Origin of the sequence: Streptomyces tyrfis (assembly GCF_037034285.1) — a bacterium.
GTDB lineage: Bacteria > Actinomycetota > Actinomycetes > Streptomycetales > Streptomycetaceae > Streptomyces.
Genome location: NZ_JBAGJZ010000047.1, coordinates 1 through 57,671, shown reverse-complemented (window position 1 = coordinate 57,671; position 57,671 = coordinate 1). Strand labels below are relative to the sequence as shown.

Below are 57,671 nucleotides of genomic sequence, written 5' to 3'. Positions count from 1 at the left end.
CCCTCGTCCTCGACGTACGCGAAGTACGCGTCCATCGTCGCGGCGACGCGCTGCTTGTTGTCGGTCGTCGACGCCAGCGCCGTGCGGACCGCCTGGAGCAACGACTCGCAGTGCTGGTCGAGCAGCGCCAGATAGAGCTCCAGCTTGCCCGGGAAGTGCTGGTAGAGCACCGGCTTGCTGACCCCGGCGCGCTCGGCGATGTCGTCCATCGCGGCGGAGTGGTACCCCTGCGCCACGAACACTTCCTGCGCGGCGCCCAGCAGCTGGTTGCGTCGGGCGCGGCGAGGCAGCCTGGTACCCCGTGGACGCGCCGCCTCGGTCTGCTCGATGGCTGTCACGCCGCCTCCCAAAATCGTGATCGGACACGGCCTTTCCGTGCACGTTGCGCCGTACAGCCATCGTACTTTCGGGTAACCCGGGCACGCGCGGCGCGGACGCAGAATTTCACGTACCGGACGGCTGCGGTAGCCGGGGATTCCCTGACCGGCCGGGCAAAGTGGGGTGTACTAGCGGTAATCGTCCTCATCCTGTGCCACCACGCGGGTCTGCTCCACCACATCCGCCTCGTTGGCGCGGTCCCGGTCGATGGTGGTGAGCGGTTCGTCCTGCTGCGGTTGGAGATCGGTCCGCTGTTCCGCCGCGTCCGCGCGGGGCGTTTCCTGATCGGGTTCGTCCGGTTGGACGTTCTCGAAGGTCTCCGGGTCGCTGGGGTCGACCGACATGGCCACTCCCTTCCTCGCGTGCCGTCCGGACGGTGTCCGGACGGCGTCCATGGGCTCCGGTTCCGGGTCCCGGGCCCTCCCTGCTGCTCCCTATGCTCCCGATGGTTCGTGCCGGTCCCGGTGGTCCGCGGTTCCCGGTTCCCGGCGGTCCGTGATGCGGTGATCCGTGCTTTCCGGTGTGTCCGGCGGTTCCCGCGCGGGCGGTGCCGGCGGGGTGTATCGCCGTGCGGCGGGGGTACCTCTCGCCGTATCGCGAGGGCACCCCGTATGTCCTGAATACACCCAGTATGGACGCATCCAGTATGCGGGCGTCTTCCTGTCCCGCGAGTGCCGCGGGGCGGCCGGGGAGGTGCCGTGGGGTGTCGGGCGACGGGTGTCCGCCCGGCGGTGTCCGGGCGGCGGATTCGCCAGGCCGTTCCGGGGGAGGCGCCGCCCGTGTTCTGTGACCGCGAACACATGAACCAGGGTGTGATCGTCTCGTAACATTGCCGCATGTCTTCGACCGAGCTCCCGGGAGCAAGCGCCGCCGCGGCGGCGGCCCCCACGGTGAGCGCCGTCGGGGCCGCGGAGGGGGAGGAGACACGCTCCGTCGCGCTGCCCGGGCTGACGCTCACCGTCCGATCCCGGCCGCCGGAGCGGGCCGGGCTGGCGCCCGCGCTCTTCGTTCACGGGCTCGGCGGCTCCTCGCGGAACTGGTCGGCGCTGATGCCGCTGGTCCAGGACATGGTGGCGGGCGAGGCGCTCGACCTGCCCGGTTTCGGTGACTCGCCGCCGCCGGACGACGGGAACTACTCGGTCACCGGGCACGCCCGCGCCGTGATCCGCTTCCTCGACGCGACCGATCGCGGACCGGTGCACCTGTTCGGCAACTCGCTCGGCGGCGCGGTGGCCACCCGGGTCGCCGCGGTCCGCCCCGATCTGGTGCGCACGCTCACCCTCGTCTCGCCCGCGCTCCCCGAGCTCCGGGTGCAGCGGACGGCCCTGCCCACCGGACTGCTCGCCGTGCCGGGCGTCGCGACGCTGTTCGCGCGGATGACCAGGGACTGGACCCCGGAGGACCGCACCCGGGGCACCATGGCGCTCTGCTACGGCGACCCCGCGCGCGTCTCGGAGGCCGGCTTCCGCGACGCGGTGGCCGAAATGGAACACCGGCTGGGGCAGCCCTACTTCTGGGACGCGATGGCGCGCTCGGCACGTGGCATTGTCGATGCGTACACGCTGGGCGGGCAGCACGGACTGTGGCGCCAGGCCGAGCGGGTGCTCGCCCCGACCCTGCTCGTGTACGGCGGACGGGACCGGCTCGTCTCGTACCGGATGGCACGCAGGGCGTCCGCGGCCTTCCGCGACGCGCGGCTGCTGACGCTGCCCGACGCCGGACACGTGGCGATGATGGAGTACCCGGAGGCGGTGGCCCAGGCGTTCCGGGCGCTGCTCTACGAACTCGGCGGGAGCTGATCCGCGGCGTGGGACGACACAGCCGAAAAGGACCCGAACGCGCGGGACCCGACACCGAGGCGGCCCGCCTCGCGGAGACGGTCGAGGAGCGGGACGGCGTCCGCCCCGCGCCCGGCAGCGGGCGGCGCCGCAGGCCGGACGGCGCGACGGCCGGCGCGCAGGGCCACGCCTCGTTCCAGCAGACCGGACACGTCCGGGGCGGCCACCCCGAACAGCGGGAACCCGGCGGCGGTTGGGGGGCCGGGCCGGTGTCCGCCGGCCCCGGTGACGGCAGGGCCCCGGCCCAACGGCACTCGGCGTCACGGTCCCGGACGGAGCGTCAGGCGCCGTCGGAGGAACCGGCGTCGTCGACCGGCGCGGTCCGCTCGGCGGGCCGGAGCGCCCGGTCCGGGGAGGGCCGGCCGGTGATACCGGGGCCGCGGCGCGAGTACGTCGAGGCGTTCGACCGGCCGGCCGGCCAGGCCGCCCCGGTGGCCCGGACGGCTCGGGCGACCTCGACCGCTTCGGCTGCCCCGCCCGCCCAGGCTCCCGCGCACGCGCCGTCCGCCTCGCCCGCCCCGCCTCCGCCGCGCGCGCCGCGCGGACCCGGCTCCCCGGCGACCGCGGCGCCCGATCCGGACGGGCCCGGCGGGGGACGGGGCGACGGCGAACGGGCGACCGGGGACCCCGGGAGTTCCGGCGGCGGCAAGGCCACCATCGGCCGCGCCTTCACCGGCATCGCCGCCGCCGCGGTGACCACCGTGCTCGCCATCGTGGTGGCTGGACAGGTCGCCCGCGACGAGGGCGGTGCGAACAGCGCCGCGCGCTCGACCGGCGTGGACCGGGACGACACCCGCGACGCCTCCCGCTCGGACGACCGCCCCACCCCGGAGGCGGCCCGGGCCAAGCCTCTCTCGTACGAGCAGAAGATGGCCAAGGCGTACCCGCTCGCCGCGGAACTGCACGGCTCCGGAAAGTTCGAGACCGTGCCGGGGGCGGCGAAGGCGCCGGGCCGGGGGCACAAGTACCGCTACCGGATCGACGTCGAACAGGGCCTCGGGCTCGACGTCGAACTCTTCGCGCGCGCCGTGCAGGAGACGCTCAACGACGACCGCAGCTGGGCGCACGGCGGCGCGATGACGTTCGAGCGGATCTCCTCCGGCGATCCGGACTTCGTGGTCACCCTGGCCAGCCCCGGGACCACCGGCGATTGGTGCCGCAAATCGGGCCTGGACACGACCGAGGACAACGTCTCGTGCGACTCCGCGGCCACCGAACGGGTCATGATCAACGCCTATCGCTGGGCGCAGGGCTCGTCGACCTTCGGTCCGGACAAGCTCTTCGCCTACCGCCAGATGCTGATCAACCATGAGGTGGGCCACCGGCTGGGGCACAACCACGTCAGCTGCGGCACGCCGGGCGCGCTCGCGCCGGTGATGCAGCAGCAGACCAAGTCCCTGAACGTCGACGGGATCAAGTGCCGGCCCAACGCCTGGGTGCATCCGAAGGGCTGACGGCGTCGGTCGCGCCTCGTGCCCGGATTCGTCCGGTACAAGCGCGCCCCGGCGCGGACACACCCCCGCATGAAACGCGGGCGGCGAACTCCCGCGAAGCCGAACACGCGGGCGCACCCCGGCGCGGACACATGAGCCTGGAACACGCCGGGCACACCCCGGCGACGCCGCCTGACTTGTTGTGACCGGACGACCCCATAGCGCAACAGAACGCTGTCGGGCCAGGAAAGTTACGACGGTTCACCCCTTTCGGTGGTGCGACGGACAACCGTCCGTCGCACCACGGGTGCCTCCCCTTACGGTCGTCCCGCTGTGAGTCGCCGCCCTTCGGCGGCTGTCCACGACGGAGATCGGGGGTGTGCTCGTGCGGATCGGATTTCTCGCCGACGGTGGCTGTCCGGATGCGTCCGGCGAGGCCGGACAGTGGTGCGACCGCCTGGTGCGCGGTCTCGCTCAGCACGAGTTCGATCTCTTCGTGCTCGGCCGGTCGCCCCACCAGGGGGAACAGGCCCGGGGACCGCTTCCGGCACACGTCGGCCGGGTGCGGACGGCACCGCTGTGGACGGCCGATGAGGACGCCCTGGGCGGCCGCGCCCCCGGCACACCGCTCGCCCGGAGGACGACGGGCCGGCGCGGACGCACGTACGGTCGGCGCGAACGCCGGCGCTTCACGACGCACTTCACGGCGCTCGCCACCTCGATCTGCGCGGCGCGAACGCCGGGTGACGTGGCATCGGGCGCGCCGGGTGGGCCGGGGCGTGCGCCGGATGGCACCGTATCGGGCGCGCCGGGTGGCGCCGGGCGTGCGCCGGATCGTCCGGCGGTGGACACCAGGGGCGTGAGCGCGGGCGCGAACGGACGCGGGCGCGCCGGTGGCAGCGGAGGGCGTGACGGCCGCGACGAGCACGCCGGGGCGCGCACCCCCGTCGGCGCCCTGGACGCGCTGTTCGCGGAGGGGCTGTACGGACTCGCGGAACTGGCCCGCGAACGCGGCGGCCTGCCCACGGCGCTCCGCTCCGAGACCGCCCTGCGCGTACTGGAGGCCGCCTGCCGGGCTCCGGGCAGCGGCAACGCCGTCCGGGCCGCCACCGTCACCGACCTCCTCGACCTCGCCCGGGAGATCGAGAAGGCGCTGCGCCCGCTCTCGCTCGACTGGTACGACGAGCGGGGCCTGGGCGCGGTCGACCTCTGCCACGCCGCGTCCGGCGGCACCACGGCGCTCCCGGGGTTGCTGGCCAAACGCTTCTTCGAAGTGCCGCTGCTGGTCACCGAGCACCGGGTACGTCTGCGGGCGCACTACCTCGCGCTGTCCGGAGCGCCCCTGAACGCGCCGGTGCGCGCCGCGCTCGCGGGTTTTCACCGGAGGCTCGCCGCCGAGGTGTACCGGCAGGCCGCGCTCGTCACCCCGGGCGACACCCACGCCCGTCGCTGGCAGGAACGGTGCGGTGCCGTGCCCGAGCGGCTGCGCACCGTCCACCCCGGTCTGGAGTCCGCCCGGTTCGCGACGCTGGGGGAGAGCGACGACGGCGGACCCGACGACACGATCGTCTGGGTCGGCCGCGTCGAGCCCGCCCAGGAGCTGATCGCGCTGCTGCACGCCTTCGCGGAGGTGCGAAAGGCCATGCCGGCCGCCCGGCTGCGGATCGTCGGCACACCGGCACGGGGACCGGAGAACGTGGGCCGCCTGGAGCGGTGCCGGGTCCTCGCCGCCCAGCTGTTCCCCGACGAGGCCGAGGACGCGTACACCGTGGGCGACAACCCGGTCTCCTTCGACGAGATCGGCGGGGCCGAGATGCCGGACGTCGTGGACGCGTACGCGGCGGGCGGGGTCGTCGTCCTGTCCGGCGCCGGCGAGCACGCCCGGAACACCCTCGTGGAGGCGATGTTCTGCGGGCGGGCCACGGTGTCGACGGACATCGGCGCCGTGGTGGAGGTCATCGGCGGTACGGGGCTGGTCGTGCCCCCGCGCAATCCGAAGGCGCTCGCGGACGCCTGTCTCGCGCTTCTGCGCGACCCCGAGCGCCGTGCACGGCTCGGCGCGGCGGCGCGCGCCCGGGCGCTCGAACTCTTCACCGTCGAACAGAATCTCGCGACGTTCCGTGCCATCTACCTGGAGCTGATCTCGTGCGCTCCGGCGCGTGGGGCGCGTGGGGAGGGCGGGGCAGCGACCGCCGACGGCGGGCCGCGCCCCTTCGCCACCCCGCCCGAGGCGCATGTCCCGGGCCCCTGGACCGCCCCGGCGGCCGCTCCCGCTGGAGCGGCCGACCGCACCCCCAGCTGGGCCCTCGGGCCCCGGACCGTCTGCGCGGGCGCGCGGGGAGCGGGTGACGGCGATGCGTGAACCAGGGGTGCTGCCGGGACCGGGACGAGACGAACGGGAACCGGAAACGGGCCGGCGGGGCCGCGAAGGCGGGCCGGCACGGCGGGGAGCGAGGGGCGACGAGCACGGAGGAGAGACGATGGGCCGCCCGAACGAGGTGTCCGACGCACCCGTCACACCCACCACCGGAGGCAGCTGGGGCCCCCGCTCGCGAGCACGGGGACCGGAGAACCGGAACCGGTTCGGCCGCGGAAGCGGGGGAGAGGACGCAGGGGGAGGCTCGGCGGGCGGGGGCGCCGGTTTCGGTGTCGACGGCTCCGAGGAGGAAGCAGGCTCACGGAGGAGCGGAGGCGCGGGAAAGAGCGGAGGCACAGGGAAGGGCGGAGGCGCGGGACACAGCGGAGGCGCACGGGCCACCATGCCCGACTACGCGGATCGCGCCGTGCCGGATCGCGCCGTGCCGGATCGCGCCGCGCTGGATCGCGCCGCGCCGGATCGCGCCGCGCCGGATCGCGCCGCGCTGCGAGCGGCCGACGCCACCACGCGCCACACCACCGCGTCTGACATCACCGCGTCTGACATCACCGTGCCTGACATCACCGTGCCTGACGCCGCCGCGCCCGACGCCATCGCGCCCGGCGGCGCCCTCACCGGCACCGCCGCTCCCCGTGCCCCGGAGATCGCGCGCCCGGGCTCGCCCACGGCGCGCAAGCGCCGCGCCGTGCGCCGGGGCACGGCCGACCCCGTGAGATCGCTGATGCACCACCATCGCGCGCTGTGCGAACGGGCCGTGGATCCGCTGGAGATCGCCGCCGGGCTCGAAGCCCGGGGCCTGACCGACCGGGGCACCGCTCGCTACCGGCACCGGGACGTCTTCTCGCTCGCCGAGGAGCTCTTCGCCCGGGTGCCCGCCGCGGCGCAGGAGCCCGCGTCCGCGTACCACCGTGCGCCGGAGCGCGACGTCGCGACGCGCGCCTCCTGGACGCTGCGCGCACTGGTGCCGGGCGCCGTCTGCCTCGCCGCCCTCGTGGCGCTGAGACTCACCGAGGGGGTGCTCGGCGGCCAGGGGCGGCTCGTGATCGCCCTCACCGGTGCGCTCCTCGCGATCGCCGGACTCGTCCTCGCCCTGCGCGACGGTCCGCTGCACGCGCCGGGCGGGTCCGCGGTCGCCGCCGGCGCGTACGGATGCTGGCTGCTCGCCCACGCGCTCTACGGCGACGCCCTGCTCGGCCGGGTCCTCGGCGGCGGGCCCGAAGGCCCTTGGGCGCTCACCCCCGCGCCCCTGGCGGGACTGGCCCTCTCCGTCGCCCCGGCCGCCTGGTGCGCGCACCTCTTCTCCGTTCACGCCCGGCGCAGACTCGTCGGGAGCCGAACGCTGGAGGAGTTCACCGCGGGCGTGCGCCCCCTGCTGCTCGGGGTCGTCGTGCTCCACCTCTGCGTCCTCGCCGCGCTGCTGTACCTCGCACACCTGGGATTCGGCGGGGGAGCGTTCGCCGGGGCCGCCTCGCTCGGGGTACTGCTCCTGCTCGCGCGGCTGCTGGCCGTGCACGGGTACGCCGGACCGGCCACGGCCGCCCTGGGCGCCGCCTGCGCTGTCGAGGCGCTGGCGCCCGCCCTGGTCCTGGCTGGACGGCTGCCCGGTCTGCACGGGCTCTCCCGCCCCGTCGACGCCCTGGTCGCGGCGGCGGGCACGGGCGCCGTCCCCGCCCTGGCCTGCGGAGCCGCCGCGCTCGGGCTGCTGGTCACCGGCGTCGCCGTGCTCCCCCGGGCCTCCGCCCACGCCATGGACCGACCGGTCGACGCGGCCCGCGCCGCCGCGTGACCGAAGCCCCGGCGCGCCCGCGCAGGGCGCGGCCGGGCCACCGACCCCACCCCCCCCATGTACCACCGCCAACCGCCAACCGCCGACCCCCGACCCCCTGCGCCACGCCCCCAGGAGCCGACCACCGCCCATCCCACCCACGGATCACCCACAGATCACCCACGGACCACCCACCCACCGACCCACCGGCGACCGACCACCGATCGCCGCCACCCACCAACTCACCACCCACCAACTCACACTCACCGGCCACCAACCGCCGCTGACCGACCACCGGACGCGGCATCACGCGCATGCCCCGCGGAGCCGACGCCGCGGGTCCCGCGCCGTACCGCAAGTCGCAAGCCACAAGCCATATTCGAAGGAGACACCGGACATGACCCCGCAAACCCCCGCACCAGCAGCCGGCCGTCGGCACCGAGGGGGCGCACGATGAGGGTGCTGCTGCTCGGAGCCAACGGATTCCTCGGCCGGTTCGTCGCCGACCGCCTGCTCGCCGACCCCGCCGTGCACCTCACGGCGCTGGGCCGCGGCGACGACGCCGACGTGCGGTTCGACCTCGCCACCGGCAGCCCCGGTGCGCTGACCCGCTTCCTGGACGCCGTCCACCCCGGAGTCGTCGTCAACTGCGCCGGCGCGACCCGCGGCGGGGCGCGCGACCTCACCCGGCACAACACCGTCGCCGTCGCCACAGTCTGCGAGGCCATGCGGCGCAGCGGCTGCACCGCCCGGCTCGTCCAGCTCGGCTGCGCCTCGGAGTACGGGCCCTCGCAGCCCGGCTCGTCGACCGCCGAGGACGCGCTGCCGCGCCCCGGCGGCCCGTACGGCGTCAGCAAGCTCGCCGCAACCGAACTCGTCCTCGGCTCCGGCCTCGACGCGGTCGTGCTGCGGGTCTTCTCCCCGGTCGGCCCCGGCACCCCGGCCGGTTCCCCGCTCGGCAGGCTGGCCGAGGCGATGCGCCGGGCCATGCAGTCCGGGGACGGCGAGCTGAAGCTCAGCGGCCTCGGCGTGCAGCGCGACTTCGTCGACGTACGCGATGTCGCGCGCGCCGTGCACGCCGCCTCGCTCTCCGCCGCCCAGGGCGTCGTCAACATCGGTACCGGGCGCGCCGTGCGCCTCCGGGACGCCGCCGCCGTCCTGGCCAGGGTCGCCGGATACGCCGGCGCACTCCATGAGCTGGACGCGCCCCCGCCCCGGCTGCCGATCGGCGCCCAGCGCACCTCCAGCGAGTCGGTCATCGAGCACCTGTCCGCGACTCCGTCCCCCTATCCGGACGGCTGCGGATCCTGGCAGCAGGCCGACATCCGCACCGCCCGGGACCGGCTGGGCTGGCGGCCCCGGATCAATCTGGAGGAGTCCCTCGCCGACATCTGGATGGAGGCGGCATGCCGTATCTGACCTCCACCGGCGCCCCCAGCCGGACCGTCGGCGCCGAACGGCTCGGCGTCGGCGTCCCCGGATACGCGCACCCGCTGCTCGCCCCCACCGAATGGGCCGAACTCGTCCGCCCCGGCACCCCGCTGCACTGGGCGGTCCTCAACATCCACGACGGCCCCGGCACCCGCCCCGATCCGCACTGCCTGGAGGCCGCGGGCCGGATCCGCAACGCGCGCGAGCGCGCCCGGCACGGCGACGTCCCGCACGACTCCGTCCGGGCGGCGGGCGGCCGGCTGCTCGGCCATCTCGACCTGGCCTTCGGCAGCCGGCCCTTCGGGGAGCTGATGTCCGACGCGCAGTCCTTCCTGGACTGGTACCGCGTCGACGGCTTCTACCTCGGCCGCTGCCCCTCCGAACGCGCCCACCTCCCGGCGGTCCGCCGCCTCACCAGCACCCTCGCCACGCTCCTCGAACACGGGGTGCGCGGCGAAGGCGCCGGACCGCTGGTGCTGGGCCTCGGCACGCACCCGCACCCCGGCTACGCCGAGGCCGCCGACCAGCTGGTCACCTTCTCCGGGCCGTGGACGGACTACCGCTGGTCCCAGGTGGCGGAGTGGACCGCCGGCTATCCGCCGGAACGGTTCGCGCACTTCGTGCACGGCGTCCCGCGCACCCACCTGGACGAGGCCCTGCGCATCGCCCGGTGGCAGGGCGCGGGCACCGTCTTTTTCACCGATCGAGACGGCCAGAACGGGCAAACCGACCCATTTGCGGCGCTGCCCAGTTACTGGGACGAAATCGTCTCGCGGATCGGACTCGGCGACTCGGAATGAGAAAGGGCGTGGCAGTGTTACCGGAAGAACAACCGTACGCAGATGAAGTACGTAGAAACCGACCACCTGCATTGTTGAGGTTCCTGTGTCGCTGCCACCCCTGGTCGAGCCAGCTGCTGAGCTCACCGTCGACGAGGTCCGCAGGTACTCCCGCCACCTGATCATCCCGGATGTCGGGATGGACGGGCAGAAGCGGCTGAAGAACGCGAAGGTGCTGTGCGTCGGCGCCGGCGGTCTCGGTTCCCCGGCCCTGATGTACCTGGCCGCCGCCGGTGTCGGAACGCTCGGCATCGTGGAGTTCGACGAGGTCGACGAGTCGAACCTGCAGCGCCAGATCATCCACAGCCAGTCCGACATCGGGCGCCCCAAGGCCGAGTCCGCCCGGGACTCGGTGCTGGGCATCAACCCGTATGTGAACGTGATCCTGCACGAGGAGCGGCTCGAGGCCGACAACGTGTTGGAGATCTTCGCGCAGTACGACCTGATCGTGGACGGCACGGACAACTTCGCCACCCGCTATCTGGTCAACGACGCGGCGGTCCTGCTGAACAAGCCGTACATCTGGGGCTCGATCTACCGGTTCGACGGCCAGGCGTCCGTGTTCTGGTCGGAGCACGGCCCCTGCTACCGCTGCCTCTACCCGGAGCCGCCCCCGCCGGGCATGGTTCCGTCCTGCGCCGAGGGCGGCGTGCTCGGGGTGCTCTGCGCCTCGGTCGGTTCCATCCAGGTCACGGAGGCCATCAAGCTGCTCGCCGGCATCGGCGACCCGCTGGTCGGCCGACTGATGATCTACGACGCCCTGGAGATGCAGTACCGCCAGGTCAAGGTCCGCAAGGACCCCGACTGCGCGGTCTGCGGCAAGAACCCGACCGTCACCGAGCTCATCGACTACGAGGCGTTCTGCGGCGTCGTGTCCGAGGAGGCCCAGGAGGCGGCGGCCGGTTCCACGATCACTCCCAAGCAGCTCAAGGAGTGGATCGACGCGGACGAGAAGATCGAGATCATCGACGTCCGCGAGCCCAACGAGTTCGAGATCGTCTCGATCCCGGGCGCCCGGCTGATCCCGAAGAACGAGTTCCTGATGGGCGACGCCCTCCAGGACCTCCCGCAGGACAAGCGCATCGTCCTGCACTGCAAGACGGGTGTCCGCAGCGCCGAGGTCCTCGCGGTCCTCAAGTCGGCGGGCTTCGCCGACGCGGTGCACGTGGGCGGTGGCGTGATCGGCTGGGTCAACCAGATCGAGCCCGAGAAGCCGGTGTACTGAGCCGCCGAGCGGCAGCGCCGGAGCGATCCGGGAGGCCTGGGCGACCCGCCCGGACCGGCCCGGGCAGTGTCCGAACCGGAGGGGCCGGTCCGCGTCGTGCGGACCGGCCCCTCCGGCGTGCGGCCTGCGGTCCCGCGCGGAGCGCACGCCGGAGCGCGCGCCGGGCGACCGACGCACCGGGCCCTCGGCGTGGTGGGCCTCCCGGCATCGCGCGTCTCCCGGCGCGTGTCCCGGCGCGTGCGCCCGGGGCCTCCGCTCCGCAGCGGGAACGGGCGCGGGGCCGGGAGCAGGCGCGGGACCGGGGGCGGGAACGGGCGCGGTCGTCGGCTCAGGAGCAGGTGCGGCCGTCCTCCGGGACCTTGCCGTCGAGGAAGTACGCGTCCACGGTCGACGTCACACAGGCGCTCTCGCCGTACGAGCCGTGCCCCTCGCCCTTGTTGGTGAGCAGGACGCCGACGCCCTTGCCCAGGGCGTCCGCCATCCTGCGCGCGCCCTCGTAGGGCGTGGCCGGGTCGCCGGTCGTCCCGACGACCAGGATCGGGCCGGCGCCCGGAGCGCTCGCCTCCGGGTGATCGCGCTCGCCCGCCACCGGCCACTGCGCGCACCAGCCCGCCGTGTCCCAGGCCAGGAACGGGCCGAACACCGGGGACAGCTTCCGGAACTCCGGCAGCAGGGCCCTGGCCTCGGCCGCCGTCGGCCGGGGCCTGCTGTCGGCGCAGGAGATGGCGCGCTGCGCGTGGCTCTCGGTGTCGTAGTGCCCCTTCTCGTCCCGGCCGTTGTACGAGTCGGCGAGCTGGAGCAGCAGGGTGCCCCGGCCGTTCTTCTCCGCCTCGTCCAGCGCCCGGGTCAGATACGGCCAGCTGCTCTTGGAGTACAGCGGCATGACGATGCCGGTGACGGCCAGCGACTCGTTGAGCTCGCGCCCGGAGTCGGTGGGCAGCGGCTTCCGGTCGATGCGTTCCAGCAGCCGGGCGATGCGCCGCGTTCCGGCCTTCGGGTCCTGGCCGCGGTCCTTGAGGTAGTTCTCCAGCGCGCGCTGGAAGCCGGTCGCCTGGTTGCGTGCGTGGCCGACCGGGTCGGCGGTCGGGTCGACGACGGCGTCCAGCACGGTGCGCCCGACCTTCGAGGGGAAGAGGTGGGCGTAGGTGCCGCCGAGTTCGGTGCCGTAGGAGACGCCGAAGTAGGTGAGCTTCTCGTCGCCGAGCACCGTGCGGATCAGGTCCATGTCGCGGGCGGCGTTCGACGTGCCGACGTGCGGCAGGACCTTGCCGGAGCGGCGGGCGCAGCCGGCGCCGAAGTCCGCCGCGTCCTTCATGAACGCGGCCTCCTCCGCGGCCGTGTCCGGGGTCAGGTCGACCTCCCGGAGGGCCCGCTCCTGCTCCTTGTCGGCACGGCAGACGACGCCCGCGCTGCGGGCCACCCCGCGCGGATCGAAACTCACCAGGTCATAGCGGGAGTTGAGCTTGTCGTAGGAGTACGCCTCGGCGGCGCGCGGCAGGATCGACACCCCGGAACCGCCGGGTCCGCCGAAGTTGAAGAGCATCGAGCCCAGCCGCCTGCCCCTGTCGCGGGCCTCCTTGCGGATCAGCGCGATCCCGATCGTGTCCCCGTCCGGCTTCGCGTAGTCCAGGGGTACGCGGACGGTCGCGCACCGCCAGTCCCCGCCGGGGGCGCGGCCGCCCTCGGGGGCCGCGCAGCGCTTCCACGACGGCCGCTGCGAGGTGAGGGCGGCGGGCAGGGCGGGCGCGTCCGACGGGCCGCCCGGGGCGGTCGGCGCGGACGAGTGCGCGGGCGCGGACGCCGGGGCGCGGTCCGCCCGGTCGACCGGTTTGCCGTCGACGCCGTCGCCGCAGCCCGCGAGCAGCCCTGTCAGCAGCAGCGCCGTCCCGGCCAGTGCTCCGGTGCGTGCGTGTCCGACCACGTGTACGTCCTCCCCGATCTCCCCGATACACGTACCGATGTGCCGATGACACGTACCGATGTGCCGATGTATCGATCTGGCGAAGCGCCCATGGTAAGGGCCGGGCGCGGCCGGGCCGGGGATTTTTCGCAGAGCCGGAGCCGGGAGCGCGGGCGCGGGTGGGGGCGCGGGTACGGGTATGGGTATGGGACGGCCAGGGAGCCGAAATACCCCCTAGGTGCAGACGGTCCCGGCCGCCGGCACCTTGCCGTTCAACAGGTAGTCCCCGACGGTCCTCTGCACACAGGCGTCGCCGCTGTTGTACGCGCCGTGCCCCTGGCCCTTGTACGTCAGCCGCACGCCGACGCCCTTGCCCAGCTCATCGGCCATCGCCTTCGCCCCCGCGTACGGGGTGGCCGGGTCGCCGGTGTTGCCGATCACGAGGATGGGCGGCGCGCCCGGGGCGCTGACGTCCGGGGTCTCCCAGGCGCCCGCCACCGGCCAGCCGGTGCAGGTCATCAGGCCCCAGCCCAGGTAGTCGCCGAAGACCGGGGAGGCGGCCCGGAACGCCGGGAGCTTCGCCTCGACCTGGTTCGCGGTGAACCGCTGCCTGGAGTCGGCGCAGCTGATGGCGGTGTTCGCGGCCATCGAGTTGTCGTAACGACCGTCCTGGGAGCGGCCGTTGAGCGAGTCCGCGAGGGCGAGGAGCAGCCCGCCGTTGCCGCCGTCGGCCTCGTCGACCCCCTGCTCCAGCAGGGGCCAGGTCGACTTGGAGTAGAGGGCCGCCGCGATGCCGGTGGTGGCGAGGGTCTGGGTGAGCCGGCGGGAGCCGAGTCCGGTGATGGGCTGCTTCTCCAGTCGGTGGAGCAGACCGGCGATGCCCTGCTCCACCTCCTTGCCGGTGGAACCGGGGAGCTTGCAGGCGTCCCCGCGGGCCGCGCAGTCCTTGGTGAAGTTGTCCAGCGCCAGCTGGAACCCCTTGGCCTGGCCGATCGACGCCTGCTCGGAGTCCAGGGTCGGGTCGACCACCCCGTCCAGCACCGCCCGGCCGACGTTCTTCGGGAACAGGTGGGCGTAGACGCCGCCGAGTTCGGTGCCGTAGGAGATGCCGAAGTAGTGGAGCTTCTCGTCGCCGAGCACCTGGCGCAGCAGGTCCATGTCGCGGGCGGCGTCGGTGGTGCCGAGGTGGGGGAGTTCCCGGCCGGAGTTCTTGTGGCAGGCCGCGGCGAACGACTTGGTGTCCCTGATGAGGTCGTTCACCTCGGCGCGGGTGTCCGGAGTGCCGTCGGCCTCGTAGTGCGCGTCGAGCTGCCGGTCGGTCAGGCACTTCACGCCCTCGCTGCGGCCGACCCCGCGCGGGTCGAAGCTGACCAGGTCGTAGCGGGTGCGCAGCTTGTCGTACGCGGTGCCGAAGGCGGGCAGGGTGGCGACGCCCGAGGAGCCGGGGCCGCCGAAGTTGAACACCAGCGACCCGATCCGCCGGGACCGGTCCTTGGCCCTGGCCCGGATGAGCGCCAGCTCGATCGTCTCGCCGCCGGGCCTCGCGTAGTCGAGCGGCACCTTCATGGTGGCGCATTCCCAGGGGGTGCCGCCGGGCAGCGGGGTCGGGGCCTTCCCGCCGCCCTGCGCCTGGGACGGGGCCGGGCAGGGCTTCCACGTCAGCTTCTGGGATCCGAGGCCGCCCGGGTCGCTGCCGGCCTCGGCGGCGTTCGCCGCGAGCGGGGAACCGTTCCGGGTCCGGTCCCGGGCGGTGTCGCCGCCGCCGGAGCAGGCGGCGAGGGGCAGGAGCACGGTGGCGGTGGCGGCGAGAGCGGCGGCACGCAGGGCGGGGGAGGTCCTCATGCGCCCATGGTGTGGCGCGGGCGGAACCCGTGCACGGGGCACCGGTCCATGCGGGTGGCGGATTCCACCGATGGTGTCCGGCCGCCCCGGGCGCGCCTCGGCCCCCGCCCCCGCGCGCCTCGGCCGCCCAGCGCGCGTCCTGCTTCGCCGCGCACGTCCTGCTTCGGCGCGCCCGCTCCGGCCGGCGACCCCTGCGCGCCGCCCGTTCCGGCTCGCGCCGGGGCGTCCGTCCCCGCTCCGCGCCGGGGCGGGCGCCCCCGCGCGGAGCCGTCAGAGCGCTCCCTTACGGGTCAGATGGTTGAAGCAGAGCCAGCCCGGGAGCACCGGCAGCCACAGCGTCAGCAGCCGGTACAGCAGCACCGCCGGCGCCGCGACCTCCTTCGGCAGTCCGACCGCGATCAGCCCCAGCGTCAGCGCCCCCTCGACCGCGCCCATGCCGCCCGGGGTGGGCGCCGCCGACCCCAGCGCGTTGCCGGCCAGGAAGACCACCGCGATGCTCGCGTAACTCAGCGTCGGCACGTCCGGGCCGCTGAACGCCCGGATCGACGCGTCCAGGCACATCACGAACGTACCGGTCAGCAGCAGCATCCCGCCGATCCCGGTGAGCAGCTTCTGCGGCCGCTGCACCACGTCCAGCATGCGCGGAACGACCCCGGCGAACAGCGACCGCACCCGCGTCACGACGAACTTCCGCAGGAACGGGACCGCCGTCACCACCAGCACCAGCACGGCGACCGTCAGCAGCCCGGCGATCACGGTCCTGGACGGGGTGAGCGAGGACGGCGTCTTCTCCGTCCCGGTCAGATACCCGAACGCCGCGAGCAGCAGGATGTGACAGCCGAGGCCGAACAGCTGCGAGGCTCCGACGCTCGCCACGGCGAGCCCCGGACGCACCCCGGCCCGTTGCAGGAAGCGGGTGTTCAGCGCCACGCCGCCGACCGCCGCCGGGGCGACGATCTTCACGAAGGACCCGGCGACCTGCGCCAGCACGGCCCTCCCGAACGCCACCCGCTCCGGAACGAAGCCCAGCAGGCTCATGGCCGCCGCGACGTAGCTGAGCGCCGAGAAGCCGACCGCGGCCGCCACCCAGCCCCACTCCGCCTGCTCGACGACCGCGCCGAAATCGGCCTGGGTCACCTGGGAGATGAGGAAGTACGCGGCGATCGCGCCGGCGATGCAGCTGACCAGGGTGCGGGCCTTGATGCGCTCCAGCCGGACCGGCTCGACCGGCGCCTGCGGCCGGATGCGCAGCACCTGCTGCCGCATCTGGGAGAGCAGGTCCTCCTCGCGCGCCTCCTCCAGCGCCTCGTCCACGGCCCGCTTCTCGGCCTGCTTCTGCACGCGCAGCGACTTGCGGGCGGCCTTGCGGTCGGCGGTCGCGTCGGCGGCGTCCGCCTCGGCCGCCCCGGGCTCCGGAGCCCGGGCGTGCCGGGCCGCGTCCGAGGCCGCGAGCACCGCCTCGCGCTCGCGCTGCGCCCGTTCCCGGCCGAGCCGTCGCAGGGTGGCCCGGGTGGAGCGGCTCAGCGCGATCGGCTGGAGCAGCGGCAGACAGTCCGCCACCGCGTCCGGTCCCAGCACCGCCAGCGCACCGGCGACGGCACGCTCGGCACCCACCCGCAGCCCCGTGGTGGTCAGCAGCTGGGCCACGTCCATCCGCAGCACCAGATCGCCCGCCGCGATCTCGCCGCCGCGCAGATCGGTGACGAACACCGTGCCGGAACGATCCACCAGGATGGCGTCGCCCGTGAGCCTGCGGTGCGCGATGCGCCGCGACTGAAGCGCCTTCACCTGCCGCCAGGCGCCGTGCAGCAGCTCGTCGGTGATCTCCGTGTCCGCCAGCGCGTCCAGGGAACGGCCGCCGATGTGCTCGTAGACCAGCATCACGGCGTCGGGCCCGAGCTCGGAGGTCGCGATCAGCTTGGGCGCGTTGGCCCCGGCGGCGATCGCCGCGTACGCGAGCAGCGCCTCCTGCTCCAGTGCCTGACGCAGCGACTGGATCGAACGGCGCTGGGTGATGCCGCGCAGGGTCAGCCTGCGCCACACCCGGTAGTAGAAGCCCTGGGCCTGCTGCTCGCGGTCGACGACCGTCACGTCGAGCGGCGGCCCGTCCTCAAGGGTGACCAGATAGCGGCGTCCCCGGTCGCTCTGGTCGCCGGAGTCGGGCGCGTCCTCGGCGCGCATCGCGGTGACGGGGTGGAAGCCGACCCGGCGCAGACCGGCCATCAGGTGCTGACCGGTCGGCCGTACGTTGGGCGAGCCGACCGCGTAGAGCGTGCCGTACGCCACGCTCCAGCCGATCAGCACCGTGAGGACGATCGAGAACGGGGTGGTGAAGCCGCCCACCAGCATGGCGAACGCGTCGAGCAGCAGCACCACCCACAGCACGACCCGCCAGCGCGGCCGTCTCGCCATGCCGACCGCCGTCATATAGGCGATCACCGGGGCGAGATAGCCGTGCACCGGATCGGTGAGCGCGTCCCCGGGCTGAGGCTGGGTCAGCGCGTCCTTGATGGTGCCGGGGGCCGACTTGGCCACCCAGAGGTCGGCGGCGAGCGTGACCCCGTGCGCCAGTACCGCGGCGAGCACCCCGTCCGCGATCCGCAGGCCGTCGCGTTTGATCAGCCGCTCGATGGCGAAGACGACCGGGACCAGCAGCACGGCGATGCTGGAGACCAGACCGGCGAGCTTGATCAGCACGTCCGGCGCCTGGCCGGTGCCCTTGTGGATGTCCTGTTCGAGACCGGCGGTGGTGCCGTGGGCGAACGCGGCGATCGCGAACAGGATCGCGATCGCCAGCACGCCGATGAGCAGCCGCATGAGGTCGGAGGGGCGGTGCACCCGGGCGGGCAGCAGCGGCTCGTCGCCCGAGACGCGCTCGGCCTGCTCCGCCGCGACGGTGGAGAGCGTGGAGCCGGACGGGTGTCCGGGCGGCTCGGCGCCGGCGGAGCCGCCCGGCGCCGCCCGCCGCGGTTCGGCGGGTCCGCTCGGCGACTCCGGGTGCGGTTCGGCGTCAGGGGCGTCCGCCGCCTTCGGTGGCTGCACGCCCTGCTCCTTAGTCGCCTCTGAGTGTTCTTCGTGTTCTCGTATCACCGGTCACCGCCTGCACGATGGTGGCACGGCCCGGCGACGGAGAAGGGCATCAGGGTGTACCGCGCGGACACGCGAAGCGCAACATACGCTCCTTTGCCTCCGCGCGCACGCCCTGTGAGCGGGCGCACACGGGCCGGACCGGGCTGTCGGTGGCGTACGGCAGGATGGCCAGGATGAGCCAGCACCGGATGGGCGCCGACGGAACGGGCGCCGAGCAGAGGGGCGCGGACGGACCGCGCGGCGGCGGGGCGGACGCCGGCGGGGCGGGCGGCGCCCCGGCGGCCGACGCGCTCCCGGAGCGCAGGACCGACGCGTTCCCCGACCACGACGCGCTTCTGGAGCACGACGCGCTTCCGGAGCACGACGGGCTCCGGGAACACGAGGCCGAGGCGTTCCCGGCGGCCGACGCGCTCCCCGAGTACGCGGAGCGGGTGCTCGACGTCGCCGAGCTGATTCCGCCCGGCCGTGTCATGACGTACGGGGACATCGCGGAGTGGCTGGGCGACGGCGGCCCGCGCCAGGTCGGCCGGGTCATGGCGCTCTACGGCGGCGCGGTGCCCTGGTGGCGCGTGGTGCGCGCCGACGGGACCCTGCTGCCCGGCCACGAACTGCGGGCACTGGACCACTACCGCGAGGAGAACACCCCGCTGCGCGAGGCGTCGCGCGGCGCGGAGGGCCATCTGCCGCGGCTCGACATGCGGCGGGCACGGTGGGACGGCGCCATCGGCGGCGCCGACGCGGGCGAGGACGGGAACGGAGGTGCTCACATCTGACAGCTTGGGCCATTCGGGGGCACAACGGGCGGCGGCGGGCCCGTACGACCCGCCGGACGACCTGCGCGGGATGCGCGCCGCGGCCCGGAAATCCCCCTGGAACCCCCGGAACACCGAACGCGACGGGGCGCACGACCGCGCGCGTGAGCTACGACACGGTCGGCCGGTGAACGGGGCGTACGACGGCGCGGGCGGGCGACGCCGCCCGGCACGGCGCACACGGCGCGGAGCAGCGCGTAGGGCGGTGCGGAGCGCCCTGCCCGGCACGGCGCGCGCCCCTGCCCGGGGCCCGGAACGTGACGAGGCACGCGGCCGACCCGCTCCGCCCCATGCCCCCACTGGCGTAGCGTCGTCAGTTCCCGGCATGCGCCGCACCCCCGTCACCCGTACCCCACCAGCCCTCACCAGCACACCGACCCGTACACCCACCAGGACCGGCGATCCACGTGAGCTCCTCCACCACCCGACACAGTCCGCACCGTCCGGCACGGCAGCGGACCCCGGGCGCGTTCCGACTGGTGCGCACCCCGCCGGGCTCCGTGGATCCCCCTCTCCTGGACGCGGCACAGCGTGCCGTGGTTGACCACCCCGGAGGCCCGCTCCTGGTGCTCGCCGGCCCCGGCACGGGCAAGACGACCACGCTGGTCGAGGCGGTCGCCGCCCGCGTGGCGCGCGGCGGCGACCCGGCCCGCGTGCTGGTCCTCACCTTCAGCCGCAAGGCCGCCGTGGAGCTCCGCGACCGGATGGCCGTCCGGATGGGGGCGACCCGCAGCCCGCAGGCCACCACCTTCCACTCCTTTTGCTACGCGCTGGTCCGCGCCCACCAGGACGCCGACCTCTTCGCCGAACCGATGCGGCTGCTGTCCGGCCCGGAGCAGGACGTCACCGTCCGCGAGCTGCTCGCCGGCCAGCTGGAACTGGAGCGGGACGGCTTCCCGCACATCCGCTGGCCCGACGAACTGCGGGCCTGCCTGACCACCCGCGGCTTCGCGGACGAGGTGCGGGCGGTGCTCGCCCGCAGCCGCGAGCTGGGCCTGGGTCCGGACGCGCTGGCCCACTTCGCCCGCCGCACCGGGCGGCCCGACTGGGGGGCGGCGGCCCGGTTCCTGGCCGAGTACCTGGATGTGCTGGACGCCCAGGGGGTGCTGGACTACGCGGAACTGGTCCACCGGGCCGTGCTGCTCGCGGAGCGCCCCGAGGTGTCGGCGGAGCTGGCGGACCGGTACGACGCGGTGTACGTCGACGAGTACCAGGACACCGACCCGTCGCAGGTGCGGCTGCTGCACGCGCTGGCCGGCGACCGGAGGAGCGGCCCGGGCGCCGGGGGCGGCTCCCGCGCGCACGGCGCGCACGGCGCGCACGGCGGCGCCCGGGGGAGCGCGCCCGGCGCCGCGCCCACCCGGGGGAGCGCGTCGGGCGCCGCGCACGGCCGGGACCTGATCGCCTTCGGCGACCCCGACCAGTCGATCTACGCGTTCCGGGGCGCCGACGTGAACGGCATCCTCGACTTCCCGGACACCTTCCGCCGGGCGGACGGCACCCCGGCCCCGGTCGCCGTCCTCACCACCTCGCGCCGTTCCGGCGAAGAGCTGCTGGCCGCCACCCGGCTGCTGACCCGCCGGATGCCGCTGCCCCGGCTGCCCTCGGCCCAGGCCCGCGCCCACCGGGACCTCACCGCGGTCCGCGAGGGCGGCGGCGTGGAGGCGTACACGTACCCCACCGCCTCCGCCGAGCTGGAGAACATCGCGGACCTGCTGCGCCGGGCCCATCTGGAGGACGGCGTCCCCTGGCACGAGATGGCGGTGCTGGTACGGGCCGGGGGCCGCATGATCCCCCCGCTCCGCCGCGCCCTGACCTCGGCCGGCGTCCCGCTGGAGGTCGACGGCGACGACCTCCCGCTGCGCCATGAGCCCGCCGTGGCCCCGCTGCTGACCGCCCTGCGCGCCGTCGCCACGGCGGCCCTGCGCCGGAGTGCGCCGGGCGCGCCGGTGGCACCAGATGTGACGGGCGCGCCGGGCGCGACGGGCGCGACGGGCGCCGACGCATACGCGGGCGCTTCCGGGGCCGCCGAGGCCGAGGGCGCTCCCGGGATCGGCGAGGCCGACGGCGCGGCCGAGGCCGACGCGTCCGACAGCGCGGCCGGGACCGACGAGGCCGATGGCGCGGCCGGACCCGAGGCCCCTGCCTCCGGGCCCACGGCTGCCTCTGAACCCACGGCCCCCGCCGCCGAAGCCGCCGGGTCCGAGACCCCTGCCGCCGGGTCCGAGACCCCTGCCGCCGGGTCCGAGACCCCTGCCACCGAGCCTCCCTGGCTGGACACCGAGACCGCCCTGGCCCTCCTCACCTCCCCCCTCGGCTCCATGGACGCGGCCGACCTGCGCCGCCTCGGCCGGGCCCTGCGCGACGAGGAGCGCGCCGCCGGGAACCGCGTACCACCGCCCTCCGGCGAGCTGCTGGCCCGGGCGCTCGCGGAGCCGGAACGGCTGGTCACGCACGACCCGGCGTACGCCCGCGGCGCCCAGCGCCTCGGCGCGCTCCTGCGCAAGGCGCGCGAGCTGCTCGAAGGCGGCGGCACGGCGGAGGAGGCGCTGTGGGAGCTGTGGGCGGGCACCCCGTGGCCCACGCGGCTGGAACGCGCCGCGCTGCGCGGCGGCCCCGGCGGCCGCAACGCCGACCGCGACCTCGACGCAGTCTGCGCGCTCTTCGACACCGCGGCCCGCGCCGAGGAACGCACCGGCGGGCGGGGCGCGCTCAACTTCCTGGAGGAGGTCGACGCCCAGGACATCGCCGCGGACACCCTCTCCCGGCGCGCGCTGCGCCCCGACGCCGTACGGCTGATGACCGCGCACCGGTCCAAGGGGCTGGAGTGGCGCCTGGTCGTCGTCGCAGGCGTCCAGGAGGGCCTCTGGCCGGACCTGCGCCGCCGCGGCTCCCTGCTCGAAGCCGACCGCATCGGCCGCGACGGCCTCGCCGAACCGCTCACCCCCGGCGCCCTGCTCGCCGAGGAACGCCGACTGTTCTACGTGGCCGCCACCCGCGCCCGCGAACGTCTCGTCGTCACCGCCGTCAGGGCGCCCGCCGACGACGGCGACCAGCCGTCCCGCTTCCTCACGGAGCTCGGAGAGGAACCGCGCGACATCGCCGGCCGCCCGCGCCGCCCGCTCTCCGTCGCCGCGCTCGTCGCCGAACTCCGCGCCACCACCGTCGACCCGGACGCCTCCGACGTCCTGCGCGAGGAGGCCGCCCGCCGTCTCGCCCGCCTCGCCGCGCTCACCGACGACGAGGGCCGGCCGCTCGTCCCCGCCGCCCACCCGCACCGCTGGTGGGGGCTGGACGAGCCGACCCGTTCCGCCGTCCCGCTCCGCGACCGGGACCGGCCCGTCGCCCTCTCCGGCAGCGCCCTGGACCAGCTCGCCCACACCTGCGCGCTCCAGTGGTTCCTCGGCCGCGAGGTCAAGGCGGACGCCCCGGCCACCGCCGCCCAGGGGTTCGGCAACGTCATCCACGTACTCGCCGACGAGGTCGCCTCCGGACGCACCCCCGCCGACCTGGCCGTCCTGATGGAACGGCTGGACTCGGTCTGGGACGGCCTCGCCTTCGACGCCCCCTGGAAGTCCCGGCAGGAGAAGGAACAGGCCCGGATCGCCCTCGAACGCTTCCTGCGCTGGCACGTCATGGACCGCGCCGGACGCACCCACGCCGCGAGCGAGCACGACTTCGACGTGACGCTGGAGGCGGGGGAGTACCGGGTACGCATCCGGGGCTCCATGGACCGGGTCGAGCGGGACGCCGAGGGCCGGGCGTACGTCGTCGACTTCAAGACCGGCAAGCAGTCGCCCACCAGGGACGAGGTCGCGCGCCACCCCCAGCTCGCCGTGTACCAGCTGGCCGTGCGGGAGGGAGCCGTCGACGAGGTCTTCGACGGCCGCCGCCCCGAGCCGGGCGGCGCGGAACTCGTACAGCTGCGCCAGCCCGCCCCGAAGAAGGAGGGCGGCGACGCCCTGCCCAAGGTGCAGGCCCAGGAGCCGCTCTCCGGGGAGTGGGTGTCCGAGCTGCTGGCCACGGCCGCCGGACGGGTCCTGGACGAACGCTTCACCCCCACGACGGGCCAGCACTGCACGAACTGCGCCTTCCGCGCCTCGTGCAGCGCGCGGCCCGAGGGCCGGCACATCGTGGAGTGAGCCCGTGAGGCGGAACGGACCCGCGCGGCGCGGCGAGCCCGCCCGAGGCGAACGCGAACCGCGGGGCGGAGCGAGCCCGGGGCCGCCGACGGCGCCCGTTGTCGGCGCGGGCGGTTAGCCTCGATCGGGTGTCCCCGCGTATCACCGATCCCGAACAGCTCAAGGAACTCCTCGGGATCCCGTTCACCCCGGAGCAGACGGCCTGCATCACCGCGCCGCCCGCCCCGCAGGTGATCGTCGCCGGCGCCGGCTCGGGCAAGACCACGGTGATGGCCGCGCGGGTGGTGTGGCTGGTGGGCACCGGACAGGTCGCCCCCGAGCAGGTCCTCGGCCTCACCTTCACCAACAAGGCGGCGGGCGAGCTCGCCGAACGCGTCCGCAAGGCCCTCGTCGCCGCCGGGGTCACCGATCCCGACGTCATCGACCCGGACGACCCGCCCGGCGAGCCGAGCATCTCCACGTACCACGCGTTCGCCGGCCGGCTCCTCACCGAGCACGGGCTGCGCATCGGCCTGGAACCCACCACCCGCCTCCTCGCCGACGCCACCCGCTACCAGCTCGCCGCCCGCGTGCTGCGCGAGGCCCCCGGCCCGTACCCGGCCCTGACCAGGTCGTTCGCCACGCTGGTCAGCGATCTGCTGGCCCTCGACGGCGAGCTGGCCGAGCACCTCGTACGCCCCGAGGCGCTCACCGCGTACGACACCGGGCTGCTCGACACGCTCGAAACGGCCCGGCTCAGCAACGCCGAGCTGCGCAAGATCCCCGAGACCGCGCGGGCCCGCCGCGAGCTGCTGGACCTGACCCGGCGTTACCGCGCGGCCAAGCGGAGCCGCGACCTCCTCGACTTCGGCGACCAGATCGCGCTCTCCGCCGAACTGGCGCTGACCCGCCCCGAGGTCGGCGCGATCCTGCGCGACGAGTTCCGGGTCGTGCTGCTGGACGAGTACCAGGACACCTCGGTCGCCCAGCGCCTCCTGCTCTCCGCCCTCTTCGGCCGAGGCCCGGCGGGAGCGGCGGAAACAACCGGATCGGCCGAAGGGGAGAAAGCGGCCGGAGCGGCCGAAGCGGAGAAAGCGGCCGGAGCGGCCGAAGCGGAGGAAGCGGCGGGGGACGGTCCCGGGGACCGGACCGCATACGGGAACGGCCCTGGGAACGGTCCCGGGGCCAGGACCGTGGAGAGGGAAGGGGGCGGCCGGGTGCGGCCGGCGGACCCCGCGCCGACCGGCCACGCGGTCACCGCCGTAGGCGACCCCTGCCAGGCGATCTACGGCTGGCGCGGCGCCTCCGTCGCCAACCTCGACGACTTCCCGCGCCACTTCCCGCACGCCGACGGCACCCCCGCCACCCGCTACTCCCTCAGCGAGAACCGCCGCAGCGGCGGCCGCCTCCTCCACCTCGCCAACGGCCTCGCCGCCCCCCTGCGCGCCATGCACGAGGGCGTCGAGGCCCTGCGCCCCGCCCCCGGCGCCGAGCGCGACGGCACTGTGCGCTGCGCCCTGCTGCGCACCCACGCCGAGGAGATCGACTGGATCGCGGACTCCATCGCCCACCTCGTACGGACCGGGACGCACCCCGGCGAGATCGCCGTCCTCTGCCGCACCGCCGGGGACTTCCCGGAGATCCAGGCCGCGCTGGTGGACCGCGACGTCCCCGTCGAGGTCGTCGGCCTGTCCGGGCTGCTGCACCTGCCGGAGGTGGCCGATCTCGTCGCGGTCTGCGAGGTGCTCCAGGACCCGGGGGCCAACGCCTCCCTGGTCCGGCTCCTCACCGGCCCCCGCTGGCGGATCGGCCCCCGTGACCTGGCCCTCCTCGGCCGCCGGGCCCGTCTTCTCGTACACCGCGCGGGGCTCGACGGCGAGGACGCCCCCGACCCCGACCGACGCCTCGCCGAGGCCGTCGAGGGCACCGACCCGGCCGAGGTGATCTCGCTCGCCGACGCGCTGGACACCTTCCTCGAATCGGGCGGGGAGGCGGACGACGGGCTGCCGTTCTCCGCCGAGGCCCGCGTCCGCTTCGCCCGGCTGGCCGCCGAGCTCCGCGAGCTGCGCCGCTCCCTGGCCGACCCCCTCATGGACGTGCTGCACCGGGTCCTCGCCACCACCGGCCTGGAGGTCGAGCTCTCCGCCTCGCCGCACGCGCTGGCCGCCCGCCGCCGCGAGACCCTGGCCAACTTCCTCGACGTGGCGGCCCGCTTCGCCGCCGTCGAGAGCGAGGCCACCCTTCTCGCCTTCCTGGGCTTCCTGCGCACCGCCGCGCAGTACGAGAAGGGCCTGGACAACGCCCTGCCCGGCGGCGAGAACACCGTCAAGGTCCTCACCGCGCACAAGTCCAAGGGCCTGGAGTGGGACATCGTCGCGGTGCCCGGCCTGGTCGCCGGACAGTTCCCCAGCGGCCAGTCCCGCGACGCCTGGACCTCCCAGCCCCAGGTCCTCCCGCACGCCCTGCGCGGGGACGCGGCCACGCTCCCCGCGCTCCACACCCCGGACGCCAAGGGGCTCAAGGGCTTCAAGGAGGCGATGAAGGAGCACCAGCACACCGAGGAGCTCCGCCTGGGATACGTGACCTTCACCCGGCCCCGGTCCCTGCTGCTCGGTTCCGGCCACTGGTGGGGGCCGGCCCAGAAGAAGCCGCGCGGCCCGTCCGCCTTCCTGCACGCCCTGTACGAGCACTGCGCGGCCGGACACGGCGAGATCGAGGTCTGGGCCGACGAACCGGCCGAGGACGAGGAGAACCCGGCGCTGGAGGAGCGGCAGGCCGACCGGACGTGGCCGCTGCCCCTCGACGACACCGCCCTGGCCCGCCGCAGGGCCGCCGCGAAGACGGTGCTGGCCCATCTGGACGCCCTGGGCGCGACCGGGACCGGGGAGCCGGACGCGCACGGGACGCGCGCCGCCGTGCCGCGCCCGTACGACGGCGACCGGCGCCGGAGCGCCCCGGAGGCCCCGGACGATCCGTACGACGTCCCCTCCGCCCCCGGGCGGCCCCCCGGGGACACGCGCCCCGCCGACGGGGCATACGCCGACGGCGCGTACGCCCGCGACGGGGCATACGCCGACGAGGCCCGGCCCGACGCCGAGTACCCCGATGGCGCCTGGCCCGACGCCGAGTACCCCGACGAGACGTACCCCGGCGCGACCGACGACGAGACGTACCCCGGCGCGACCGACGACGAGGCGTACCCCGGCGCATTCGACGACGAGGCGTACCCCGGCGCGCTCGACGACTGGGACGCCCTGCCGACGGAACGCCCCTCCACCCCGCCGGAACTCCCGGGCATCCCCGCCCCGGCGGCCCCGGCCGACCCCCCGCCGGTGACTCCCGCCCCGGGCCCCTCCGCCCCGCCGGAGCCACCGCCCGGGGCGCCCGCCCCGGGCGTCCCCGTCCCCGTACCGCCCCCCGCCGGGGAGACGCGCCCGACCCCCGAGGAGGCCCGGGTGCTCGCCTCCTGGGACCGCGACCTCGACGCCCTCGCCGGCGAACTGCGCCGCGCGCGCGCCGCCGTGCGCGACGTCCTCGTACCCCCCGTGCTCTCCGCGACCCAGCTGCTGAAGCTGGCGGACGATCCGGACGGCTTCGCCCGCGAGCTGGCCCGTCCCATGCCCCGGCCGCCGCAGCCGGCGGCCCGCCGGGGCACCCGCTTCCACGCCTGGGTGGAGTCCCGCTTCGAGGAACTCCCGCTGCCCATGCTCGGCCCCGACGAGCTGCCCGGCGGCGAGGAGAGCGACGCCGAGATCGCCGACGAGCGGGACCTCGCCGCGCTCAAGGAGGCGTTCGAGCGCACCCCGTACGCCCGCCGCACCCCCCACAAGGTGGAGACCCCGTTCCAGATCACCCTCGCGGGCCGGGTCATCAGGGGCCGGATCGACGCCGTCTACCGCACCGGGGAGGACACGTACGAGATCGTCGACTGGAAGACCGCCCGCACCCGCACCGCCGACCCCCTCCAGCTCGCCGTCTACCGCCTGGCCTGGGCCGAGCTGCACGGCCTGCCCCTCACCGCCGTCACCGCCACGTTCCTGTACGTGCGCACCGGCGAGACCGTCCGCCCCGCCCGGCTCCCGGGCCGGGCGGAGCTGGAGCGGATCCTGCTGGACGAGCCACCCACCGGCGGCCGATAGGCTCAAAGGCATGAGCGACACCCCGGACAGCGCCGTCCACACGTACACCGAGCAGCACCGCGCGGCCTTCCTCGACGACCTCGTCGACTGGCTGCGCATCCCGTCCGTCTCCGCCCAGCCGGAGCACGCCGGTGACGTGCGGCGCAGCGCCGAGTGGCTGTCCGCCAAGCTGACGGAGACCGGTTTCCCGGTCACCGAGATCTGGGACACCCCGGGCGCACCCGCGGTCTACGCCGAATGGCCGTCCGGCGACCCGGACGCCCCCACCGTCCTCGTCTACGGGCACCACGATGTGCAGCCCGCCGCCCGCGAGGACGGCTGGGACACCGACCCGTTCGAGCCGGTGATCCGCGACGGCCGCGTGTACGGGCGGGGCGCCGCCGACGACAAGGGGCAGGTGTTCTTCCACACCCTCGGCGTCCGCGCCCACCTCGCCGCCACCGGCCGCACCACCCCCGCCGTCAACCTCAAGCTGCTGATCGAGGGCGAGGAGGAGTCCGGCTCGCCGCACTTCCGCGCCCTCGTCGAGGAACGCGCCGACCGGCTCGCCGCCGACGCCGTGATCGTCTCCGACACCGGCATGTGGGACGAGAACACGCCCACGGTCTGCACGGGCATGCGCGGCCTCGCCGAGTGCGAGATCGAGCTCCACGGCCCCGAGCAGGACATCCACTCCGGTTCGTTCGGCGGCGCCGTCCCCAACCCCGCGACCGCCGTCGCCCGGCTCGTCGCCGCCCTGCACGACGCGGACGGCCGGGTCGCGGTCCCCGGCTTCTACGACGGCGTGACGGAGCTCACCGACACCGAGCGGGCCCTCTTCGCCGAACTGCCCTTCGACGAGGACGCCTGGCTGCGGACCGCCAAGTCCCGCGCGGCGTCCGGCGAGGCCGGCTACTCCACGCTGGAGCGCGTCTGGGCCCGTCCCACCGCCGAGGTCAACGGCATCGGCGGCGGCTACCAGGGCGCCGGAAGCAAGACGATCATCCCGTCCTCCGCCCTGGTGAAGATCAGCTTCCGGCTGGTCGCGGGCCAGGACCCGGCCCACGTCCAGCAGATGGTCCGCGCCTGGGCCCAGGCCCGGATCCCGGCCGGCATCCGGCACCGGATCAGCTTCTCCCCGGCCACCCGTCCCTGCCTCACCCCGCTGGACCACCCGGCCCTCCAGGCGGTCTCCCGCGCCATGGGACGGGCCTTCGGCCGGAAGATCCTCTTCACCCGCGAAGGCGGTTCGGGGCCCGCCGCCGATCTCCAGGACGTGCTCGGCGCCCCCGTCCTCTTCCTGGGCATCTCCGTACCCTCCGACGGCTGGCACGCCCCCAACGAGAAGGTCGAACTGGACCTGCTGTTCAAGGGCGTGGAGACGAGCGCCCACCTGTGGGGCGAACTGGCCGCCGCACTCCGCTGAGTCCCGTGAACACCCGAACCGTCCCGGGGGAGTAGGAAGCACCTGTGAGCACCTTCGACAACGCCGCCATGGACCGTCCCATCGGTCTGACGGCGCCCAGCGGCATCGACCGCGCGGCGCACCACCGTCTCGACGAGGCGTGGCTGGCCGCCGCGTGGAGCCACCCGACCACGCGTGTGTTCGTCGTCTCCGGCGGGCAGGTGCTGATCGACGACACCGCCGACGGCGGCACCGAGATCGTCATGACGCCGGCCTTCGAGGCCCCGGTCACCGAGACCCACCGCTACTTCCTGGGCACCGACGCGGACGGGGTCAGCTACTTCGCGCTCCAGAAGGACTCGCTGCCCGGCCGCATGGACCAGCCGGCCCGCCCGGCCGGACTGCGCGAGGCCGGGACGCTGCTCGGCCCCCGCGACGCCGGACTGATGGTGCACGCGGTGGCCCTGGAGAACTGGCAGCGCCTGCACCGCTTCTGCTCGCGCTGCGGCGAGCGCACGGTCGTCGCGGCGGCCGGTCACATCCGCCGCTGCCCGGTCTGCGGCGCCGAGCACTACCCGCGCACCGACCCCGCGGTCATCATGCTGGTGACGGACGACCAGGACCGCGCCCTGCTGGGCCGTCAGGTGCACTGGCCGGAGGGCCGCTTCTCGACGCTCGCCGGCTTCGTCGAACCGGGGGAGTCGATCGAGCAGTCCGTGGCCCGGGAGGTCTACGAGGAGGCGGGTATCGTCGTCGGCGAGGTCGAGTACGTGGCCAGCCAGCCCTGGCCGTTCCCGTCCAGCCTGATGCTCGGCTTCATGGCCCGGGCGACCTCCTCCGAGATCGACGTCGACGGCGAGGAGATCGAGGAGGCCCGCTGGTTCTCCCGCGAGGAGCTGACCGAGGCCTTCGAGTCGGGCGAGATCCTGCCCCCGTACGGCATCTCGATCGCGTCCCGCCTGATCGAGATCTGGTACGGGAAGCCGCTGCCCAAGCCGGGCGGCGTCGGCTGAGCACGCCGACGGGCGTCGTCCGAGCATGCCGAGCGGCGCCGACCGGACGTGCCGGGCGGGCGTCGCCCGAGCACGCCGTGCGGTCGCGCTAGGGGGTGACTGATAAATGAGTGCGTGCCGGACCCCGCGACGCCGCAGGTGTTTGTCAGACACCCCCTAACGCCCCTCACCGAGGGACGGATCCCGGAGAGGGGCGTTTCGTCGGGGCGACTCGTCTCCGCGTACGCGTGCCGAGGCCGGACGGGCGGCGGATCAGGCGGCGAGCGCCTGCTTGACCTGGGCCAGGGACGGGTTCGTCATCACGGCCTCGGCGCCCGTGGAGCCGACCACCAGGACGGTGGGGACGGTCTGGTTGCCCCCGTTGGCCTTCTCGACGAAGGCCGCGGACTCCGGGTCCTGCTCGATGTTGATCTCCTTGTACGCGATGCCCTCGCGGTCCATCTGGCTCTTGAGCCGACGGCAGTAGCCGCACCACGTGGTGCTGTACATCGTCACAGTGCCCGTCATCTCTTCCCGCTCCTCTGTCTCGTCCGTCTCCGCGGCCCAGCTCGGTCCGCTCGGATGGGCAACGTACGCGAGCCGACCGCCATTCCCGCCACCGCCCCGACCGGGCACATCTCACACCGGTCACACCGGGACCGCCACGGCCCGAGCGACGGACTCCCCGCCCGGCGACGGACTCTCATACGGTTCATACGACTCATGCGACGGACCGTTCATCCGACGGACGAGGTGCCCCTGTGGACGAGCCCCGCGCCGGCCCCGCGCGACCTGGCAGCATGGCGGGGTGACAGCAGCAACGCATTCCCCCCTCTTCCCACCGGTCCCCGAGTCGGCCGACGCCGTGCTCGACGGGCTGGACCCCGAGCAGCGTGAGGTCGCCACGGCCCTGCACGGCCCGGTGTGCGTGCTGGCCGGCGCCGGTACGGGAAAGACGCGTGCGATCACCCATCGCATCGCCTACGGGGTGCGCGCGGGAATACTCCAGCCGACGAGCGTGCTCGCCGTCACCTTCACCAACCGGGCCGCGGGCGAGATGCGCGGCCGGCTGCGCCAGCTCGGCGCCGGCGGAGTCCAGGCCCGCACGTTCCACTCCGCCGCCCTGCGCCAGCTCCAGTACTTCTGGCCGAAGGCGGTCGGCGGCGAGCTGCCGCGCCTGGTCGAGCGCAAGGTCCAGCTGGTCGCGGACGCGGCCGCCCGCTGCCGCGTCCGGCTCGACCGCAACGAGCTGCGCGACGTCACCGGCGAGATCGAATGGGCCAAGGTCACCCAGACCGTGCCCGCCGACTACCCGGCCGCGGCCGCCAGGGCCCATCGGGAGCCCCCGCGCGACCCCGCCGAGATCTCCCAGATCTACGCCATGTACGAACAGCTGAAGCGCGATCACTCCGTGATCGACTTCGAGGACGTGCTGCTGCTCACCGTCGCCGTCCTCCAGGACCGCCACGACATCGCGGAGCACGTCCGCCGCCAGTACCAGCACTTCGTGGTCGACGAGTACCAGGACGTCAGCCCGCTCCAGCAGCGCCTGCTCGACCTCTGGCTCGGCGACCGGGACAGCCTGTGCGTCGTCGGCGACGCCAGCCAGACGATCTACTCCTTCACCGGGGCCACCCCCGAACACCTGCTGGACTTCCGCACCCGCCACCCCGGTGCGACCGTCGTCAGACTCGTCCGCGACTACCGCTCCACCCCCCAGGTCGTCCATCTGGCCAACGGACTGCTCGGCCAGGCCCGCGGCCGCGCCGCCCAACACCGGCTGGAGCTGATCTCGCAGCGCGCCCCCGGCCCGGAACCCGTCCGCACGGAGTACGCGGACGAGCCCGCCGAGGCGGAGGGCACCGCCCGCAGGGTCCGCGAGCTGATCGCCGCGGGCGTCCCGGCCGGCGAGATCGCGGTGCTCTACCGGGTCAACTCCCAGTCCGAGGTCTACGAACAGGCGCTGGCCGACGCGGGCGTGCCCTACCAGCTGCGCGGGGCGGAGCGCTTCTTCGAGCGGGCGGAGGTGCGGGAGGCGGGCGTGGCCCTGCGCGGCGCGGCCCGCGCGGGAGGCAACGACCCCCTGCTGGACGACGCGGAGGACCTGCCCGCGCAGGTGCGCGCGGTGCTCTCCACCAAGGGCTGGACCCCGCAGCCGCCTGCGGGCTCCGGAGCGGTGCGCGACCGCTGGGAGTCCCTCGCCGCGCTGGTCCGGCTCGCCGAGGACTTCGCCCGCGCCCGGCCGGGCGCGACGCTCTCCGACCTGGTGGCGGAGCTCGACGAACGGGCCGCCGCCCAGCACGCCCCCACGATCCAGGGAGTCACCCTCGCCTCGCTGCACTCCGCGAAGGGCCTGGAATGGGACGCCGTGTTCCTGGTCGGACTGAACGAGGGCATGCTGCCGATCGCCTACGCCAGGACGGACGAGCAGATCGAGGAGGAACGCCGACTGCTCTACGTCGGCATTACCCGGGCCCGCCTCCACCTGTCGCTGTCGTGGTCCCTCTCCCGCTCGCCGGGCGGACGCCCCGGCCGCCGCCCGAGCCGGTTCCTGACCGGGCTGCGCGCCGGTACCACGGCCCACGGCGCTCCCGCCGCGACGAGCGGGGTCGGCGCAGGCGTCGAACGGCACACCGGGCCGGTCGCGAGGCGTACCCGGCGCAGCCCGGCCCGCTGCCGGGTCTGCCGGAAGCCCCTCACCGACGCGGGCGAGATGAAACTGATGCGCTGCGACGACTGCCCGTCCGACATGGACGAGGCGCTGTACGAGCGGCTGCGCGACTGGCGCGCGGTCAGGGCGAAGGAGATCGGCCAGCCCACCTATTGCGTGTTCACGGACAAGACGCTGATGGCGATCGCCGAGGCGGTGCCGGCGACCGCGGGCGAACTGGCGGTGATCTCCGGCGTCGGCACGCGGAAGCTCAACCGGTTCGGAACCGCGGTCCTGGCCATTTGCGCAGGTGGAACGGGGGAGGAAGCGCTTCCGGACGCCCCTGGGGAGGCATGAGGAAAACTCGTCGAAAAAACAGTTTGCGCCCGCGCCAGTTATCACCATAGGTTCTTAACCACAGGAACAGCGGCTTCTCTGAAGCCCTGGCTCTGTGCTGTACTTATCCGAATACGCAGGACCGCGCGCCGGTCCGCCGAGACGCCGAGAGGAGGCGATTGAAGTGATCAGCATCATCAAGACCAACAAAGTGACCGACCGCTCGGTCGTCTCCGCCAGCTCGCTCGGCCTCGTCTGCTCCTCGGCTTCCTCGCTCCGTGGCACCGGTCTGTCCTTCGTCAGCCCGCTGTCCCCGGCGAACTCCCCCGTGCGGAAGCGTGATGAGCGACCGGCTCAGGCACCGGCAGCAGCAGAAGCGAAGGGTCAGGCCCAGGCCTATGCCTTCGCCGCCGTCGGTGCCGGAGTGGAAGCCGACGCCAATGAGCAGATGACGCAGCACCACACGATGTGGGCCTTCCGTGGGCCTGAACCCTGGAGAGATCCAGCCTGATCCAGCATCAGGCCGGCGCCTTCAGGGCCGCGGAACCCCACTCGGGATCCGCGGCCCTTTTGTTTGTCCGAACGGATGAACAGCCCGTCCGTCCTTTCGGACGGACGGCGAGAAGGAGCCTCGGGACAAGCAACACCCGGTACCAGCCGCCCTCCGGCCCAACAGGCCGGAACGACCAGACGAGGACACCACCCGCCGTGCAACTCGACGCACACGCCCCGTCCGTACCGCCTTCCGACACGTTCCCGCCGCCCGGCCTCACGGAGGACCCCACCTTGACCCCCCTCACCGCGCTCACCGCGCTCGACGACGCCATCGAGAACCTCGGCGTTCCGGTGCCCTGCCGCTCCTACGACCCGGAGGTCTTCTTCGCCGAGTCGCCCGCCGACGTCGAGTACGCCAAGTCCCTCTGCCGCACCTGCCCGCTCGTCGAGGCGTGCCTCGCCGGCGCCAAGGAACGCCGCGAGCCGTGGGGCGTCTGGGGCGGAGAGCTCTTCGTCCAGGGCGTCGTCGTCGCCCGCAAGCGGCCCCGGGGCCGTCCGCGCAAGAACCCGGTAGCAGCGTGACCGCCGGGCTGGGAGTCACGGCTCCCAAACTCACGAAGCGCCTCGGAACCATCGACCGTCCCCACACCCACGATCCCCGAAATCAGGCACCAATGTCCGTCCCCACGAACGAGCCCGTCGGCTCCGCGACACCGAACGTCACGATCATCGGTGCGAACGATTCGCGCCAGAACAGGACCCGAGAAATGCAACTCATTCCAGAAGCCCTGGCGCGTGCCCATATGCACGAGCGCCTGAGGGAAGCGGACGCGCAGCGCTGGGCCGTGCGCCTGGTCAACGCGCGCCGCATGCAGCGGAGGGCCGAGCGCGTCTCGATGCGCGCCCGCCGCGCGCTGGCCATGGCCGTGATGCACTAGGCCGTGTCCGTCACCTGCCGTCCGCCGCACGAAGGGCGGAACGGCAGCGTGTGACGGACGCGGCCCGGACGCCGTCCGACGCGCCCCGTCCGGCCGACGACGCCTTGAACGCACGGCCTGCGCCGGGGGCCTCCGGCCGGGCGACCGCTCAGCCCGGCCGGATTCCCCGGCTCCCCCGCACCCCTTCCGTGGGGCCGGTCCATGTGGACCGGCCCCACGGTCGTTCGGGCCGGGCCGCGTTCCGCGAGCGGCGTCGTCGGCCCGGAGGGCGCGGCCCGTGGTGCGTGCGGCGCATCACGGCGATCGCGGGGTCATGACTCGGCCAGCACCCCCTTCGCCGCCGCCTTTCCAGCCGTTTTCCCGTGCGGCGCCTCCTCGGTCGGCTTCCCCTCCGCCGGCGACTCCTCGTCCGGCGCCTCCCGGTCCCGCGACTCCTGGGCCGGCACTTCCTGGGGCGGCCCCTCCTGAGCCTCTTGGCTCGGCGGTTCCTGCGCCGGTACCCCTGCCTCCGCCGGCTGCTCCTCGGCGGCCGGGGCATCCTGCTCGTCCTCCCACAGGAAGCCCGGCAGCCAGGACTCGAGTTCGTCGCGCAGCCGTACCGTCGCGCCCAGCTGGCACAGCACCCCGATCGTGCTCAGCGTCACCCGGTGTATCAGCAGATAGGAGGGCGGCAGATTCAGCTGCTTGCCCAGCTGATGGGCGGGGGAGCGGAGATCGGCGATCCGCGCCGCCTGGTTCCGCATCCAGCTCCGGGTGAAGGTGAACTCCTCCGCCCCGGCCGGTTCGATGATCGGGAGGAGATAGTCCAGCACCGCGTCCGGATCCAGATCGACCGATTCCTTGACGAAGCCCTCCTCGCGCAGCAGCTCGTACACCGCCTGTGCGTCACCCTCCAGCGCCAGCCGCAGCGAATCCCCGATCGGCTGCGGCAGACCACCCGGCAGCCGGTCCACCGTGCCGAAGTCCAGCACCCCGAGCCGCCACTCCCCGAAAGCGACGCTCTCGCCCCGCTCGCAGGGCCCGTCGTCCCCGTCGGCGTCGACCATGCCGTCCGCCGGGGGCAGCAGACGGAAGTTGCCGGGATGCGGGTCCGCGTGCAGCAGACCGGTGCGCGCCGGACCCGAGAAGAGGAAACGGGCCAGCAGCTGGCCGGCGCGGTCACGCTGCTCGGGCGTGCCCTCCGCGATCACGTCGGCCAGCGGAACGCCGCCCATCCACTCCGTCACCAGAACCTGGTCGGACTGGTGCACCACATCGGGGATCACCACGTCCGGGTCGGTCGCGAACTCCTCGGCATGGTCCTGCTGGGACCGTGCCTCCTGCTCGTAGTCCAGCTCCTCCGAGATCCGGTCGCGCAGCTCGGTGATGAGCGGCTTGATGTCCATCCCCGGGATCAGGGGGCCGAGCAGCCGGGCGAACCTGCTGAGTTGGGTGAGGTCCGTGAGCAACGCCTCCCCGGCGCCCGGATACTGCACCTTCACCGCGACGTCCCGCCCGTCGTGCCACACCGCCCGGTGCACCTGGCCGATCGACGCGGCGGCCGACGGCTTGTCCTCGAAGTCGAGGAACAAGTCCCGCCAGTCCGCTCCGAGCCGTTTCGCCAGCACCTCGTGCACCGTGCCGCTGGGCATCGGCGGTGCGGCGTCCTGAAGTTTGGTGAGCGCCGCACGGTATGGTCCGGCCAGCTCCTCGGGCAGCGCGGACTCGAAGACGGACAGGGCCTGGCCCAGCTTCATCGCACCGCCCTTCAACTCGCCCAAAACTTTGAAGAGTTGATCGGCCGTCCGCTGCTGCACCTCCCGGGCGACCAGCTCTGCGGACTTCCCGCCGATCCGCTTGCCCAGGCCCCAGGTCGCGCGGCCGGCGAACCCCAACGGCAGGGCCGCCAACTTGGCGGTACGCGTGACCGCTTTCCGGGGAAGATCAGACATGAGCCCCTCCATATCCCAGACCGCCGTACCGCGCGCGGCGGTTACCCGGCCATTGTGTCGTGCGCCGCGTCGACGCCGGAGGCGCGCTCCCCGACAGTGTGCCCAGCCGCGCCGCAGCGGCAGTCGGGATGGGGCGCGATCCGTTCCGAGCGCCAGTCCAACAGCGGCAGCGCCGTCTCCCAGCGCGTCCCCGTGCTGGCGGGCAGGTCCCCGTCCAGAAAGGACAGCGCATGGGCGGCCGCCAGTCCGGCCACCGCCGTCGCCAGCCCCAGATCGCAGGCCTGCACGGCGTTCCGGCGCCCGGAGCGCCACTGGGACAGCATCCTGGGCCACTGATGGTCCGCCGCCGCGCGGGTCAGCGCCAGACACTCCGCGCACGCCGTGCCCCCGGGCAGGACCAGGGGGCCGACCACTCCCGTGGCCTCCACCACCCCGGCGTAGAGGTGGGGGGTGCCGGAGGCGATCCATGATTCAGCCGACCGGGGGTCCGGGACGTACACCCCGAAGCCGTCCCGTGGAGCCACCACGATCAGCGAGAGCCCCGGCTCCCCGCTCTCCGGGGAGTTCGCCGCTTCCGCCGCCCGGACCGCCGCGCCCCCTGCCGACCTGCGCACCAGCTGCCGGGCGGCGGTGTCCCTGCGTTCCCCGATCGCCGTCGGCGGCAGGCCGCCGGGCGCCACGTCCCACGGCTCGGTGTGCCCCCCGTCCAGCACCTCGACCCGGCCCACCCCGGCCCCGGACAGCACCGCCGCGACCGCGGCGCCCACCCGCCCCGCCCCCCGGACCTGGACCCGCATCGCCCGGCGGGCCGCCAGCCGGCGCATGCCGCCGCCCGGCTCGGGGTGGACCACCGAGAGCGACGCCAGATCCGGACGGTGCCGCTCCAGGGCCCCGGGACGGCTCCGCAGCACATCGGTCTCCGGACCGACCGACCGCACGTCGTCGACCAGACCCGCATCGGTCAACCTGCGGATCAGGGTGTCCACTTGCCGGTCGGACAGGTCCAGCGCCCGTGCTTCCTCGCGCAGCAGCGGCAGGCCGCGCGTACCGTCGAGCAGCTCCAGGAAGCTGCTCGTCGCGATGTCCAAGGGGCCGAGCATCACCGCGTGGGCGGGTGTCACCCCGAATTGCACGGTCCCCCGGCCGCGCCAGGCACGGCGCAGCGCGGGCTTCAACATGGGATACACGGATTCCCCCGATCGGTGCTGTTCGGACAACGGCTGCCGTCTCGCCGGCCGCAGCCGCCGACTCGTGGCCGTACCCGGGCCACTGGTCGCACTGTTCGCGAGACGTGTTGCCAGAATGCGGGCCGGCGCCGAATCGCGCGGAAAGTTATCCACAGGTGCGGTGCATTAGTCGTTCAAATGGCGCACTCCGTGGAGTGGATCGATCGCGAACCGTCCGGAGGCGGGACTTCCTCCGCCGTGACCGGGTAACGTCATGGCGTGCCCGCCGACCCGTCACCCGGAATCGCCGGGGAGACCCCTGAGCGCAGCGCCCGAATCCGCCGGCGCGGCGCGGCGGACCGTCCACCCCGTGCGTCGGCGACGAGCGCGGTCGAGGTCCGCAGGAGCAACCGCCGCAGCAGAACGGTTTCCGCGTACCGCGAGGGGGACCGCACCATCGTGCTCATCCCGGCCCGGATGTCGAAGGCCGAGGAGCAGCGGTGGGTGGACGTGATGCTCGACAAGCTCGCGGCCCAGGAGAGCAGACGCGTCCTCGGCGACGGCGAACTCGCGGAGCGCGCCGAGCGGTTGTCCGCCCAGTACTTCGAGGGCCGGGCCAGACCGGTGTCGGTGCGGTGGGTGACCAACCAGAACACCCGCTGGGGCTCGTGTACCCCGGCGGAGGGCAGCATCCGGCTGTCGCACCGTCTCCAGGGCATGCCCGAGTACGTCGTCGACTACGTGCTGGTGCACGAGCTGGCCCATCTGCTGGTGCCCGGTCACGGCCCGCGATTCTGGCGGCTGCTGGAGGCGTACCCCCGCACCGAGCGGGCCCGCGGTTACCTGGAGGGCGTGGTGGCGGCCGACCGGCTGCCGTATCTGCCCGCCGCACGCGGTGAGTGACCTCCGGCGGTTGTGTACCGGATGTGTACCGCCTTGGTTCGCCGTCGAAGATTGCGGTTAGCCTGGCGCGACGTATTCACCTTCGGGATGGGGGACGGTCGTTACGCATGGCCAGGGAATTCCAGCGCGGCCACAAGGCCAGGATCGGCGATCTCACATCGGGGACGGACCTGTACGTGGGTGTGCAGATCGGTGGCCCGGGGCTGACCATCGACATCAGCTGCTTCGGCCTGGACGCCGACGAGCGGCTCTCCGACGACCGTTACTTCGTCTTCTTCAACCAGCCCAGATCGCCCGAGGAGTCCGTGCAGCTCCTCGGCCCCCAGGCCGGTGACACCGAGTCGTTCCGCGTCACCCTCGATCGCGTTCCCGGCCACATCCGCAAGCTGTCGTTCACCGCGGCGATCGACGGCGCCGGTCAGATGTCCCAGATCGGACCCGGATACATCCGGATCGTCGCCGGTGGCGAGGAAGTCGCCCGGTACGCCTTCGACGGCTCGGAGTTCACCACCGAGCGCGCCGTCATGCTGGGCGACTTCTACCTGAAGGACGTCTGGCGGTTCGCCGCCGTCGGCCAGGGCTTCGACGGCGGTCTCGAAGCGCTCCTGAAGAACTTCGGCGGCGAGGTCGCGGAGGAGGAGCCCGCCGCCCCCCAGCCGCAGCCGGCCGTGCCGGCGTTCGCGCCGCCCGCCCAGGCGGCCGCCCCCGCGCCGCCGTTCGCCGCCCCCGCGGCCCCGCAGGTCCCGCAGGCGTCACCGGCCCCCCAGGTCCCGCCGGCGCCCCTGCCGCCCCAGGTCCCGCACGCCCCCCAGCCGCCGGTGCCCGCTCCCGCCTTCGACGCCCCGCCGCCGCGGCCCGCCCCGGACTTCAACGCCCCGGCGGCCCCGCCCACCCCGCAGCAGATCCACAACGCGCCGACGATGGTGGCGCCGATGGCCCCCATGGCACCGCCGGGCGGTACCGTCCCGCCGCCCGCGCCCGCGCCCGCGCCGGCCCCGTACGGGCAGCCGCCCCAGCAGACGCAGTTCGGGCAGCCCCCCGGCCCGCCCCCGCCCCCTCCCGGCCAGCCGTTCCCCGCCCCGTACGGACAGCAGGCCCCCGCGCCCTACGGGCAGCAGCCGCCGGCTCCGTACGGCCAGCAGCCCCCGGGCATGGGCATGCCCCCTGGCGTTCCGCAGGGCGTGCCGCAGTCCGGCGGGGGCGGGCTCCAGGCGGCCGTCGACCTCTACAAGGAGGCGCCGACCGGCCTGCGCTGGACGGCTCAGAACCACCAGCTGATCCGGGTGGACCTCGGCCAGGACGGCGCCCCCGTCCTCGCCCGCCAGGGCAGCATGGTCATGTACCAGGGCAAGGTCGACTTCAGCTACAAGGGCGCGGGCTTCGCCGGCCGGATCGTGGGAAACGCCACCGGCCAGGAGATGCAGCTGATGCGCTGCACCGGCCGCGGCCAGGTCTTCCTCGCCGAGGACAGCGCCCATCTGCACCCCATCGAGCTCCAGGGCGACAGCATCTGCGTCTCGGCCGAGCGCGTCCTCGCCTTCGACGAGTCCCTCCAGTACGAGGTGCGGCGGATCGAGGGGCACGGGATCCCGGGCGGGGCGCTGTTCACCATGCTCTTCCAGGGGACCGGCACCGTGGTGGTGATGACGCACGGCACCCCGGTGGTCCTGCCCGTCACGCCGACGACCTTCGCCGATAGCGACGCCGTCGTGGCCTGGTCCGCCGCCTCCCAGGTGATCGTCTCCAGCCAGGTGCGGTTGCGCTACAACGCCTACCCGGGACACAGCGGGGAATCGGTGAACCTCCAGTTCCGGGGTGCGCCGGGCAACTTCATCGTCGTCCAGCCGTACGAGGTCTGAGGGAGGCCGAAGCAATGAACCAGCAGCTCGCGGGGTATGCCCCCGCACCGGTCACCGCCCGTATGGAGAACCACGGCAGCGCCATGCTGAAGGTGGCGATGGCCACGGGGCACGACCTCTTCGCCCGGGTCGGCTCGATGGTCGCGTACGAGGGCTTCATCCAGTACGAGCCGAATCCGTCCGCCGTCCGCCAGATCGCCCGCGACTGGATCACCGGCGAGGGCGCCCCGCTGATGAAGTGCAGCGGGGACGGCCTCCTCTACCTCGCCGACTACGGTGCGCACGTCGTCGTCGTCCACCTCGACAACGAGGCGCTGTCGGTCAACGGCACTAATGTCCTCGCCTTCGACGCCCAGCTCCAGTGGGGCGTCGAGCGGGTCAAGGGGCTCGCCAAGTTCACCGGGCAGGGCCTGTGGAACGTCTCCATCTCCGGCACCGGCTGGGTCGCGCTGACCTCGCGGGGCACCCCCGTCGTCGTCAACTGCGGCAGCGGTGAGGACGAGACCTACGTCGACCCCGACGCCCTCGTCGCCTGGTCCCCGAACCTCAAGGTGAAGGGCAAGCGGAGCTTCAAGGCGGCCTCCCTGATCGGCCGCGGCAGCGGCGAGGCGTTCCAGATGGCCTTCTCCGGCCAGGGCGTCGTCGTCGTACAACCCAGCGAGGACAGCACCGACCGCCTGCGGGCCCGGGGCTGAGGGGAGCGAGAGAAGACCATGCAGAGCCCGCTTTTCCAGCACACCGAACAGCAGTCCGCCGACCGGTACACCCTGCAGAACGCGCAGATGCTCCGGGTCGCGCTCGACGGCCGCGACGACGTCCTCGCCCGCAAGGGCAGCATGGTCGCGTACCAGGGCCTGATCGAGTTCGACGGGGAGTACCAGTCGCACGGGCAGCGGCATGCCCGCTCGCAGACCGGTGAGGGCCTGGACCTCATGCGCTGCTCCGGCCAGGGCACCGTGTTCCTCGCCAACCTCGCCCAGTACGTGCACGTGGTGGACGTCGACCACGACGGTCTGACCGTGGACAGCGCCTACGTCCTCGCGCTGGACTCCGGGCTGCACCACGAGGTCGTGGCCGTGGACAGCCAGTACGGCATCTCCGGCACCGGGAAGTACCAGCTCAACATCACCGGCAGCGGCAAGGTCGCCCTGATGACCTCGGGCCGGCCGCTGATGATGCAGGTCACGCCGGACAAGTACGTCAACGCCGACGCCGACGCCGTCGTCGCCTGGTCCGGCTCCCTGCGGGTGCAGATGCAGGCCCAGACGCACTCCTCGGGCGTCTGGCGTCGCCGCGGCCACACCGGCGAGGGCTGGGAGCTCAGCTTCCTCGGCCAGGGGTACGCCCTGGTCCAGCCCAGCGAGGTGCTGCCGCCGCAGAACGCGCAGATCGGGCAGGGAATCCGCGCGCAGTACGGAATGGGGCAGTACGGCGCCCACGGCCAGAACCAGAACAACGCCTGGGGCTGAGCCGCGCCGGCCCCTGCGCGGGAGGCGCATGCACGAGGCGGGCGGGAGCGGGTCCTCGAACCGCCCCACCCGCCCGCGCCGCCCTGCGGGCGCGCGGAGAGCTGCTAAGGGCTGTCCCGTAATCCGTGGTGGATCAGTGTGCGGCGCCAGATGAGGTGCATCGCAAGGCGGAGGGGCGCCCGCATACTGGACGTATGCGGGCGTTCCGACAACGCCGCGAGGCGCCGCAGCTTTCGTCGCACGCCCGCCAGGGATTACGGGACAGCCTTTAGGGGGCCTTTAGGGGGTGTCTGACATATACCTGCGGCGTGGCGGGGTCCGGCACGCACGCTTGCGGCGTTGCCGAACCGCCCACGTGGCTCCGCCACGCAGACGCTCCGGCGCCTTGCGATCGCACGCACCGGCCCCCGCTCCTTCTCCCGCACTCATTCATCAGACACCCCCTAGCCGCGCCGCTCCAGCGCGGCGCGGACGCGCGCCGTCAGGCGCACGACCGAGGCGTCCGCCACCGAGGGGACCTCGTCGTACGCGAACCAGCGCAGGTCCAGCGACTCGTCGCTGATCTGCTCCGTCGCCCCCGTGGGCGCCAGCGCCGCGTACTGCACGTCCAGGTGCCAGTGGCAGGGGGCGGGGATCCGGTGGCGGTCCAGCGTGACCGGGCCGCCCGGGAGCAGCGTCAGGCCGCCGATCCCGGACTCCTCGGTGGCCTCGCGCAGCGCTGCGGCGGCCAGGGCGCCGTCCTGCGGCTCGCAGTGGCCGCCCATCTGGAGCCACATCCGCAGCTTGCGGTGCAGGGTGAGCAGGACCCGGCCGCGCTCCGGATCCACGACCAGGGCGCTCGCCGTCAGATGCCCCGCCCCGCAGGCCTTCCACATGCCGTCCGGATGCCGGGCCAAGTGGTCCAGATAGACCTGGCGCAGCTCCTCCTGGACCGGGTCCGCCGCGTTCTCGTAGCGCTTGAGCACGAGAACGGCGTCATCGTGCAGGCTCACCGGTCGCTGTCGCCCTTGCCCTCGCCCTTGCCCTCGTTCCCGCCGTCGCCGGACCCACCGGGGCGGGCCTCGCCCGTCCCGGGCTCGGGCTTCTTCGGCTCCCGCGCGGCCTCTCCCAGCATCTTGTCCAGCTCCGAGAAGTCCAGATGCTCGCGGTGGACGAAACCGTCCGGGTCGTCCAGGTCGTCGGCGGTCGGCAGCATGTCGGGGTGCTCCCACAGCGCGTCGCGCCCGTCCAGACCGCGCGCGTCGGTGAGCGACGCCCACAGGCGCGAGGCGTCGCGCAGCCGCCGGGGACGCAGCTGGAGACCGATGAGCGTCGCGAACGTCTGCTCGGCCGGGCCGCCGGAGGCGCGCCGCCGGCGCATGGTCTCGCGCAGCGCGTCCGCCGAGGTCAGACGGGACTCGGCGGCCTCATGGACCACCGCGTCCACCCAGCCCTCGACCAGCGCGAGCGCCGTCTCCAGCCTGGCCAGGGCGGCCTTCTGCTCCGGGGTGTCCTCCGGCTGGAACATCCCCTGCTGAAGGGCGTCCTGCAGCTGCTCGGGCTGCGAGGGGTCGAACTGGCCGACCACGTCCTCCAGCTTGCTGGTGTCGACCTTGATGCCGTGGGCGTACCCCTCGACGGCGCCGAACAGATGCGACCGCAGCCACGGGACATGGGCGAAGAGCCGCTGGTGGGCGGCCTCGCGCAGCGCGAGATACAGCCGCACCTCGTCCTGCGGCACGCCGAGGTCCTTGCCGAACCGCTCCACGTTCAGCGGCAGCAGCGCCGCCTTGCCCGCCGGGCCCAGCGGGAGCCCGATGTCGGTGGAACCGACCACCTCGCCCGCGAGCACGCCGACCGCCTGCCCGATCTGCTGGCCGAACATCGCGCCGCCCATCGACCGCATCATGCCGATCAGCGGGCCGGCCATCGCCTGCATCTCCTCGGGCAGCACGTCGCCCATGGCCAGACCCACGCGCTCGGCCACCGGGTCGACCAGCTTCTGCCAGGCGGGGAGGGAAGCCTCCACCCACTCCGCACGGCTCCACGCCACCGCCGAGACCGAACCGGAGGGCAGCGACGTCACCCCGTCCAGCCACAGGTCGGCCAGGCGCAGCGCCTCGTCGACCGCGGACCGCTCGGCCGGGCCGACGCTCGCGTCCTTGCTGCCGTCGGGCGTGCCCTGCGCGACCGTCTGGCGAGCGATCTGCTTGGCCATGTCCCAGTTCACGGGACCGCCCTCGTAGCTCAGCATCTGGCCGAGCTGCTGGAAGGCCGCCCCCAGGTCGTTGGGGTTCATCGAGCCGAACATCGCCGCGAACGGGTTCTCCCCGCCCGCGCCGAGCCCGAAGCCGAACGGGCCCGCAGGACCGCCCGAGCCCCGCTCACCTCCGGTGGGGTCCTTCTTCTTGCCCTCGTCGCCGTTCTCCGGCTCCTCCGGCGGAAGGCCGAATCCGAATGGGGTGTCACTCACGGGTTTCCTCGGCTCTTAGGGCCGCCGGCGCGAACCGACGGCGACTGCCCGACATCACCATCCAGCGTAGACACCAAAAGTCCGCTCGGGGCCTCGTGCTCCTCGGCCCCAGGCCTGCGGCAGGATGGACGCCACCTGGTACGTACGCGTCATTCGGGTACGTACTGAAGACAACCTCTGGAGACGCCCGGTGAGTTCCCCAGATCCTCAGGTTCGCGCAGCGCGAAACCTGCCCGACCCCTCGACCGAGGAAAAACCCGCGCGGGGCCGCGCCGGGAGCCGCGGCCCCGTCGTCGCGGTCACCGGAGCCGCGCGCGGCGTCGGTGAGCTGCTCGCCGCGCGCCTCGCGGCCTCCGAGGAGATCAAGCGGGTCATCGCCATCGACGAGCGCCGCGGGGAGGTGTCCGAAGCGACCTGGCACATCCTCGACGTGCGGGACCCCGCCATCGCGGAGCGGCTGCGCGGCGCGGACGTCGTGGTGCACCTCGCGCTCGACCTCGATCTGGAGACCGACCCCGCCGCCCGCACCGCCTACAACGTGCGCGGGACCCAGACCGTGCTCACCGCCGCCGCCGCGGCCGGGGTCCACCGGGTCGTGCTGTGCACCTCGGCCATGGTCTACGGGGCGCTGCCCGACAACGACATCCCGCTCTCCGAGGACGCCGAGCTGCGCGCCACGGCCGAGGCCACCGGCGTCGGCGACCTCCTGGAGATCGAACGCCTCGGCCGCCGCGCGCCGCGCGCCCACCCCGGGCTCAACGTGACCGTGGTCCGGCCCACCGTCCTGGTCGGCGGCACCGACACCGCGCTGACCCGCTACTTCGAGTCGCCGCGCCTCCTGGTCGTCGCCGGATCGCGCCCCGCCTGGCAGTTCTGCCATGTCGAGGACCTGGTCACGGCCCTGGAGTACGCGGCGCTGGAGAAGATCGACGGGGAGTTCGCGGTCGGCTGCGACGGCTGGCTCGAACAGGAGGAGGTCGAGGAGCTGAGCGGGGTCCGCCGGATGGAACTGCCCTCCGCGGTGGCCCTCGGCGCCGCCGCCCGGCTGCACCGGATCGGGCTCACCCCGTCCCCCGCGGGCGACCTGGCGTACACCATGCACCCCTGGGTGGTCAGCGTGAGCCGGCTGCACGATGTGGGCTGGCGTCCGAGCTGGACCAACGAGGAGGTGCTCGCCGCGCTCCTGGAGGAGGTGGCGGGCCGGCACACCGTCGCCGGCCGCCGCCTCGGCCGCAAGGACGCGACCGCGGCGGGCGCGGCGGGCGCCACCGTGGCGCTGCTCGGCACCGCCGCCCTGGTCCGCAGGGCGCGCAAGGCCCGCCGTCGCATCTGAGCCGGGCGGCCGGGCGCCGCGGTCTCCGGCCCGGCAGGCCGTCCCGCGCCCGGCGGCCGGCGGTGCCGGAGCCCGGAGGACTCCCGGATTCCGGGGCGGGGGAGGAGACCGCCGGGGGAACCGCTGTCGCCCTCGCCGGCGCGGTACGGCAGCATGGGCCCCATGGCTCCCAAGGCTCCTCCGTACCACCACCCCGGCGAGTGGGCGGCGGCCGACCCCGTCAGGCTGCTGGCGATCCGCGACACGCCGTTGTCGGTCGACGAGGTCCTCCGCGCCGTCGGGGACGACGCCGCGGGGGGCACGGCGCTCTTCGTCGGCACGGTGCGCGACCACGACGGCGGGCAGGACGTCAGCGCGCTCGCGTACTCCTGCCATCCCTCGGCGGCGGACGAGCTGCGCCGGGTGGCCGAGAAGGTCGCGGCGGAATTCCCGGTCCGGGCGCTTGCCGCCGTCCATCGTGTGGGTGACCTCCGAGTGGGGGACCTCGCGGTCGTCGTCGCGGTCTCCTGCCCGCACCGCGCGGAGGCGTTCGAGGCGTGCCGCAAGCTCATCGACGACCTCAAGCGCGAGGTTCCGATCTGGAAGCACCAGCGGTTCTCGGACGGCACCGAGGAGTGGGTCGGCGCCTGCTGATCGCAAGCCGATCGGGTGGTTGTCCGCCCCGATTTGCGTAATCGACCCCCTGCGGAGAGCGTTAGTCATGCAGACGGTTAATCTGCTGATCGGCCAGTTGCGGTCGCTCATGGGGCAGGGAGGTCGTAATGGCGGCACTCGCTTGGCTGTTGATTCCGCTTTTTGCCGCGCTCGGCGCAGGGATATGGGGAAGCTGGGTCACCCGCCACCACACAGCCGGTGATGTCTCAGAACTCGCCGGCTATGCGCGGTTCCGTGAAGCGATGGAGAAATCGCATTCCGGTTCCGATGTCGTCTGACCTCATGTCCGCCGCGCGGAGCCTCGTCGGACCGTACGCGATCGCCAAGCCGCCGCGCGTTCCCGGCCGCCGGCGACCTCCGGGGCGGCAGCGCGCCGGGCGCTCTCCGTCGCCCGGGAGCGCTTCCCGGGGATCGGCCCGGACGGCGCACTGACAGACCCTTCCCGTACTGTCGTTCCATGCCACGCCGCACGGCGACGATGCTCGCCTCCACCCTGATCCTCATCGCGCTGCTCTGCGCGGGCCTGTTGATCAAGGTGCCCTATTCGGAGATGTCTCCGGGGCCGACCGTGAACACACTCGGCAAGGTCAAGGGCGAGCCGGTTCTGCAGATCTCGGGGCACAAGACGTATCCGACGTCGGGCCACCTCAACATGACCACGGTCAGGGTCACCGGCGCCGACTACCGGATGACGCTCGGCGAGGCCGTCTACCGCTGGCTCTCCCACAGCAGCCTGGTGGTGCCGCACGAGACGCTCTACCCCGACGGCAAGACCGAGCAGCAGTCGACGCAGGAGAACGCCGAGGAGTTCACCCAGTCCCAGGAGAGCGCCAAGGTCGCGGCCCTCACAGAGCTGCGCATCCCGGTGGAGTCGCGGGTGGTGGTCTCCAGCGTGGTCAAGGGCAGCCCCGCCCAGGGCAGACTGCACGCGGGCGACGTGATCCAGCGGGTCGACGGAACGGAGGTCGAGCAGCCGCAGGACGTCGCGAAGCTCGTCACCCGGCACAAGCCCGGCGAGGACGTCGCCTTCACGGTGATCCCGGCGAAGACGGCGCAGGCCGCCGAGAAGGCCGGCCGCAAGCCCGAGGGCAGCCGCGAAGTCGTCATCACCACGGTGAAGGCCCCCGGGGACGACCGCGCGATCGTCGGCATCCAGGCCGGGGCGGACCACACCTTCCCGTTCCGGATCGACATCGAGCTCGCCGACGTCGGCGGGCCCAGCGCCGGGCTGATGTTCTCCCTCGGCCTCATCGACAAGCTGTCGCCCACCGACCTGACCGGCGGCAAGTTCATCGCGGGCACCGGCACCATCGACGACAAGGGCAGAGTCGGCCCGATCGGCGGCATCACCATGAAGCTGGTCGGCGCGCGCGACGCGGGCGCCCGCTACTTCCTCACCCCGGCCGCGAACTGCAAGGCCGCCGCCTCCGACACCCCCGGCGGGCTCACGCTCGTCAAGGTGAAGACGATCGGCGACGCGAGGAAGTCGCTGGAGAAGATCCGGACGGGGGACACGGCCGACCTGCCGAGCTGTTCGGCGGGCTGACCGCGCCCCGCGCCCCGCGCGCGGCCGGGTCCCCCGGCGGAGGCGTGGCGGGATCAGTCCTCGAAGGTGGCGGCCAGCGCCTCGGCCAGCCCGGGCACCAGCCCGGCACCGGTCCGCACCTCGCTCGGGGAGTCCTTCTCGCGCAGCCGCACCGCGCACTCGCGCGAGCCGTCCCGGAGGGCGGCCACGGTCATCCGCACCTCCTGACGCTCCGGGTGCTTCGCGACCCACTTGGCCAGCTGGGCCTCGCCGAGCCCCTCGGGCACGGACGCCTCGGCGGACGGCGGCAGCATCAGCCGCTCCACCGTCATCGCGCAGCCGGCCACCGCGTCGGGCCAGGCGATCGTGGCGAGGAAGTCGTCCAGGGCGGTGCCCGCCGGGAGCTCTTCCTGCTCGACGGGGGTGAGGGAGGAGGCGGGGGCATCGGCGTCCAGGCCGAGCTGGGAGGCCAGACCGGGCTCCTGGGCCCGCAGCCGGGCGGTGTCGACGAGAGCGAAGAGCCGGGCCGGCTGGTCCCAGCCGAGGCCGGAGACGTACTCGTCGATCTCCAGCACGGCGACGGTCAGGGGGCTCGCGGCCATCGGGGGGCCTGAGGCGGAAACGTTGGGCATGACCAATATCCTGCCTCCTTCCGCCCCGGTATCGGGAACTAGGTAAAGCGTCAGTAAGTTGCATAGGTGGGTCCGACTACCGCCGGGCCCGCTCCATACGACCCGCGAACTACGAGGTGCGCACGTTGGCTTTCCAGATGCCGGACCGCGGCGGAGGCCCGACCGGGCCACGGATCAGAGTCGGCCGCCCGTCCCGGCGCGCCCGTACCCTGCTGATGACGCTCGGCGTCCTGGCGGTCCTCGCCATGGCGTTCGTCATGTTCGCCGGGTTCTGGACGGACTGGCTCTGGTACAGGTCGGTCTCCTACTCGTCCGTCTTCACCACCACCCTGTGGACCAAGATCGGGCTGTTCCTCGTCTTCGGGCTGCTGATGGCGGTCGTCGTCGGGCTGAACATCTGGCTCGCGCACCGGCTCCGGCCGCCGCTGAGCGCGATGTCCCTGGAGCAGCAGAGCCTGGACCGCTACCGGATGAGCCTCGCGCCCTACAAGAAGTGGGTGCTGCTCGCGATCACCGCCCTCGTCGGGCTGATCGCCGGGGCGTCCGCCTCCGGTCAGTGGCGCACCTGGCTGATGTATGTGAACGGCGTGGCCTTCGGCCAGAAGGACCCCCAGTTCCACCTGGACGTCTCGTTCTACGCCTTCGACCTGCCCTGGTACCGCTTCCTGCTGGGCTTCGGCTTCGCGGCCACGGTGCTCTCGCTGATCGCCGCCGCGCTGACCCACTACCTGTACGGCGGGCTCCGCGTCACCAGCCCCGGCGCGCGGGCGACCGGCGCGGCCACCGGCCACCTGTCGGTGCTGCTCGGCGTCTTCGTCTCGCTGAAGGCCGTGGCGTACTGGCTCGACCGCTACGGCCTGGCCGTGAAGTCCAGTGACTTCAAGGCCACGGACAACTGGACGGGCCTGCGGTACGTCGACGCCAACGCCTACCTGCCGGCGAAGACCATCCTGTTCTGCATCGCCGCGATCTGCGCCGTGCTGTTCTTCGCGACGCTGTGGCGCCGCACCTGGCAGCTCCCTGTGATCGGCTTCGGCCTGATGGTGCTCTCGGCGATCCTGATCGGCGGGCTGTACCCGGCGATCGTGCAGAAGTTCCAGGTCCAGCCGAACGAGCAGGCCAAGGAAGCCCCGTTCATCCGGAAGAACATCGAGGCGACGCGCCAGGCGTACGACATCGACCGGGCGCAGGTCCAGGACTACGCGGGCAAGAGCACCACGGAGGACGACAACAGGCTGCGCGCGAGCGCGGACACCGCCGCCAGCTACCGCGTGATGGACCCCAACGTCGTCTCCCCGGCCTTCCAGCAGCTCCAGCAGAAGCGGAACTACTACCAGTTCCCCAAGACGCTGGACGTGGACCGCTACAAGGACGCCACGGGCAAGGACCAGGACACGGTCATCGGTCTGCGCGAACTCAACATCGACGGCATCCCCAAGCGCAACTGGATCAACGACCACTTCACCTACACCCACGGCTACGGCGCCATCGCGGCCCGGGGCACCACCACGGGCAAGAACCCGAAGGGCTCCCCGGACTTCACCGAGTCCGGCCTGCCGACCTCGGGCGGTCTGGGCTCGTACGAGCAGCGGATCTACTACGGCGAGAAGACCGAGCAGTACTCCATCGTCGGCGGGCCCCAGAAGGAGCTCGACTACGAGGAGGACGGCGAGAAGACCACCAGCTACCAGGGCGGCAGCGGGGTCAGCCTCTCCAACACGTTCAACCGCGCCGCGTACGCGGTGGCGTTCAGCGAGCCGCAGATCCTCTACTCGGGCGCCATCGGCGACGGCTCGCGGATCCTGTACAACCGCACGCCCAAGGAGCGCGTCGAGGCCGTCGCCCCGTGGCTGACCATCGACGGCGACGCCTACCCGGCCGTGGTGAAGGGCCGCATCCAGTGGGTCGTCGACGCGTACACCACCACCAACGGGTACCCGTACGCCTCGCGGACCACGCTCGGCGACACCACGGCCGACTCGCTGACCACCAACCAGCGCGCGGTCGTCGCCCAGCAGAACCAGGTCAACTACATCCGGAACTCCGTCAAGGCCACCGTCGACGCCTACGACGGCACGGTGAAGCTCTACGAGTGGGACACCGAGGACCCGGTCCTCAAGACCTGGCGCAAGGCGTTCCCGGGAACGGTCCAGCCCAGGGCCGACATCCCGCAGGAGCTCCAGGAGCACCTGCGCTACCCGCAGGACCTGTTCAAGGTGCAGCGGGAGCTGCTCACCCGCTACCACGTCACCAACCCCGCGCAGTTCTACAGCGGAAGTGACGCGTGGCAGGTCCCGGACGACCCGACCAACAAGGACTCGGGCTCCGTCCCGCCGTACTACCTGAGCATAAAGATGCCGGACCAGGCGGCCCAGAAGTTCTCGCTGACCACCACGTTCACCCCGAAGGGCCGTCCCGACCTCGGGGCGTTCATGGCGGTGGACGCGGACGCGGCCAGCAAGGACTACGGCACGATACGACTGCTCAGGGTCACCAGCACGGTGAAGGGCCCGGGCCAGGTGCAGAGCGAGCTCAACGGCAACGACGACGTCGCCGAGTTCGTGCGGAACCTCAAGGGCACCGACTCCGACATCGAGTACGGCAACCTGCTGACCGTGCCGCTGGAGGGCGGGTTCCTCTACATCGAGCCGGTGTACACCCGCGGTGGCACGCAGAACTACCCGCTGCTGCGCAAGGTCGCCGCCTCGTACGGGTCGAAGACCGTCTTCAAGAACAGCCTCGGGGAGGCGCTCGACGAGGTCTTCGGCGTGACGGGCTCGGGCAACACCCAGCCGCCGGAGGAGACCACCAGACCCCCGGGCGAGACCACGCAGCCCCCGGCCACCGGTGAGGCGGCGCTGAAGAAGGCGATCGCCGACGCGCAGGCGGCGTACGCGGAGGGCGAGGCGGCCCTGAAGAAGCAGGACTGGACCGCCTACGGCAAGGCCCAGGCGGATCTCCAGAACGCGCTGGAGCGCGCGGCGGCGGCCCAGCCCAAGGCGGGCGGCGGTCCGGGCGGCTCCGGCGACGGGGCCGCCAAGCCGGGGGCCGGCCAGTCCGCCGAGCCGGGGGCCGATCAGGCGGCCGCACCGGGAGGCGACGGCGGCTGACGCGCCCGGTGGCCGGGTGACCGGGTAAAGGCCCGCCCCGCGTCGTGGTACGGTTTCCACACAACGACGCGGGGTGGAGCAGCTCGGTAGCTCGCTGGGCTCATAACCCAGAGGTCGCAGGTTCAAATCCTGTCCCCGCTACTGACGACGAAGGCCCGGATCCTTTCGAGGATCCGGGCCTTCGTCGTGCCGTGACGGCTTTCTTGTGCAGCCTCTGTGAAGGGTGCTTCGCGGGGCGCGAGTTGGGCCCGAACGTGTTTGACTTGTCTCTCTGTGGGCATGTCGACAAAACGCTGTAGTGACCTCACAAGCCTCGGTTTACGGGTGTGCGTGGGTTGCAGGCGGTGCGACGATGATATTTATGGGGGACAGGGCAACTCTGTTGGAGACAGGGCGGTTTGTGCGGCGCCGCGTTCATCGGGCGGATAGCGTGGTGAATGCGGCTTTCGGCGTTTCTGCCGCGGACAACAGCGAGACCACCGAGACCACTGGGACGACGACCGAGACCACCGCGACTGCTGAGGCCACTGGGGCCGACGAGACCGCCGGGACCGACGAGACCGCCGGGACCGACGAGACCGCCGGGACCGACGAGACCGCCGGGACCGACGAGACCACGGGGACTGCCGAGACTGCGGGGTGTGCCGCGACCGTCGAGAGCACAGAGCCGGAGAACCGTACCGGGGCCGGGCGCGCGGAAGGCGTCAGGAACGCGGCCGGTGCGGGGGGCGGCGGCGGCCCGGCGACGGGCACACGGCACGCGATGGGCCCGCGGCGCGCGTCGGGCCCCGGCACCGCGACCGGCCTTCGCGCCCCCGGCGCCCACGACGCCTCCCGGGCCCGGGCCGACCAGGACCCCTCGGAGAGCCCGGAGAGCGACGAGAACGAGGCCCGTCACCGCCGCGCCGCCGACGCCGGTGACACCACGTCGATGAGCACCCTCGGCGCGCTGCTGCTGCGACGCGGCGACCTGGACGGCGCCGAGCACTATCTGCGCGCCGCCACCGCCGACGGCGACCGGGCCGCCGCCAACAACCTGGGCGTCCTCCTCCACCAGCGCGGCTACACCGACGACGCGGCCGACTGGTGGCGCATCGCGGCCGTCGCGGGCTCCGCCGCCGCCGCGCACTCCCTGGGCCGTCACTACCGCGAGCGGGGGGACGAGCCCGGCGCCGAGTACTGGCTCCGCCAGTCCGCCGAGCAGGGCCACGCGCTCGGCGCCTACGCCCTCGCCGACCTGCTGGAGCACCGGAGCGACGTGGGCGCCGAACGCTGGCTGCGCGTCGCCGCCGAGCAGGGGCACCGGGAGGCCGCCTACCGGCTCGCGCGGCTGCTGGACCCGGACGCCGACGACGACCCGGACGACACGGCCTTCCGCCGCCGCCAGGGCCCGCGCCACGCCACGATGGGACGTTCGGCCACCATGGGCGGCTTCGCGGTGCGCAAGGGCGGACCGGTGGCCGGCGCCCCGGCCGGGCGGGCCGGCGAGGCGGAGCAGTGGTACCGGCAGGCCGCCGCGCGCGGCCACCAGCGGGCCGCCCTGCGCCTGGGCGCCCTCCTGGAACAGCGCGGCGAGCCCAAGGAGGCCGGCCGCTGGTACCTCATCTCGGCGAAGGCGGGCGAGCCGCGGGCCGCCTGCGCCCTCGGCTTCCTGCTCCGCGACGCGGGCGACGTGGAGAGCGCCGCCGTGTGGTGGCTGCGCGCCGCCCAGGACGGCGACGGGAACGCCGCCAACGCCCTCGGGGCCCTGCACGCCGCCCGCGGCGAGCAGCAGACCGCCGAACGCTGGTACCGGGCGGCCATGAACGCGGGCGACGTCAACGGCTCCTACAACCTCGGGCTGCTCTGCGCGGCCCAGGACCGCACGCCGCAGGCCGAGCAGTGGTACCGCCGCGCCGCGTACGCGGGCCACCGCGAGGCCGCCAACGCGCTGGCCGTGCTGCTGCTCCAGGCCGGCGACGCGGCCGGGGCCGAACCCTGGTTCTCCAAGGCGGCCGAGGCAGGCAGCGTCGACGCCGCCTTCAACCTCGGCATCCTCTACGCCGGACGCGGCGAGGAGCGCATGGCGCTGGTCTGGTACGAGCGCGCCGCGGCGGCCGGGCACACGGAGGCCGCGCTCCAGGTCGGCATGGCCCTGCTGCACCGCGGCGAGGAGCAGGAGGCCGAACGCCATCTGCGCTGCGCCGCGGGCGGCGGCAGCGCGGAGGCCGCGTTCCGGCTCGCCGGGGTGCTGGACTCCCGGCAGCCGCCGCCCGGCCCGCCCGCGCTGGGCGAGGCGGTGCCGGTGAAGACCGAGTGCGAGGAGTGGTACGAACGGGCCGCCGAGCAGGGCCACCGCCGCGCCCAGGTGCGGGTGGGGATGCTCGCGGCGGCGCGCGGCGACATCGACAGCGCGGCCCGCTGGTACCGCGAGGCGGCCGAGGCGGGCAGCCGCAACGGGGCCTTCAACCTGGGCCTGCTGCTGGCCCGCGAGGGCAGTGAGCGGGAGGCCACGCTGTGGTGGGTCCGGGCCGCGAACGAGGGGCACGGCCGCGCCGCCCTGCGGCTGGCCCTGCTGGCCGCCCGCCGGGGCGAGCTCACCGAGGGGCAGCGCTGGTGCGCTCGGGCGGTCGAGCTGGGGCCGGCCGAGGTCGCCGAGCGGGCCGCCCGGCTGAGGGAGGCGCTCCACCAGGAACTCACCGCGTGAGGTCCGCGGCCCCGGAACCCGGCGCGCCGGGCCGCGACTCCGGTGGGTGACCGCGCGCCGCAGCCGGGGCCGCCGGAGCTGATTTGCGCCGGTCGGGAGCGGTGACGTACGGTGGGGAACACAACGACGCGGGGTGGAGCAGCTCGGTAGCTCGCTGGGCTCATAACCCAGAGGTCGCAGGTTCAAATCCTGTCCCCGCTACTGAAAGCCTGAGGCCGGATCCTTCAAGGATCCGGCCTCAGGTGTTTTTCCGGGTGCTCTGCGGGCCAGGGGCGCGGGTGCATCGACGTCGGAGCCGGAGCCGCAACCGGTGCCGAAAACGGGGGGAGCGGTCGGAGGGCGGCCGGGCGGCCGTCAGCTCGTGGCCGCGCAGCTCGGGCAGATGCCGCGGTAGGTCACCTCGACGTCGGACACCGTGAAGCCGAACCGCTCGTCCTTCGGCAGGTCCGCCAGCGGGTCGCCCGCCGGGTGCACGTCGCGGATCGTGCCGCAGCGCGCGCAGACCAGGTGGTGGTGCGGCCGGTGCGCGTTCGGGTCGTAGCGCTTGGCGCGGCGGTCGGTGGTGACCTCGATGACCTCGCCCAGCGTCACCATCTCGCCCAGGGTGTTGTACACGGTGGCGCGGGAGATCTCCGGCAGCCTGGCGACGGCCCGGGCGTGGACCTCGTCGGCCGTCAGGTGCACATGATCCCCGTCGAGGACCTCCGCCACGACGCGCCGCTGGGCGGTCATGCGCCAGCCGCGTCCACGAAGTCGTTCCAGCAGGTCACTCATAAGCACAAGCCTAACAGTGGGGGGACCAGGTCCCGAACGAGTGCGACTTTGGATGTTCCCTTGACTTGGACTAAGTCCATTGTAGGATCGACCTCGGCATACGCCAAGGGACAGGCTGTGCGAGACATGACGAATGAGCAGGAACGACGCAGGAGGCGCACGTGACGCAGGGACCGCTCACCACTGAGGCCGGGGCGCCGGTCGCCGACAACCAGAACAGCCAGACCGCGGGCGTCGGCGGTCCCGTGCTGGTGCAGGACCAGTCGCTGCTGGAGAAGCTCGCGCACTTCAACCGCGAGCGCATCCCGGAGCGCATCGTGCACGCCCGGGGCGCCGGCGCGTACGGCACGTTCACGCTGACCCGTGACGTCTCGCAGTGGACGCGGGCGAAGTTCCTCTCCGAGGTCGGCAAGCAGACGGAGACGTTCCTGCGCTTCTCGACCGTGGCGGGCAACCTCGGCGCGGCCGACGCGGTGCGCGACCCCCGCGGCTTCGCGCTGAAGTTCTACACCGAGGAGGGCAACTACGACCTCGTCGGCAACAACACCCCGGTGTTCTTCATCAAGGACGCCATCAAGTTCCCCGACTTCATCCACACCCAGAAGCGCGACCCGTACACCGGCTCGCAGGAGGCGGACAACGTCTGGGACTTCTGGGGTCTGTCGCCCGAGTCGACCCACCAGGTGACCTGGCTCTTCGGCGACCGAGGTATCCCCGCCTCGTACCGCCACATGAACGGCTACGGCTCGCACACGTACCAGTGGAACAACGAGGCCGGCGAGGTCTTCTGGGTCAAGTACCACTTCAAGACCGACCAGGGCATCAAGAACCTCACCCAGGCGGAGGCCAACAAGCTCGCCGGCGAGGACCCCGACAGCCACCAGCGCGACCTGCGCGAGGCGATCGAGCGCGGCGACTTCCCGACCTGGACCGTGCAGGTCCAGATCATGCCGGCGGCCGAGGCGGCCACGTACCGCTTCAACCCGTTCGACCTCACCAAGGTGTGGCCGCACGAGGACTACCCGCCGATCGAGATCGGCAAGCTGGAGCTCAACCGCAACCCGGAGAACATCTTCGCCGAGGTCGAGCAGTCGATCTTCAGCCCCGCGCACTTCGTGCCGGGCATCGGCCCGTCCCCGGACAAGATGCTCCAGGGCCGTCTCTTCGCCTACGGCGACGCGCACCGCTACCGCGTCGGCATCAACGCCGACCACCTGCCGGTGAACCGCCCGCACGCCACCGAGGCGCGCACCTACAGCCGCGACGGCTTCCTGTACGACGGCCGCCACAAGGGCGCGAAGAACTACGAGCCGAACAGCTTCGGCGGACCGGCCCAGACCGACCGGCCGCTGTGGGGGCCCATGCCGGTGACGGGCGACATCGGCACGCACGTGGCCCCCAGCCACGCCGAGGACGACGACTTCGTGCAGGCCGGCAACCTCTACCGGCTGTTCTCCGAGGACGAGAAGGCCCGGCTGGTCGAGAACCTGGCCGGGTTCATCGCCAAGGTCTCGCGCGACGACATCGCCGAGCGCGCGATCAACAACTTCCGCCAGGCGGACGGTGACCTCGGCAAGCGTCTGGAGGCCGCGGTCCAGGCCCTGCGCGGCTGATCCGGGCGTCTGCCGACGACGGCGGGCCGGGCTCCTCCTCCAGGAGGGGCCCGGCCCGCCGCTCGTTCCCGGGCTCGGCCGGGGGCCGGTTCAACCGACGAGTTTCACGCGGTGCCGGCGTCTGGCGGGCGTCCAGCAGCGCAGGATGTCGCGGACCGAGACGATGCCGACGGGGCCGTGGTCGTCCATCACGATCAGATGGCGGAACCCGCCGTGCGTCATGGCCTCCGCCGCCTCCTCCAGCGTCCAGGTGGGGGCCGCGAAGACCACGTCGGTGGTGGTGTGGCCGGCGGCGGTCTCGGTGTCGGGATTCTGCCCCGAGCCGACCGCGTTCAGGATGTCGCGCTCGGTGAGAATGCCGAGCCCGCTGTTGTCCTGGTCGAGGACGACCGCCGCCCCGATGCGGCGCACCGACATCAGCCGGGCGGCCTGGCGGAGCGTATGGGCCGGTCCGATGGTCAGGACCAGCGTGCTCATGGCGTCACGGACGAGCATGTGGGGAGCCACCTCCTTCGTGAAGCGGCCCGCGGACCGATTCACAATTTCACAAGCTGGGCGGACTCTCAGAGTTGCACCGATGCGGAAGCGCAACAAGGGGGGAACGGGGCCGTCCGAGGGGCGCGTGGTGGTGCGCGACGCCCCTCGGGGGGCGCGGCCGGGGTCAGGGGCGTCCGCCGAGGTGGCCGAGCAGCTCCTCGTGCAGCAGTCCGTTCGACGCCGCGGCGTTGCCGCCGCCGGGGCCGGGGACGCCGTCGAGGCTGGTGAACACGCCGCCCGCCTCCTGGACGACGATGGCGTTCGCGGCCATGTCCCAGAGCGAGAGCTCCGGCTCCGCGCAGATGTCGACCGACCCCTCGGCGACCATCATGTACGGCCAGAAGTCCCCGTAGCCGCGGGTGCGCCAGCAGGCCCTGGCCAGGTCCAGGAAGCCGTCGAGCCGGCCGCGCTCCTCCCAGCCGTCCAGCGAGGAGTACGCGAACGAGGCGTCCGCGATCCGCCCCACCTTCGACACCTGGAGCCGGGTGGCGGAGGTCAGACTGCGCCCGGTGTACGCCCCGGCGCCTTTCGCCGCCCACCAGCGCCGGTTCAGCGCGGGCGCGGAGACCACGCCGACCACGGGCTGGAAGTCTCCCCGCTCGTCGGCTTCCATCAGGGAGATCAGCGTCGCCCAGACCGGCACGCCGCGCACGTAGTTCTTGGTGCCGTCGATCGGGTCGACGACCCAGCGCCGCGGGCCGGTGCCCTCGACCCCGAACTCCTCGCCCAGGATCGCGTCGCGCGGGCGCGCCCGGTGGAGGTGACCGCGGATCAGCTCCTCGGCGGCCTTGTCGGCCTCGCTCACGGGGGTCATGTCCGGCTTGGTCTCGACCTTGAGGTCCAGGGCCTTGAACCGGTCCATGGTCGCGGCGTCGGCGGCGTCCGCCAGCACATGGGCGAGGCGCAGGTCATCGTGGTAATCGGGCATGTCGTCACAGTATCGACCGCGGGTGAACGGGACCACACGGCCCGGTGGCCGGCCGGACGGCGGACGCCGGCAGGGAACCGCGGGGGCCCCCCCCGGGCCGCGGGGCCCGCCCCC

41 protein-coding genes and 2 tRNA genes (1 of these 43 running past the window's edge) are annotated in these 57,671 nt (G+C 73.4%); 29 read left to right on the top strand and 14 right to left on the bottom strand.

Annotation, left to right across the window (positions count from 1 at the left end; genetic code table 11):
- Together WA762_RS28665 and WA762_RS28660 are read right to left on the bottom strand one after the other, a co-directional pair.
- A protein-coding gene (locus WA762_RS28665) for a TetR/AcrR family transcriptional regulator (protein WP_335939418.1) crosses the window boundary here: on the bottom strand, positions 1-338 show its 5' portion. Its footprint begins 304 nt before the window's first position; only the first 338 of its 642 coding nucleotides appear in the window; its start codon is at positions 336-338; the stop codon falls past the left edge of the window.
- Positions 339-506: 168 nt separating this feature from the next.
- Positions 507-722, bottom strand: coding sequence for a hypothetical protein (locus tag WA762_RS28660; protein ID WP_335939417.1), 216 nt, complete (start codon positions 720-722; stop codon positions 507-509).
- 492 nt (positions 723-1,214) lie between these two features.
- On the opposite strand from WA762_RS28660, the gene WA762_RS28655 reads away from it, so the two are divergent.
- From WA762_RS28655 to moeZ, 7 genes are all read left to right on the top strand, one after another.
- The gene (locus WA762_RS28655; RefSeq protein ID WP_335939416.1) at positions 1,215-2,177 is read left to right on the top strand and encodes an alpha/beta fold hydrolase; all 963 of its coding nucleotides are present in this window, start codon (positions 1,215-1,217) and stop codon (positions 2,175-2,177) included.
- Between the two features lie 8 nt (positions 2,178-2,185).
- Positions 2,186-3,670 (top strand): DUF3152 domain-containing protein, encoded by a 1,485-nt coding sequence (locus WA762_RS28650; RefSeq protein ID WP_335939415.1) that lies wholly within the window; start codon positions 2,186-2,188, stop codon positions 3,668-3,670.
- Between the two features lie 358 nt (positions 3,671-4,028).
- The gene (locus WA762_RS28645) at positions 4,029-6,011 is read left to right on the top strand and encodes a glycosyltransferase (RefSeq protein ID WP_443080707.1); all 1,983 of its coding nucleotides are present in this window, start codon (positions 4,029-4,031) and stop codon (positions 6,009-6,011) included.
- 397 nt (positions 6,012-6,408) lie between these two features.
- Positions 6,409-7,812 (top strand): hypothetical protein, encoded by a 1,404-nt coding sequence (locus WA762_RS28640; RefSeq protein WP_335939413.1) that lies wholly within the window; start codon positions 6,409-6,411, stop codon positions 7,810-7,812.
- Positions 7,813-8,244: 432 nt separating this feature from the next.
- A complete protein-coding gene (locus tag WA762_RS28635; protein WP_335939412.1) occupies positions 8,245-9,210 on the top strand; it encodes an NAD-dependent epimerase/dehydratase family protein in 966 nt (321 codons plus the stop codon).
- Positions 9,198-10,022 carry a spherulation-specific family 4 protein gene (locus WA762_RS28630; RefSeq protein ID WP_335939411.1) on the top strand — a complete coding sequence of 275 codons (825 nt, stop codon included), beginning with the start codon at positions 9,198-9,200 and terminating at the stop codon, positions 10,020-10,022. Before WA762_RS28635 ends, WA762_RS28630 begins: the two co-directional genes overlap by 13 nt.
- Before the next feature lie 85 nt (positions 10,023-10,107).
- A complete protein-coding gene (moeZ, locus tag WA762_RS28625) occupies positions 10,108-11,286 on the top strand; it encodes an adenylyltransferase/sulfurtransferase MoeZ (RefSeq protein ID WP_335939410.1) in 1,179 nt (392 codons plus the stop codon).
- A 328-nt stretch (positions 11,287-11,614) separates the two neighbouring features.
- On the opposite strand, the gene WA762_RS28620 is transcribed toward moeZ, so the two are convergent.
- The 3 genes from WA762_RS28620 to WA762_RS28610 all read right to left on the bottom strand — a co-directional run bounded on the left by WA762_RS28620 (position 11,615) and on the right by WA762_RS28610 (position 18,070).
- Positions 11,615-13,207, bottom strand: coding sequence for an alpha/beta hydrolase (locus WA762_RS28620; RefSeq protein ID WP_335939409.1), 1,593 nt, complete (start codon positions 13,205-13,207; stop codon positions 11,615-11,617).
- 213 nt (positions 13,208-13,420) lie between these two features.
- A complete protein-coding gene (locus WA762_RS28615; protein ID WP_335939408.1) occupies positions 13,421-15,028 on the bottom strand; it encodes an alpha/beta hydrolase in 1,608 nt (535 codons plus the stop codon).
- Positions 15,029-15,298: 270 nt separating this feature from the next.
- Positions 15,299-18,070 carry a lysylphosphatidylglycerol synthase transmembrane domain-containing protein gene (locus WA762_RS28610; RefSeq protein WP_335939407.1) on the bottom strand — a complete coding sequence of 924 codons (2,772 nt, stop codon included), beginning with the start codon at positions 18,068-18,070 and terminating at the stop codon, positions 15,299-15,301.
- A 383-nt stretch (positions 18,071-18,453) separates the two neighbouring features.
- On the opposite strand from WA762_RS28610, the gene WA762_RS28605 reads away from it, so the two are divergent.
- The 5 genes from WA762_RS28605 (at position 18,454) to nudC (ending at position 29,587) form a co-directional block, all read left to right on the top strand.
- Positions 18,454-18,891 (top strand): MGMT family protein, encoded by a 438-nt coding sequence (locus tag WA762_RS28605; protein WP_443080709.1) that lies wholly within the window; start codon positions 18,454-18,456, stop codon positions 18,889-18,891.
- A 446-nt stretch (positions 18,892-19,337) separates the two neighbouring features.
- On the top strand, positions 19,338-23,072 hold the full coding sequence (locus WA762_RS28600) for an ATP-dependent helicase (protein WP_335939406.1): 3,735 nt from the start codon (positions 19,338-19,340) through the stop codon (positions 23,070-23,072).
- A 128-nt stretch (positions 23,073-23,200) separates the two neighbouring features.
- A complete protein-coding gene (locus tag WA762_RS28595) occupies positions 23,201-27,190 on the top strand; it encodes an ATP-dependent helicase (RefSeq protein ID WP_335939405.1) in 3,990 nt (1,329 codons plus the stop codon).
- Between the two features lie 10 nt (positions 27,191-27,200).
- Positions 27,201-28,595: a dipeptidase gene (locus WA762_RS28590; RefSeq protein ID WP_335939404.1), complete on the top strand. Its 1,395-nt coding sequence runs from the start codon at positions 27,201-27,203 to the stop codon at positions 28,593-28,595.
- Positions 28,596-28,639: 44 nt separating this feature from the next.
- Positions 28,640-29,587, top strand: coding sequence for an NAD(+) diphosphatase (nudC, locus tag WA762_RS28585; protein WP_335939403.1), 948 nt, complete (start codon positions 28,640-28,642; stop codon positions 29,585-29,587).
- Positions 29,588-29,839: 252 nt separating this feature from the next.
- On the opposite strand, the gene WA762_RS28580 is transcribed toward nudC, so the two are convergent.
- Positions 29,840-30,094, bottom strand: coding sequence for a mycoredoxin (locus WA762_RS28580; protein WP_335939402.1), 255 nt, complete (start codon positions 30,092-30,094; stop codon positions 29,840-29,842).
- Between the two features lie 280 nt (positions 30,095-30,374).
- Here WA762_RS28580 and WA762_RS28575 point away from each other — a divergent pair, with 280 nt between their 5' ends.
- From WA762_RS28575 to WA762_RS28560, 4 genes are all read left to right on the top strand, one after another.
- Positions 30,375-32,573, top strand: coding sequence for an ATP-dependent DNA helicase UvrD2 (locus tag WA762_RS28575; protein WP_335939401.1), 2,199 nt, complete (start codon positions 30,375-30,377; stop codon positions 32,571-32,573).
- A gap of 163 nt (positions 32,574-32,736) precedes the next feature.
- Positions 32,737-33,063, top strand: a complete 327-nt coding sequence (locus tag WA762_RS28570) for a hypothetical protein (protein WP_335939400.1) — start codon at positions 32,737-32,739, stop codon at positions 33,061-33,063.
- 197 nt (positions 33,064-33,260) lie between these two features.
- Positions 33,261-33,629 (top strand): WhiB family transcriptional regulator, encoded by a 369-nt coding sequence (locus WA762_RS28565; RefSeq protein ID WP_335939399.1) that lies wholly within the window; start codon positions 33,261-33,263, stop codon positions 33,627-33,629.
- Positions 33,626-33,985, top strand: a complete 360-nt coding sequence (locus tag WA762_RS28560; RefSeq protein WP_335939398.1) for a hypothetical protein — start codon at positions 33,626-33,628, stop codon at positions 33,983-33,985. The genes WA762_RS28565 and WA762_RS28560 overlap by 4 nt, the downstream gene beginning before the upstream one ends.
- Positions 33,986-34,296: 311 nt before the next feature.
- Here WA762_RS28560 and WA762_RS28555 read toward each other — a convergent pair whose 3' ends face one another.
- Entirely contained in the window at positions 34,297-35,916 is a 1,620-nt protein-coding gene (locus WA762_RS28555) for an AarF/UbiB family protein (RefSeq protein ID WP_335939397.1), read from the bottom strand.
- A gap of 41 nt (positions 35,917-35,957) precedes the next feature.
- Positions 35,958-37,103 (bottom strand): ThiF family adenylyltransferase, encoded by a 1,146-nt coding sequence (locus tag WA762_RS28550; protein WP_335939396.1) that lies wholly within the window; start codon positions 37,101-37,103, stop codon positions 35,958-35,960.
- A 258-nt stretch (positions 37,104-37,361) separates the two neighbouring features.
- Between WA762_RS28550 and WA762_RS28545 the strand changes: the two genes are divergently transcribed.
- From WA762_RS28545 to WA762_RS28530, 4 genes are all read left to right on the top strand, one after another.
- On the top strand, positions 37,362-37,985 hold the full coding sequence (locus tag WA762_RS28545; RefSeq protein ID WP_335939395.1) for a M48 metallopeptidase family protein: 624 nt from the start codon (positions 37,362-37,364) through the stop codon (positions 37,983-37,985).
- Between the two features lie 107 nt (positions 37,986-38,092).
- Positions 38,093-39,844, top strand: coding sequence for a TerD family protein (locus WA762_RS28540; protein WP_335939394.1), 1,752 nt, complete (start codon positions 38,093-38,095; stop codon positions 39,842-39,844).
- 14 nt (positions 39,845-39,858) lie between these two features.
- Positions 39,859-40,539: an AIM24 family protein gene (locus WA762_RS28535; protein ID WP_335939393.1), complete on the top strand. Its 681-nt coding sequence runs from the start codon at positions 39,859-39,861 to the stop codon at positions 40,537-40,539.
- Between the two features lie 18 nt (positions 40,540-40,557).
- Positions 40,558-41,313, top strand: coding sequence for an AIM24 family protein (locus WA762_RS28530; RefSeq protein WP_335939392.1), 756 nt, complete (start codon positions 40,558-40,560; stop codon positions 41,311-41,313).
- A 443-nt stretch (positions 41,314-41,756) separates the two neighbouring features.
- On the opposite strand, the gene WA762_RS28525 is transcribed toward WA762_RS28530, so the two are convergent.
- Both WA762_RS28525 and WA762_RS28520 read right to left on the bottom strand, forming a co-directional pair.
- Positions 41,757-42,305 (bottom strand): NUDIX hydrolase, encoded by a 549-nt coding sequence (locus WA762_RS28525; protein ID WP_335939391.1) that lies wholly within the window; start codon positions 42,303-42,305, stop codon positions 41,757-41,759.
- Entirely contained in the window at positions 42,302-43,765 is a 1,464-nt protein-coding gene (locus tag WA762_RS28520) for a zinc-dependent metalloprotease (RefSeq protein ID WP_335939390.1), read from the bottom strand. The genes WA762_RS28525 and WA762_RS28520 overlap by 4 nt, the downstream gene beginning before the upstream one ends.
- Positions 43,766-43,955: 190 nt before the next feature.
- Between WA762_RS28520 and WA762_RS28515 the strand changes: the two genes are divergently transcribed.
- The 4 genes from WA762_RS28515 to WA762_RS28500 all read left to right on the top strand — a co-directional run bounded on the left by WA762_RS28515 (position 43,956) and on the right by WA762_RS28500 (position 47,298).
- On the top strand, positions 43,956-45,098 hold the full coding sequence (locus WA762_RS28515) for an SDR family oxidoreductase (protein WP_335939389.1): 1,143 nt from the start codon (positions 43,956-43,958) through the stop codon (positions 45,096-45,098).
- A 162-nt stretch (positions 45,099-45,260) separates the two neighbouring features.
- The gene (locus WA762_RS28510) at positions 45,261-45,731 is read left to right on the top strand and encodes a molybdenum cofactor biosynthesis protein MoaE (protein WP_335939388.1); all 471 of its coding nucleotides are present in this window, start codon (positions 45,261-45,263) and stop codon (positions 45,729-45,731) included.
- 128 nt (positions 45,732-45,859) lie between these two features.
- Complete coding sequence (locus WA762_RS28505) at positions 45,860-46,030, top strand: hypothetical protein (protein ID WP_335939387.1); 171 nt, start codon at positions 45,860-45,862, stop codon at positions 46,028-46,030.
- Between the two features lie 179 nt (positions 46,031-46,209).
- Positions 46,210-47,298, top strand: a complete 1,089-nt coding sequence (locus tag WA762_RS28500) for a YlbL family protein (RefSeq protein WP_335939386.1) — start codon at positions 46,210-46,212, stop codon at positions 47,296-47,298.
- Between the two features lie 53 nt (positions 47,299-47,351).
- Here the strand turns inward: WA762_RS28500 and WA762_RS28495 are convergent, their stop codons facing one another.
- Positions 47,352-47,909, bottom strand: coding sequence for a PPA1309 family protein (locus WA762_RS28495; RefSeq protein ID WP_335939385.1), 558 nt, complete (start codon positions 47,907-47,909; stop codon positions 47,352-47,354).
- Between the two features lie 137 nt (positions 47,910-48,046).
- On the opposite strand from WA762_RS28495, the gene WA762_RS28490 reads away from it, so the two are divergent.
- From WA762_RS28490 to WA762_RS28475, 4 genes are all read left to right on the top strand, one after another.
- The gene (locus tag WA762_RS28490) at positions 48,047-51,019 is read left to right on the top strand and encodes a UPF0182 family membrane protein (RefSeq protein ID WP_335939424.1); all 2,973 of its coding nucleotides are present in this window, start codon (positions 48,047-48,049) and stop codon (positions 51,017-51,019) included.
- 67 nt (positions 51,020-51,086) lie between these two features.
- Positions 51,087-51,160 (top strand) — tRNA-Met (locus WA762_RS28485).
- 622 nt (positions 51,161-51,782) lie between these two features.
- A complete protein-coding gene (locus tag WA762_RS28480) occupies positions 51,783-53,705 on the top strand; it encodes a tetratricopeptide repeat protein (protein ID WP_335939423.1) in 1,923 nt (640 codons plus the stop codon).
- 127 nt (positions 53,706-53,832) lie between these two features.
- A tRNA-Met gene (locus tag WA762_RS28475) sits at positions 53,833-53,906 on the top strand.
- A gap of 153 nt (positions 53,907-54,059) precedes the next feature.
- Here WA762_RS28475 and WA762_RS28470 read toward each other — a convergent pair.
- On the bottom strand, positions 54,060-54,479 hold the full coding sequence (locus WA762_RS28470) for a Fur family transcriptional regulator (protein WP_335939384.1): 420 nt from the start codon (positions 54,477-54,479) through the stop codon (positions 54,060-54,062).
- Positions 54,480-54,640: 161 nt separating this feature from the next.
- On the opposite strand from WA762_RS28470, the gene WA762_RS28465 reads away from it, so the two are divergent.
- On the top strand, positions 54,641-56,092 hold the full coding sequence (locus tag WA762_RS28465) for a catalase (protein ID WP_335939383.1): 1,452 nt from the start codon (positions 54,641-54,643) through the stop codon (positions 56,090-56,092).
- Between the two features lie 90 nt (positions 56,093-56,182).
- On the opposite strand, the gene WA762_RS28460 is transcribed toward WA762_RS28465, so the two are convergent.
- On the bottom strand, positions 56,183-56,587 hold the full coding sequence (locus WA762_RS28460; protein ID WP_335939382.1) for a CBS domain-containing protein: 405 nt from the start codon (positions 56,585-56,587) through the stop codon (positions 56,183-56,185).
- A gap of 166 nt (positions 56,588-56,753) precedes the next feature.
- A complete protein-coding gene (gene hisN / locus WA762_RS28455; protein WP_335939381.1) occupies positions 56,754-57,557 on the bottom strand; it encodes a histidinol-phosphatase in 804 nt (267 codons plus the stop codon).
- Between the last annotated feature and the right edge of the window lie 114 nt (positions 57,558-57,671).

Excerpts from the sequence above, each read along its gene's own strand:
- WA762_RS28460 (WP_335939382.1), bottom strand. The coding sequence starts at position 56,587 with ATGCTCGTCCGTGACGCCATGAGCACGCTGGTCCTGACCATCGGACCG.
- WA762_RS28660 (WP_335939417.1), bottom strand. The coding sequence starts at position 722 with ATGTCGGTCGACCCCAGCGACCCGGAGACCTTCGAGAACGTCCAACCG.
- WA762_RS28470 (WP_335939384.1), bottom strand. The coding sequence starts at position 54,479 with ATGAGTGACCTGCTGGAACGACTTCGTGGACGCGGCTGGCGCATGACC.
- WA762_RS28490 (WP_335939424.1), top strand. The coding sequence starts at position 48,047 with ATGCCGGACCGCGGCGGAGGCCCGACCGGGCCACGGATCAGAGTCGGC.
- WA762_RS28635 (WP_335939412.1), top strand. The coding sequence starts at position 8,245 with ATGAGGGTGCTGCTGCTCGGAGCCAACGGATTCCTCGGCCGGTTCGTC.
- WA762_RS28555 (WP_335939397.1), bottom strand. The coding sequence starts at position 35,916 with ATGTCTGATCTTCCCCGGAAAGCGGTCACGCGTACCGCCAAGTTGGCG.
- WA762_RS28615 (WP_335939408.1), bottom strand. The coding sequence starts at position 15,028 with ATGAGGACCTCCCCCGCCCTGCGTGCCGCCGCTCTCGCCGCCACCGCC.
- WA762_RS28640 (WP_335939413.1), top strand. The coding sequence starts at position 6,409 with ATGCCCGACTACGCGGATCGCGCCGTGCCGGATCGCGCCGTGCCGGAT.
- WA762_RS28580 (WP_335939402.1), bottom strand. The coding sequence starts at position 30,094 with ATGACGGGCACTGTGACGATGTACAGCACCACGTGGTGCGGCTACTGC.
- WA762_RS28540 (WP_335939394.1), top strand. The coding sequence starts at position 38,093 with ATGGCCAGGGAATTCCAGCGCGGCCACAAGGCCAGGATCGGCGATCTC.
- hisN (WP_335939381.1), bottom strand. The coding sequence starts at position 57,557 with ATGCCCGATTACCACGATGACCTGCGCCTCGCCCATGTGCTGGCGGAC.
- WA762_RS28505 (WP_335939387.1), top strand. The coding sequence starts at position 45,860 with ATGGCGGCACTCGCTTGGCTGTTGATTCCGCTTTTTGCCGCGCTCGGC.
- WA762_RS28510 (WP_335939388.1), top strand. The coding sequence starts at position 45,261 with ATGGCTCCCAAGGCTCCTCCGTACCACCACCCCGGCGAGTGGGCGGCG.
- WA762_RS28590 (WP_335939404.1), top strand. The coding sequence starts at position 27,201 with ATGAGCGACACCCCGGACAGCGCCGTCCACACGTACACCGAGCAGCAC.
- WA762_RS28530 (WP_335939392.1), top strand. The coding sequence starts at position 40,558 with ATGCAGAGCCCGCTTTTCCAGCACACCGAACAGCAGTCCGCCGACCGG.
- WA762_RS28480 (WP_335939423.1), top strand. The coding sequence starts at position 51,783 with ATGGGCCCGCGGCGCGCGTCGGGCCCCGGCACCGCGACCGGCCTTCGC.
- WA762_RS28655 (WP_335939416.1), top strand. The coding sequence starts at position 1,215 with ATGTCTTCGACCGAGCTCCCGGGAGCAAGCGCCGCCGCGGCGGCGGCC.
- WA762_RS28535 (WP_335939393.1), top strand. The coding sequence starts at position 39,859 with ATGAACCAGCAGCTCGCGGGGTATGCCCCCGCACCGGTCACCGCCCGT.
- WA762_RS28630 (WP_335939411.1), top strand. The coding sequence starts at position 9,198 with ATGCCGTATCTGACCTCCACCGGCGCCCCCAGCCGGACCGTCGGCGCC.
- WA762_RS28495 (WP_335939385.1), bottom strand. The coding sequence starts at position 47,909 with ATGCCCAACGTTTCCGCCTCAGGCCCCCCGATGGCCGCGAGCCCCCTG.
- WA762_RS28500 (WP_335939386.1), top strand. The coding sequence starts at position 46,210 with ATGCCACGCCGCACGGCGACGATGCTCGCCTCCACCCTGATCCTCATC.